The following is a 57,671-nucleotide window of genomic DNA, read 5'->3' on the forward strand; positions in this document are numbered from 1 at the left end:
GCACTGAAGGAACTCACTCCGGAGGAAGTCCCATGACAGACACCGTCGACCTGCTGGTCCGCCAGATGCGAATCGAGTCCTCCGGCGTCCTCTCCCTGCGCCTCGAGCATCCACGCGGCGAGGCCCTGGATCGCTGGACCCCGGGCGCGCACCTCGACCTGCACCTCGGCGGCGGTCTCGTCCGGCAGTACTCACTGTGCGGCGACCCCGACGACAAGGCCGGCTACCGGGTCGCGATCCTGCGCGAGCCGGACGGCCGGGGCGGATCGCGCCGGGTGCACGACACGCTGCGGCCCGGCGACACCGTTCCGGTGAGCCTGCCGCGCAACAACTTCGAGCTGCTTCCGTCCCCGAGGTACGTGTTCGTCGCCGGCGGCATCGGCATCACCCCGATCCTCGCGATGATCGTCGAGGCGCAGCGGGCGGGCGCCGACTGGGAACTGCACTACGGCGGCCGCAGCCGCGCGACGATGGCGTTCCTCGACGAACTGGCCCCCCACGAGGGCCGCGTCCACGTCGTCACCGAGGACACCGACGGCCTCCTCGACCTGCCATCGATCCTCGGCACCGCCCGTCCCGGCACCCTCGTGTACGCCTGCGGCCCCGAGGGTTTGCTCACCGCGGTCGAGTCGTACGCGGGCACCTGGCCCGACGGCGCGATCCGACTCGAACGGTTCAAGGCCAAGGAGCGCCCCGCCGCCGAGGGCGACGGCGATCAGCCGATCACCGTCGTGTGCGAGCAGTCCGGCGTCTCCGCAACCGTCGACCCCGACCGGACGATCCTCGAGACCCTCGAGGAGGCCGGTGTGGACGTCCCCAACTCGTGCCGCGAAGGCATCTGCGGGACCTGCGAGACCCGCGTGCTGTGCGGCACCCCCGACCACCGCGACTCCCTCCTCACCACAGCCGAAAGGGAGTCCGGCGCAACCATCATGATCTGTGTCTCCCGCGCCCGCTCCGCCGAGCTGGTGCTGGACATCTAGGAGGAAACCCGATGAGTCAGTATCTCGTGGTCCACCAGACCCGCACGGCCGACCCGACCCCGTACGAGCGCAAGCTCGCCTCCGCGATCGAGTCGGTGTTCGGCACCGGGGTCCATCACCTGGACGGAGTCGTCAAGGGGCTCAACGAGACCGGCGTGTATGCCCCCGACGGACGGGCGTGGACGCCCGACACCTTCACCGCCGAGATGCGACGGATCGGAGCGTAGGACGATGGTGAACCGACTGCAGCGCACTCCCCTGACCGGCGACGAGATCTTCGCGACCGGCATGCGCAACCAGTGGCACGCCGTGTGCCCGTCGCACTTCGTCGAGCCCGGCGGCATGAAGCGGCTGCGCCGGCTCGGCGAGGACTGGTTGCTGTTCCGACAGTCCGACGGCACCCTGCGGATGCTCGCCGACCGCTGCCCGCACCGCGGCGCCCCGCTGTCGCAGGGCCTGCATCTCGGCGACCGGGTGGCCTGCAAGTACCACGGCGTCCAGGTCGGCGGCGACGGCACGGTGCTGTCGGTGCCGGGCATGCCAGGCTGCAACCTCGAGGGCAAGCAGCTGGTGACCAGCCTGCCGGTCCGCGAGGTCGCCGGCGCCGTCCTCGCCTGGTTCGGCACCGATCCGGACGCCGAGCCCGCACCACTGGATCTTCCGGATCCCCTTGTCGACGAGGATGTCTCGGCGTTCCTCTGCTACGCGGAGTGGTCGGCCCCGTGGCGGTTCGCGCTGGAGAACCTGCTCGATCCGATGCACGGCGCGTTCCTGCACCACGAGTCACACTCGATGTTCGGCGGCGAGACGTCCGCGAAGTTCCGCATCCGCGAGACGGACCGCGGCTTCTTCTTCGAGAAGACCGATCAGCGCGGCGTGAACTTCGACTGGGTCGAGTTCTGCCGCACCGGCGCCGACTGGGTGGACCTGGAGATCCCCTACCCGCCGACCGCGGGCCCGGGCGGATCCTTCGGCATCGTCGGCATGGGCACCCCCATCGACGCGGAGAACACCGCCGTCTTCTTCTGGCGGTACCGCCGGGTGCAGGGCTGGGAGCGGGACGTGTGGCGGTTCCTCTATCGCACCACCCTCGAGGAGCGGCACTGGGAGGTTCTCGAACAGGACCGCGTCATGCTCGAGTCCATGGCGGCCGACGCGGATCAGGCGGAGAACCTCTACCAGCACGACCTGGGCGTGATGCGGCTGCGCCGCCTCTACCGCGCGCAAGCCGACGCGCAGGCGCGGGAGCTGGCCGGGTCGACGAGCTGACACCACGAACCGAAGGGGCGCCACCGGATCCGGTGGCGCCCCTTCGGTTCGGTCGCGGGGTCCGTCAGCCGTCGGCACCGCGGACGATCGACTCCTCCAGCCTGCGCAGCAGGACGGCGAGCTCGGCCCGTTCGGTCTCCGACAACCCCGCCAGCATCCGCACCTCGTTGGCGAAGTGGTCGCGGGCCACGGTGTCGATCAGGTCCAGGCCCGCGTCGGTGAGCTCGGCGTACACGATGCGCCGGTCGTCGGCGTCCCGCTCGCGCCGGACCAGCCCGGCCTTCTCGAGCCGGTCGATACGCAGGGTGATGCCACCGGTGGTCACCAGCGACGACTCCGCGAGCTGCCCCGAGGTCATGCGATAGGGCTTGCCGGAGCGCCGCAGCGCCGACAACACGTCGAACGAGGCCATGTTGATGTCGTGCCGGTCGAAGACGTGGCCGATCGCACTCTGATACCGAAGATAGGTACGGTGCAGGCGCCCGAGTACCGCGAGCGGCGAGACGTCGAGGTCCGGACACTCGCGCGCCCACTGCGCGAGGATGTCGTCGACCGCATCCGGTTCGGGACTCTGCTTGCGCGCCATGCCTTCTCCACACCTCTGTCCCAGTGCTCAACTGTTGAGCACTGGGACAGAATACGTCGGAGCGGCGGCGTCAGGCGCGAGCGGTGGCGACGGCGTCGATCTCCACCGTCGCGCCGTAGGGCAGCGCACTGACCTCCACGAACGTGCGCGCCGGTCGCGGCTGCGCGAACAGGCGCTCGAACTGCCGGTTCGCCTCCTCGCGCAGCGACAGGTCCGTCACGTAGTAGGTGAGCTTGACGACGTCGCGCAGTTCGCCGCCCGCGACGGCGAGGCGGTCACACATTCGATCGATCGCCGCATCCAGGGCCTCGGTGCGGCCCGGGACGGCCGCACCCTCGCGGTCGATCGACAGTGCGCCCGAGACGAAAACGAGGCCGGCGGTCGTGACGGCCGGGCTGTAGGGGTGGTGGGAGGTGACATCGGTGAGAGACATGAAAATATCTTAGCGCTCAATTATTGATATGTCAGTGGCATGTTCGGAGTCTTGCGACCGGAGCGCTAGCGTTGATCTGTGCCGAGCACGGTGACACTGTTCCTCGCCGGGGACGTGATGACCGGGCGGGGTGTCGATCAGATCCTGCCGCATCCGGGTGGCCCGCGACTGCGGGAACGGCGGGTGTGGGACGCGCGGGACTACGTCGCACTGGCGGAACGGGAGAACGGACCGATCCCACGCCCGGCCGGATTCGACCATCCGTGGGGCGTGGCGCTGTCCGTTCTCGACGGCGCCGAGCCTGACGCCCGGATCGTCAACCTCGAGACGTCCGTGACAACGTCCCGGAACTACGCGCCGGGCAAGGGCATTCACTATCGGATGCACCCGGCGAACGTCGGCGTTCTCGAGGTCGCGCGGATCGACGTGTGCGCGTTGGCGAACAATCACGTCCTCGACTTCGGGACGCGCGGGCTGATCGAGACGGTGGACGTGCTGGGGTCCGCGGGCCTGCGGCCCACCGGCGCCGGCCGCGACGACCGACGCGCGTGGGCGCCGGCGTCGGTCCCGATCGGCACGGGCCGGGTGCTGGTGTGGTCGGTGGGATCGCCGTCGAGTGGGATCTCCCGCCGGTCCGGGGCCGGTCCACGGCGTCCCGGCGTCGCGCTGCTGCCGGACCTGTCGGACGGGACCGCCGCCCGGGTGCTCGACCGGATCGGCGCGGTGCGCGGCCCCGCGGACCTTGTGGTGGTGTCGGTGCACTGGGGGTCGAACTGGGGATACGAGGTGCCCGGCGACCAGGTGCGATTCGCGCACCGACTCGTCGACGGTGGCGTCGACGTCGTGCACGGCCACTCCTCGCACCATCCCCGCCCGGTCGAGATCCATCACGGACGCCCGGTGCTGTACGGCTGCGGCGACCTGATCAACGACTACGAGGGCATCCACGGATACGAGCAGTTCCGGGACGACCTGCGGCTGCTGTACCTGCCGGTGTTCGCGGCGGACACCAGGGAGCTGCTGGAGCTGCGGATGGTGCCGGTCCGGGCCCGGCGGATGCGGCTCGAGCACGTCACCAGGGAGGAGGCCCGGTGGTTGCGGCAGGTGCTCGGCGTGGGCGGGTCGAGCCGTCACGGCGCCTGGATCACCCCGTGACGGCGCGGCGGTGCACGACACGGCGCACGCCCCTCCCCGGCCGGGAAGGGGCGTGCGCCGAGGGATGTCAGCTCAGGTGGTGCACCTCCTGCAGCCCGTAGACCGGGGTTGGGATGCCCTCGTAGCGGGCCTTGAGCTGCAGCGCCAGGTACAGCGAGTAGTGCCGCGACTGGTGCAGGTTGCCGCCGTGGAACCACAGCCCCTCCTGCCGGGTGGGCTTCCACATGTTGCGCTGCTCGCCCTCCCACGGCCCGGGATCCTTGGTCGTGTCCGACCCGAGGCCCCAGCACTTGCCGACCTTGTCGGCGACCTCCTGACCCATCAGGTCCGCGGCCCAGCCGTTCATCGAGCCGTAGCCGGTCGCGTACACCACGACGTCCGCCTCGAGTTCGGTGCCGTCCTCGAGGATCACGCTGGTCTCGGTGAGTTCGCGGACGTTGCCGTGGGCCAGCGCGACGTCACCGTTCGCGACGAGTTCGGCGGCGCCGACGTCGATGTAGTAGCCGGATCCGCGCCGCAGGTACTTCATGAACAGCCCGGACCCGTCGTCACCGAAGTCGAGGTCGAAGCCGACCTTCTCGAGCCGGTCGTAGAAGTCCCTGTCCCGTTCGCGGATCGCGTCGTAGACCGGGATCTGGAACTCGTGCATGATCCGGTACGGGAGCGAGGCGAACGTGAGATCCGCCTTGTGCGTCGTCATTCCGGCGGCGACGGCCCGTTCGGAGTACAGGTCGCCGAGGCCGAGCTCCATCAGCGAGTCCGACTTGACGATGTGCGTCGAGGACCGCTGCACCATCGTCACGTCGGCGCCGTGCTCCCACAGCGCGCCACAGATGTCGTGGGCGGAGTTGTTCGCACCGATCACGACGGCCTTCCTGCCCGCGTACGCGTCCGGGCCCGGATGGGCGCTGGAGTGGTGCTGGTCGCCGCGGAACCTCTCCATCCCCGGGAACGAGGGGATGTTCGCCTTGCCGGACATCCCGGTCGCGAGCACCAGCTGCCTGGGACGCAACGTGATCGGTTCGCCGTCGCGCACCACCTCGACGGTCCACTCGCCGGACGTCTCGTCGTAGGACGCGGACGTGCACGTGGTCTTCGACCAGTACGGCACCTCCATCACCTTCGTGTACATCTCCAGCCAGTCGCCGATCTTGTCCTTCGGCGCGAACACCGGCCAGTTGTCCGGGAAGGGCAGGTACGGCAGGTGGTCGTACCAGACCGGGTCGTGCAGGCACAGCGACTTGTAGCGCTTCCGCCACTGGTCGCCGGGGCGGTCGTGCTTGTCGAGGACCAGCGTCGGCACCCCGAGCTGCCGCATCCGGGCGCCCAGGGCGATACCGCCCTGGCCGCCGCCGACGATCACCACGTACGGCTGGACGGTGTGGCCGAGTTCGCGTTCCTCGATCTCCCGCCGCTCCGACCAGGTGACACGGCCCGGATCGGCGCCGTGCTCGGCGCCCCTCGGCCGCCGCATGCCCTTGCCCTCCTCGTGACCCGCGAGTTCCTGCAACGTCGTCAGCAGCGTCCAGGCCCCCTCCTCGGTGAGCCGCAGATGCCCCTCGCCCCGGCCTGCGGCCGTTTCGAACGAGATCCACGCCGAGACCACCCCGTCCGCCTCGGTCGGCTCCTCGGTGGTGCGGAAACCGGACGGGTCGGTGTCCCCGAGACGGGACCACAGCATGTCCGCGATGCCGTCCCGCCCCTCGACGGTCTTGATGTTCCAGGTGAAGGCCACCAGGTCTCGCCAGAAACTGTCGGTGGCGAACAGGCCGGCCGCGGCCTCGACGTCCCGGGCCGCGAGCGCGGTCTCGAACGCGGCCAGCCAGGCGTCGACCCGCTGCTGCGGGGTGCCCGCACCCGCCCGGACCGCAACATCCCCCGTCGCTCCGCTCGAGACCGCCACATCCCCCGTCGCTCCGCTCGAGACCGGGTCGAGTGTCTGTGTCATGGCGCAATCCCTTCCGTTTGCCGTGTGATGTAGAGCACACCGCGGGCGGGGATCGGCAACAAGCGTTGCAGCGCGTTGCAGCGGCGTGCACCACGTGTGTGACACACGACACGGCCCGGCATATGCTCGCGGAACCAGCGACGAAAGACGGTGTTCGTGGGCAATTTCGGGGCAACCGGATTCGGGGCGATCGCGCCCGGCACCGACCTGTCCCGGTACGCCCGGGACCTGGTCCGCATGCACGACGCGGTGATCGGCGGCGGACGGTCTGCGCTGCAACCCCGCCCCGTGGTGCAGCGCTCGTGGAACCGGGTGCTGCGCTCCGGGCTGGCCCCCGACGGCTGCAACGCCCGCCCGGTGCTGCCGTTCGACGAGATCGAGCGGCGCAGGCGTCACTCGCCGCTCTCGGAGGTGATCCTCGAGCTCGAACAGGTGATCCGCGCGGTCGCCGACGCGTCGCACCTGCTGATGGTCGTGACCGACGCCGACGGGACGATCCTGTGGCGGTCGGGGTCGTCGAAGGTGCGCGGCCGCGCGGACGCCCTCGGATTCCGGGAGGGCGCCGAGTGGACGGAGGCCACCGTCGGCACCAATGCGATCGGCACCGCGATCGCGGAAGCCGCTCCGGTGCAACTGTTCTCGGGTGAACACTTCGAGCAGTCCCAACATCCGTGGTACTGCACGGCCGCCCCGATCCACGACCCTCGCACCGGGGACCTGCTCGGCGTCGTCGACGTCAGCGGCCCCGCCCTGACCCTGCACCCGACCGTTGCCGCCCTCGTCGAGACCGCCGTCCGGCTCGCCGAGGCGCAACTGTGGCGGCACCACGAGTCCCGACTCGAGCGCCTGCGTTCGTCGGCCGCACCGCTGCTGGCCTCGGTGACCGGCCCGGTCCTGCTCGTCGACGAACACGGCTGGGTGGCCCACACGTCCGGTGTCACGGCCACCAAACGGATCGCGGCGCCACGGGGGGACCGCACCCTGACGATCCCGGGGCTCGGCGTGTGCACGCCCGAGCGCATCACCGACGGCTGGCTGGTCCGGCCCGCAGGCGCCGACGCGCGGATCGCGCTGGAACTGGACCTGTCCGGCGCCCCGGTCGCGGTGATCAGCGGCGCCGACTCGACGTGGCGCACCTCCCTGAGCGCGCGGCACGCCGAGATCCTGCTGCTGCTGCACCTGAGCGGGCGCCGCGGGATGTCCGTCACCGAGCTCAGTTCCGCGATCCACGGCGATCCCGACCACGCGGTCGCGGTGCGTGCCGAGATCTCCCGGCTGCGCCGGGCCCTCGGCGCGGTGGTCGACGGCCGGCCCTACCGGCTGTCCGACACCGTGCACGTGTCGCTCGCGCTCGGCGCCGCCGGACGGCTCGCCGACTGCGACTTCGTCCGGCAGTCCGCGAGCCCGGCGGTCCGTGCCCTCGCGGACGGCTGACCCCACCTGCGCTCTCGACGGCGATTGGCGACCCGTACCCGACGTCCGGTATGCTGTACGGCGTTGTCTCGGCGAGGGTGAACCCGCTTGCGCAGGCTCACCGTGATCGACGCGGCCATGGCTGAATTCCTTCGAGCAGTGCTCCGGGGCCGTGCGCGTCCGTCGCCCCCCGTCGACGACCACACCTGAGTAGCCCGACCCCAGCAATCTCTGATGTGAGCCGTAGGAGCCGTTTCCCATGTCGACCGACGTCAACAACCTCGACGCCACCCTCCGTACCGAGTTCGGCAAGGGTGCCGCCCGCCGCGCCCGCCGCGACGGCAACGTTCCCGCCGTCCTCTACGGCCACGGCACCGACCCGCAGCACCTGAACGTGAACGCCCGCGCGTTCGCCGCGATCCTGCGCGCCCACGGCACCAACGCCGTCATCACCCTGAACATCGAGGGCTCCGAGCAGCTCGCGCTGACCAAGTCGGTCGTCGTCCACCCGATCCGCCGCCACATCGAGCACGCCGACCTGCTCGTCGTGAAGAAGGGCGAGAAGGTCACCGTCGAGGTCCCCGTCGTCCTCACCGGCGACGCCGCCTCCGGCACCCTGGTCACCCAGGACGTCACCACCATCAAGCTCGAGGCCGAGGCCCTGCACATCCCCGAGCAGGTCGAGGTCTCCATCGAGGGCGCCGAGGCCGGCACCCAGATCCTGGCCGGTGGCGTCGAGCTGCCCGCCGGTGCCTCGCTGCAGGACGACGCCGAGCTGCTGCTCGTGAACATCGTCGCCGCCCCGACCGCGGAGGCCCTCGAGTCCGAGGGCTCCGGCGAGGAGGGCGCCGCGGCTCCCGCCGAGGCCGCCGAGGCCGAAGCCGAGGCCTGACCTCCGCCTTTCGGCACACATCAGTGACGACGACGCGTCGCCCGCAGCGGGCGACGCGTCGTCGCATTCTGTAAGGACACGACGCACCGCGTCGGCACGGACAGGAGCACCGCGTTGAGCGACTCGACCGACACCGCCCTCGTCGTCGGGCTGGGCAACCCCGGACCCCAGTACGAGAAGACCCGGCACAACGTCGGATTCATGGTTGTCGAGACCCTCGCCGACCGCGAACGCGCTCGCTTCAGCGTGCACAAGAAGTCCGGCGCCGACGCCGTCACCGTCCGGATCGCGGGCCGTCAGGTGATACTCGCGAAGCCCCGGACGTACATGAACGTGTCCGGCAGGCCCGTCGCCGCGCTCGCCCGGTTCTTCTCCGTCGACCCCGCGAACCTCGTCGTCGTCCACGACGAACTGGACCTCGACTTCGGCACCCTGCGCCTGAAGCTCGGCGGCGGTGAAGGCGGCCACAACGGGTTGCGGTCCATCTCCCAGTCGCTCGGCACCAAGGACTACCTGCGCACCCGGGTCGGCATCGGCCGCCCCCCGGGTCGCATGGACCCCGCCGACTACGTGCTCAAGCCGTTCTCCAGCGTCGAGCGCAAGGAGCTGGATCTGATCCGCGAGGAAGCCGCCGACGCCGTCGAACTGCTCCTGCGCGTCGGCCTCGAGGCCGCGCAGAACCAGCTGCACTGACCGACTCATCCACTCAGTTTGCGCCGCAACAGCTTCCCTGTTGCCGACCGGGGCAGAGAGCCCACCAACTCCACCTCGCGTGGGTACTTGTACGCCGCCATCCGCTCACGGCAGTACTCGACGATCTCGGCCTCGGTGGCCGTGCCACCGGGTGTCAGCACGACGTAGGCCTTCGCAGACTCCCCCCGGTAGTCGTCCGCCATCCCGACGACCGCCACCTCCGCGACGTCGGGATGCTGCAGGAGCACCGACTCGACCTCGTGCGGCCAGATCTTGTAGCCGGCCGCGTTGATGACGTCCGTTCTTCGATCCACGACGTAGAACCAGCCGTCGGCGTCCATGAATCCGATGTCACCGGTGCGCAATTCGCCGCCGGTGAGCGCGGCCGCCGTCGCCTCCGGATCGTCCCAGTACGCACCGATCACCTGCGGGCCACTGGTGACCAATTCGCCGATCTCACCGACCGGGAGGTCCCGACCGTCGTCGTCCACGACCCGGACCACCGTGCTCGACACCGGTACACCGACCGACAGCACCCCGGTCTCCACGTCAACCGGTGACCGCAGCTCGGGCGGCACGATGTGCGTCGGTGAGGTCGTCTCGGTCTGACCGTAGACGTTGTGGATGTAGCCACCGAGCGCGGTCTCGAGTCGGTCCACGACGGCGGGTTCGACCGGCGCACCACCCGAATAGCGCAGCCGGAGCGGGGCCATCTCGTCCGCCGTGATGTCCGACTCGTCGGCGAGCCCGATGTAGGCGGTGATGGCTGCGACCGCGAACGCGGGGCGATGCTCCCGGATCGCGTCGGCCATCACACCCGGATGGATGCGATGGGTCAGCACGACGGGCGATCGCAGCAGCATCGCAAGCGTGACGGCACCGACGAGGCCGGTCACATGGAACACCGGCGCCAGCGCCAGAATCGGCTCCCCCGGTCGTATGCCGGTCCAGTCGCGATACGTCTGGGTGTTGAAGGTCAGGTTCGCGTGGCTGATCCGCGCGCCCTTCGGAAGGCCGGTCGTTCCCGACGTGGCGAGCAGCACGGCGACATCGCCGGGTCCGACCGGTCGCCGCCGCGGCACCGTTCCGTCGAACCCGGCGACCAGCGCTCCGAGGTCGATCGTGTCGGGTGGGCGGAGCCGCTCGACCCCGGCGAACAACCGGGCGTCGTTTCGCGACTGGCCGTCCAGAGCGGAGGCCGTCACCACGACCGGTACGGCGATGTCCGGATCCGTCGCCAGAGCCGGACGCACCACCTCGACGTACAGGTCGGCGAGCGCCAGCAGCGCTGCGGGCCGATAGCGGCGAAGGAACCATGCGAGCTCGTCGGCCTTGCTCATCGGGCTGACGGCGGCCGGGATGCCGCCGACCTTCCAGGTGGCGACCAACCCGATCACGAAGGCCGGATCGTTCTGGACGTACAAAGCACACCGATCCCCAGGCCGGAACCCGCGCGCCACGAGCAGGGCTGCGAGCGCGTCCGATGCGCGATCCAGTTCGGCCCAGGAGGTCGTCTCGTCGAAGTAGTGCACCGCGGGCTCGTCCGGAGCGGCCGCGACCGCGGCGTCGAACATGTCCATCGCCGTACCGAACTCGACGCGCAGATGCGCCGGTCGACCTCCGTAGTGCGCGAGCCACGGCCGGTCGTCGTACACACTCACGCGACCCTCACTTCGCCACACTCCTGTCCGGCCGGAACCGTCGCACAGTCTACGACGGGCGACAGTTGGCGCTACCGTGTTCAGTATGGCCGAACAGAACCCGACCGGATCAGCGGTACGCCGGGCCCGAGCACGGACCGGAACGACCCTGCGGGCTCTGGCGGCCGGAATCGGCGTGAGCGTCGGGACGATGAGCGCGATCGAGAACGGAAAGGTGGCGCTGACCATCGACCGGCTTCACGAGATCGCCAGGTACCTCGACGTCCCGGTCTCCCACCTCGTCAGCCCGCACCCCGACCGAGCGCCCGCCGAACCCCCGGCGGGGCCGGCCGACACCGGCTGGCGCACCTTCGCCGAACTCGACCTCGACCCCGCGCTCCGGGCGGCGGTCCAGGTCTTCACCGACCTGGGCTATCACGGCGCCACGATGCGCCTGGTGGCCCATGCCGCAGAGAGCAGCGTCGCCGGCATCTACCACTATCACCGCAGCAAACAGCAACTCCTCGTCACATTGATGACGCGAACCATGGACGACATGGAGTGGCGCGTCGCGGCCGCGGACGCCGAGGGCCGGTCGCCTGCCGAGAGATTCGCGCTCATGGTCGAGGCGATCGCCCTGTGTCACACGGTCCGCCGGGACCTCGCATTCATCACGGCAACCGAGATGCGGAGCCTGGAGGAACCCGAGCGACACACCATCACCGAGGCGCGTCGACGCCTGCAGAGGCGACTCGACGAGGCCGCGGTCGCGGCCGCCGCCGACGGCTCCTTCACGACCCCCGACCCACGCAGCACGGCCAGGGCCGCGGCAACGATGTGCATGTCCCTGCCGTACTGGTTCTCCCCCACCGGACCGATGACTCCGGCCGAGGTCGCCCGCGACTACGCAGGCCACGCGCTCGCGATGATGCAAGTTCAGGCTCGCTGAACCGGGAAAGGTACTGCCCGAGAAAAGTTTTCGCTTTCCGGATGACTCTTGACCATCGTCGTGATTCGTGTGACCCTGGTCTCACTGAACCAGCCGAACGTTCGATCGGAAGGTTCACTTCCGCAATGCGAGCCACTCGAGAGGTGCCCATGACCACCACCCCGGATCTCACCGAACTCCTCGCCGACTCCCCGTCCAACTGGGGCAAATGGGGAGCCGACGACGAGGTTGGCAGCCTGAACTACCTGACCGCCGAACAGGTTCTGAGCGGTGTCGGCCTGATCAGGAAGGGCGCGCTGTTCACCCTCCAGCGCCTCATCGGGGACCCCGACGGCGACCCGGTGTGGCCCGGACGGAGCCCGGCGACGCGGGAGATGATCCTCGACGAATCCCACTGGGACGAGGGCGGCGACGGCCCCGCCTTCCCCGGCGGTCTCCACTACGCCGACGACAAGATCAATGCCTTCCTGCAGGGCAGCACACAGTACGACGCGCTCGGTCACGTCTGGTACGACGGCCGGATCTACAACGGGTACGACGCCCGCACCACCGTGGGCGGTTTGGAGAAGGCAAGCGTCGAGCCGATCGCGCAGCGCGGCGTCGCCGGCCGCGCGGTGCTGCTGGACATGGCCCGTTTCCGCGACGTGGCGCACCTGGGCGCGGGCGAGACCTTCGACCACACCGACCTCGAGAAGTGCGCCGCCGCACAGGGAATCGAGATCAGGCCGCGCGACATCCTGCTGATCCGCACCAACCACCTCGACCTGTTCTTCCAGGACTCGGAGTCCTTCTACGGCGACTTCTGCGAGCCCGGACTCGTGTACTCACCGGAACTCGTGAAGTGGTTCCAGGACAAGGAGATCCCGAACCTGGTGACGGACACGATCGCCAACGAGGTCACCACGGATCCGCACAACGGCGTCGCACTCGTCCTGCACAACGCGCTCATGCGCAACCTGGGTATCGCCTTCACCGAGATCTGCGATCTGGAGAAACTGGCCGACGACTGCGCCGCGGACGGGGTCTACGAATTCTTCTACGTCGCAGCGCCGTTGAAGATCCACCGCGCAACCGGCGCGCCGGTGAACCCGGTGGTGATCAAGTGAGCTACCTCGACCGGCCCTGGCTCGCGCGCTACCCCGAGAACAGTCCTGCGGACATCGCGGTCGAGTACGCCACCGCGCTCGACGTCTTCGACGCCGCGGTGTCGTCGGATCCCGACCGCCCCTTCCTGCACTACTTCGACACCACCCTGACGTTCGCCGAGATCGATCGGGCCGCGAACGCGCTCGCATCGGCACTCGTCGCGGACGGCTTCGCGGCGGGAGATCGTCTCGCCGTCTACGTGCAGAACAACCCGGCGTACGTGATCGGCATCGTCGCCGCCTGGAAGGCCGGCGGGATCGCGGTCGCCATCAACCCGATGAACAGGCAGCGGGAGCTGTCGTACATGTTGATCGACTCCGGGGCAACGGCACTGCTCACCCTCGACGACCTCTACGCCGACGTCGCCGAGGAGGTGCTCGGGAGCGGGACCACCTCGGTACGGACGGTGTTCACCTCCTCACCGCTCGACTTCCAGACGAGGAACGACCGGCGGCTGTTCGAGGGAGTCGAGCGGCGTCGCAGCGAGGGCACCCGCGACCTCGTCGAGACCATCGAGTCGTACGACGGCACCGTGCCGCCCGCACCGGCACTGGCCCCCGGCGACGTCGCAGTGCTCACGTACACCTCGGGGACGACCGGGGAACCCAAGGGCGCCATGAACACCCACGGCAACCTGGCGTTCAACGCGCAGACCTACCGGGACTGGACCGGACTCGCTCCCGGAGAGGGGGTCCTGGGTATAGCGCCGCTGTTCCACATCACCGGGCTCGTCGGGCACGTGATGGTGGCCATGCTGGCACGATCCCCGCTGGTGCTCACCCACCGATTCGCCCCGGACGTGGCGCTCGACGCGATCCGCGAGTGGCAGCCGGTGTTCACCGTCGCGGCGATCACCGCGTACAACGCGTTGTCCGCCGCACCCGGTGCCACACCCGCGGACTTCGAGAGCCTGCGCGTGCTCTACTCGGGCGGCGCCCCGATCGCGCCCGCCATGGCGGACCGTCTCGAGACGGTGTTCGGGGCCTACATCCACAACATCTACGGCCTCACCGAGACGTCGTCGCCCTCCCACGGCGTCCCGCGCGGCGTCCGCGCCCCCGTCGACCCGACGTCCGGTGCGCTGTCGGTGGGTGTTCCCGTGTTCAACACCGTCGTCCGCGTCGTCGGCGAGGACGGCGAGGACGTCCCGGTCGGTGAGATCGGCGAGTTCGTCACCAAGGGCCCCCAGGTGGTGAGCGGCTACTGGAACAAGCCCGACAAGACCGCCGAGTCGATCCCGGGCGGCGAACTCCGCACCGGCGACGTCGGATTCATGGACTCCGACGGGTGGTTCTACGTTGTCGACCGCAAGAAGGACATGATCAACGCCTCCGGGTACAAGGTGTGGCCGCGAGAGGTCGAGGACGTGCTCTACTCGCATCCCGCGGTGCGCGAGGCCGCGGTCGTCGGAGTGCCCGACGAGTACCGGGGCGAGACCGTCAAGGCCTACGTCTCGCTGCGGAACGGGGAGTCGGTGGACGCGGACGAGCTCGTCGCCTACTGCAAGACGCAGATGGCCGCCTACAAGTACCCCCGTCAGGTGGAGTTCGTGGTCGACCTGCCCAAGACGGTCACCGGCAAGATCCTGCGACGAGAGCTGCGGGACCTGCGCTGATCCCGTGGTCGGTGGTGGTGCGCCGAGCACCGGTGCACCACCACCGACCGCACGTCGACCCGGGTGTCGGCACGTCAGTGCAGCAGCGACGCCGAGTGGGTGCGGCGCAGCTTTCCGGAGGAGGTTTTCGGGATGCTGCCGGGGCCGAGGACGGCCACGGTGCGGGGACGCACCCCGACCTCGGTGAACACCGCGTGCACGACCTCGTGTTCGATGCGGCGCACCTCGTCCGGGTCGTCGATCGCGTTGGTCTCGACGGCAACCGCGAACGACTCGCGCTTCTGCCCGGCGTCGAGGCGGACCGCGACGGCGTTGCCGGGGCGGACGCCGCGCACCGAGCAGGCGGCCCGCTCGATGTCGGTCGGGTAGATGTTGCGGCCACCCATGATGATGACGTCCTTGATCCGGCCGCACACCACCACGAGGCCGTCCTCGGTGAAGTAGCCGACGTCGCCGGTGCTGAGCCACCCCTGCTCGTCCTGGGCGGGACGCGGTCCGTCGACGGTGAGGTACCCGGGGGTGACGGACCGGCCGCGGACCTCGATGACGCCGACGTTGCGGGGCGGGAGCTCGCGGCGTTCCTCGTCGACCACGCGCCCCTCGAGTTCGGGGACGAACTTGCCGAGGGTGACCATCTTGCGGGCGTTGTGCTTGGTCGACGGCACCGCGTGCTGCATCGCCTCGAGCAGGTCGGGGTCGACCAGGTCCAGCACCATGCCGTGCCCCGGGGACGGCAGCGACACCGCAAGCGTCACCTCGGCCATCCCGTACGTGGGAGCCAGGGACGCGGGGTCGAGGCCGAACCGCTCCCCCGCCGCGGCGAGCGCCAGCATGGTGTCGGCGTCGATCGGTTCCGCTCCGTTGATCAGGCATCGCATCGACGACAGGTCGTACGCCCCGTCCGGCGCCTGCTCCAGCCGACGGGCCAGCAGCGAGTAGGCGAAATTCGGTGCGGCACTGATCGTTCCGCGATACCGGCCGATCAGGTCGGCCCACAGCAGCGGTGTGCGCAGGAAGTCGAGTGGGGTGATGCTGACGATCTCGGCGCCCATCTGCATCGGCAGGGTCAGGAACCCGACCATCCCCATGTCGTGGAAGAGCGGCAGCCAGCTGATCATCACGTCGTCGTCGACGTCGAACTTGAGCCGGTCGTGCATCGCGGTCGCGTTGCTGAAGAAGTTCGCGTGCGTGATCCGCACCGCCTTCGGTGATCCGGTGGACCCCGAGGTCAGCTGCTGCAACGCGATGTCGGTCTCGAGCGCGTCCAGCGGCGGGACCGGGTCCGCCGCGCGCAACTCGTCGACCGTGACGACGGAGATGCCGTGCTGCTCGAGTACCGGCCGCGCCACTTCGAACGGGGCGCCGAGGACGACGGTGCGGGCGCCGATCATCCGCACCACGATCTCGGTGTCACGTGCCCACACCTCGAGGTCGGTGCGGGGGGTCGGCTGGTGCAGCATCGTCACCGCGCCGCGGCGCATCCACACCCCCTGGCAGGCGGGGGCGATGTCGACGGGCATGCCGGCCAGCACGCTGACCGCATCGCCCGGTCCGACCCCCACGGCGGCGAGTCCACCCGCCATCCTGCGGGCGATGTCGTGGATCTCGGCCCAGGTCTGCCGCACCGGCGGGCCCGGTTCACCGGTGACCAGCCCATGGGTACTGGTCCCGGACGTCTCGTACATCTTGTCGGTGAATCTGCTCATCGCATACTCCTCACCGGGTCCCTACACGTATAACCTTCAATCGCCGCTGTTGTGTTACACGCCAAGCATGCGCCCCTGGTTCGACGGAGCGCGCCGATTCCGCCGATCCGGGGGCGGGTAATCTGGACCACCGGCGTTTCGCCACTGCTCGTGCCCCGGATGAGCAGGCCCGCAAGTCCGTCAGTAAAGGAATCCCCCGGTGACCACCGAGCCCGTGTCGACGACCGCCGCCCCCGATCACGAGGTCGGCACCGCCGACAAGTCCGCGAAGGCGCTCGCCGCGGAGGCCGGTCGCCGGCGCACGTTCGCCGTCATCTCCCACCCCGACGCAGGCAAGTCGACGCTCACCGAGGCGCTGGCGCTGCACGCGAAGATGATCGCCGAGGCCGGAGCCGTGCACGGCAAGGCCGGCCGCAAGTCGACGGTCTCGGACTGGATGGAGATGGAGAAGGCCCGCGGCATCTCCGTCAGCTCCACCGCGCTGCAGTTCAACTACAAGTCGCCCGAGACGGATCCCGACGAGGAACCGAACGTCGTCAACCTCGTCGACACCCCCGGTCACTCCGATTTCTCCGAGGACACCTACCGCGTGCTGACGGCCGTCGACGCCGCGGTGATGCTGATCGACGCCGCGAAGGGTCTCGAGCCGCAGACCCTGAAGCTGTTCCAGGTGTGCAAGCACCGGGGCATCCCGGTCGTCACCGTGATCAACAAGTGGGACCGGCCGGGCCGGTCGCCGCTGGAACTGCTCGACGAGATCCAGGAGCGGATCGGCCTGACCCCCACCCCGCTGTACTGGCCGGTCGGCATCGCCGGCGACTTCCGCGGCCTCCTGCGGCGCGGGGAGGACGGTGCCGCGCAGGAGTACGTCCGCTTCACCCGCACCGCGGGTGGCGCGAAGATCGCTCCGGAGGAGATCCTCGACTCGGCCGGTGCCGCGGCGCGGGACGGCGACGCGTGGGAGACCGCGGTCGAGGAGAGTGAACTGCTCTCGGCGTCCGGCCAGGACCACGACCAGGAGCTGTTCATCGCCGGGCAGACGTCGCCGGTGATCTTCGCGTCCGCGATGCTCAACTTCGGTGTCCGGCAGATCCTCGACACCCTCGTCGCGCTGGCGCCCTCCCCGGGCGCCCGCGCCGACGTCGCCGGGACCGAGCGCGACGTCACCGACCCGTTCAGCGCCGTGGTGTTCAAGGTGCAGGCCGGCATGGACACCGCGCACCGCGACCGGCTCGCGTTCATGCGCGTCGTCTCCGGTGTCTTCGAGCGCGGCATGGTGGTCACGCACGCGCAGACCGGGAAGCCGTTCGCGACGAAGTACGCGCAGACCGTGTTCGGCCGCGAACGCTCGACCGTCGACAGCGCCTACCCCGGTGACGTCGTCGGCCTGGTCAACGCCACCGCCCTTGCTCCCGGACACACCCTGTTCACCGACAAGAAGGTCGAGTTCCCGCCGATCCCCTCGTTCGCGCCCGAGCACTTCTCGACGCTGCGCGCGGAGAGCGCGGGCAAGTACAAGCAGTTCCGGCGCGCCGTCGACCAGCTCGACTCCGAGGGCGTCGTGCAGATCCTGCGCAACGACATCCGTGGCGACGCGTCCCCCGTGATGGCGGCCGTCGGTCCGATGCAGTTCGAGGTCGTGGCCGCCCGCATGAAGGCGGAGTTCAACGTCGAGGCCCGGATGGAGGGCCTGCCGTACCAGCTGGCCCGGCGCACGGACGCCGAGTCCGCGACCGAGCTCGGCCGCCAACGCGGCGTCGAGGTGTTCACCCGCTCCGACGGCGTGATGCTCGCGCTGGTGTCCGACAAGTGGCGGCTGCAGTACATCCAGAAGGAACACCCGGAGCTGACCCTCGAACCGCTCGTCGCGACCGCCGACTGATCCGCCCGGATGAACCCGCTTCTCGCGCTGTTCGACGCGGAGCTGCACGTCGGCGGTGCCACGATCCTGTGGCGCGAGATCATCGGCAACGGCTTCGGCATCGCGTCGGCGATCGGCGGCATGAAACGCGTGGTGTGGGCGTGGCCGGTGGGCATCGCGGGAAATGCGTTGCTGTTCACCGTGTTCATGGGCGCGCTGTTCCACACCCCGCAGGACCTGAACCTGTACGGGCAGGCGGGCAGGCAGGTGATGTTCGTTTCGGTGAGCGTGTACGGCTGGACGCAGTGGCTGCGGTCCCGGCAGTCCTCCGGCGAGGCGGTGCTGCCGCACTGGGCGCCGCCGCGCGACCGGCTGCTGCTCGTCCTGGTGATGGCGACCGGCACCGTTGCCTTCGCGCAGGTCTTCGCCCGCATCGGCTCCTACGGTCCGTGGCCGGAGGCCTGGATCTTCACCGGTTCCCTGCTGGCCACCTACGGCATGGCCCGCGGCTGGACCGAGTTCTGGCTGATCTGGATCGCCGTCGACGCCGTCGGCGTCCCGCAGCTGTTCATCGCCGGCTACTACCCGTCCGCATTCCTGTACCTGGTCTACGGCGCCTTCGTGCTGTGGGGGTTCGCGGTGTGGCTGCGGATCCAGCGGCGCGGCACCGAATTCCGGGCCGCGCGGGCTCTCACGGATCCCTAAGACTTCGCTAACCGGGGCCCAGTTTTTCGTCCCTACCTTCGTTCGTACAGGGCCGTCCCGGCCCCCGAACAAGGAGAGCGAACATGCGCCAGTCCCTCACCACCCGACGCACCCGCCGCCGTCTCGGCCTCGCCGCGGTGGGGGTCGCCGCGCTCGCCCTCGCGACCCCGGCGGTCGCGGCCGCGGACCCCGGGTCGTCCGATCCCGCCCCGGTGACCGCGGCGAACCGGGCCGCGGTCGCACCCGGCTGCACCGGTCCGGTGATCCTGAGCCCCGACGACCTGCAGCGGCTGATCGGCGAGGGCAGGGTCGTCCCCGCGACACCCACCGTGCCTGCCGAGCTGATCGTCACCCGCGACGACGCACCGGCGGGCCTAACGCCGGTGGCTGCGCTGCCCACGGCCGCTCCGCTCGACGGGCCGGCCCTGCCGTTCCCGCCGGCACCAGCCGACGCCGGGCCCGTCGTCGTCCTCGCGCAGGCGCCGGGCTGCTGAGCAGGACGTGAGGCGCGGGCACACTGGTCGAGTGAGCACAGCAGCCCGAATTCTGGTCGTCGACGACGACGCGAAGATCCGCACCTCGCTGCAGCGGGGGCTCCGTCTGTCCGATTTCGCGGTCGAGACCGCGACGGACGGGGCCTCCGCCCTGCGGCGGGTGGCGGCGTCGACCCCGGACGCGATCGTGCTGGACGTGAACATGCCGGGGCTGGACGGCGTCGGCGTGGTCACCGCGCTGCGGGCGATCGGCAACGAGGTTCCGATCTGCGTGCTCAGTGCCCGCACCTCCGTCGACGACCGGATCGCCGGACTCGAGGCAGGCGCCGACGACTACCTGACCAAACCGTTCGAGCTCGGGGAGCTGGTGGCCCGGCTCCGGGCGCTGCTGCGCCGGGTCCCGCGACGCGACCCGCTCCCGAGCGGAACCGTCGTCGTCGGACCGCTCGAGGTGGACCTGCCCGGGCGCCGGGCCCGGGTCGACGGCCGCACGCTGACCCTGACCAAACGTGAGTTCGACCTGCTCGGCGTACTCACCGAGAACGCCGGGGTCGTGCTCAGCCGCGCCCAGCTGCTGCGGCTGGTGTGGGGCTACGACTTCGACGCCGACACCAACGTGGTCGACGTCTTCGTGACCTACCTGCGCAGGAAACTGGAGGCCGATTCGGTGCCCCGAGTGCTGCACACCGTCCGCGGGGTCGGCTTCGTGTTGAGGGCCGAACCGTGACCCGATCTCCGTCGCTGCAGGCCCGCGTCGCGATCGCGTCGGCGCTCAGCGCCGCGATCGTGATCGGCGCGATCGCGGCCGCGTTCGCGGTGTTCCTCCGGGTGAACGGCTCGCGACAACTCGACCTCACGCTCGACTCGGTCATCCTGGCCGCGCCCACCACGACGGCGATGCCCGCGGTCCCGATCGAACCTGCCCTCCAGCCGACCCCGACCAGCCCGACGATCGACGCCGCCCGGACCGAGTCGCTGGGCGGCGTCGTCGTGCGTGCCCGCGACATCCTCGTCGAGGGCAGCACGCCGTCGCTGCTGTCGCTGGCCGTCCCGGAGGATCCGCTGATCGACGCGATCCGCAGACAGCAGGTCTGGGTGGCGGCGGCGGCCGCCACCGCGATCGCCGCGGCGGCCGGGCTCGGCTGGCTGTTCGCCGGCCGCGCGGTCCGGCCACTGCAGCGACTGGCGGCCGCGACGCACACGGTCGGGGCGGCCGCGGGTTCGGACCGGCCGAGCGCGCGAGGAGCCCGCGAGACCGAGGAGCTCGCCGACGCGATCGGTCAGATGCTGGACAGGATCGCCGTCTCACAGAAGCGAACCGGGGAGGCACTCGCATCGGCCCGTGACTTCGCCGCGGCGTCCGCCCACGAACTGCGCACACCGCTGACCTCGATGCGCACCGACCTCGAAGTCCTCGCCACGGTCCCGCTGGCGGACGGCCAGCGCACGGAGATCCTGCACGACCTGCTGGCGACGCAACGTCAGGTGGAGGCCACCCTCGTCGACCTGGAACGGCTCGCGCTGGGCGAGCTCGCCGACCCGTCCGACCGCGAGATGGTCGACCTGGCCGAACTCGCGGACCGCGGTGTCCAGGAATCGCGGCGGGCCCATCCGGGAGTCGCCGTCGACCTCCACGCCCCCGACCAGGTCGTCGTTCGCGGTCTCCCCGCCGGACTTCGCCTGGTCCTCGACAACGCCGTCACCAACGCCGTCCGGCACGGCGACGCCCGGCGGGTGCAGATCACCGTCGACCGGGCCGACGGTGACGCCGTGCTGATCGTCGACGACGACGGATCGGGTGTCCCCGAGACCGAACGGCAGGCCGTGTTCGACCGATTCGTTCGTGGTTCCACGGCGTCCTCCGAGGGCTCCGGCCTCGGACTGGCACTGGTCGCCCAGCAGGCCGCTCTGCACGGCGGCGCCGTCGCACTGACCACCGGGCCGCTCGGCGGTGCCCGGCTCACCCTGCGGATGCCGCCGGCCGACCGGGAACGGGCCGACACGTCCGCCGGCCCGTGACTCAGATGCCGGCGCGGCGAACGACCGCGTTCGCCAGTGACGGGGACACCGCGCCGAGGTAGCGCAGCACCTCCGCGTAGCTCGGGAGCAGCTCCACCGGCCGGGTACGCACCGCCTCGACCAGCCAGCCCGCCGCCTGCTCCGGCGTCAGCGCCGGCATCGACTCGTACTCCGTGGTCGGCACGATCATCGGCGTCCGGATCAGCGGGAAGTGCACCGTCGTCACCGCGACACCGCGCCCGGCGACCTCCGCCCCGAGGTCGCGGCCGAACGCACCGATCGCGGCCTTCGACGCGTGGTACGCCGCGAACTTCGGCATCACCCCGCCCGGCACACCCCAGGTGGCGACGTTGACGACGTGCCCCTGCCCCCGCTCGAGCATGTCCGGCAACAGCGCCAGCGTCAGCCGCACCGGCCCGAAGTAGTTGAGCGCCATCGTGCGTTCGTAGTCGTGGAACCGGTCGACCGACTCGGAGACGGTCCGCCGGATCGACCGGCCCGCATTGTTGACCAGCACGTCCAGCGGGCCGCGCTGGTCACGCACCGTCCGGACGAGGGACTCGACCGCGTCCGCGTCCGTGAGATCACACGGAATGCTGTGCGCGACACCGCCGTCCCGCCGGATCCGGTCCCGCACCACCGCGAGATCGTCGGTGCTGCGGGCCACCAGGATCACCTCGGCGCCGAGCGCGGCGAACGCCCCCGCCGCCGCCTCGCCCACCCCCGACGAGGCACCGGTGATCAGGACGGTCTTCCCCTCGACGGGCAGGCCGGCGCGCCGCAGCCGGACGGACGCCGATCTCAGCGACGGCAGCGGATTGAGGGCGGCACGGGCCAGCAGCTCACTGATCATCTGTCGAGTGTGCACCCGGCTGCACGGTCGACGTCACTCGGCGGCGGCCTCCGCCGCGGTCTGCGGGTTGATCCCCAACGCCCACCGATTCGACGTCAACTGGAGGCTCGGCAGGTCGGCGAGCGAGATCACCAGTTCGTAGGTCCGCTCGTATCCGGTGTGCGCGATCCGCCATTCCCCGGCCTCGTTGCGCGCGTACTTGTCGTGGTAAAAGGCCGCGCCCCGCAACAGCATTCCGTCCTCCGGAATGATCACGGTGTCCGCGAGCACCCAGGTGCCGGTCGCGACGTCGCCGATGACGTCGATCTCCGGCTGGCCGCAGAGATGTTCGGTGACCACGTGCGGACCGAGCGTGATCTCCATGAACGAGCACAACGCGTCCCGGTCCTCGAACCGCAGGTGCTCCCCGTACGTCGCGGTCGCGTCGGGCAGGAGCGTCTCCCGGAACAGCGGCCAGTCCTTGGTGTCGAGGGCGCGCGTGTAGCGGTGTTTGAGCCTCGTGATCTCGGCGACAGCCTCCAGATCCATCACAGACGCCTTTCATGCCGGGGCCATGAACGACCTGTTGGGAAGCCTAGTCGTCTTCCGGCACGCCTGGGAGGTGAACAGCGCCGATGTCGGTCACTCGAGGTCGGACGCGAGCTCCATCCAACGCTCTTCCGCAGACTCCTTCTCCGCCACCACGGTGCGCAGTTCGGCGTCGAGTCGCTGCAGTTCCTGGGGATCGGTGGCCGCCGCCGCGAGCGCCTCGTGGAGCGCGTCCTCACGGTCGGACAGCTTGGCGACCTGCCGTTCGATCCGGCTGAGCTCCTTGCGCGCCGCGCGCTCCGCGGCCCCGTCCCGGACCGCCGCCGGTGCCTCGGCGGTGCCGGCCTTCGGTGCCCGGACCGGCGCCGGTCCGGGTGCGGCGGCCGCGGCCACCGCCTCGCGGCGACGCAGGTACTCCTCGATCCCGCCCGGAAGGTTCGTCAGCTTCCCGTCCCCGAACAGCGCCCAGGTGCTGTCGCAGATCCGTTCGACCAGGTAGCGGTCGTGGGAGATCACGACGAGCGTGCCCGCCCAGCCGTCGAGGATGTCCTCGAGCTGTTGCAGGGTGTCGATGTCGAGGTCGTTGGTCGGCTCGTCGAGCAGCAGCACGTTCGGCTCGCTCATCAGCACGCGGGTCAGCTGCAGCCTGCGCCGCTCGCCACCGGACAGGTCACCGACCGGGGTGCGCTGGCGGGCCGGGGTGAAGCCGAGCCGCTCGGCCAGCTGTCCGGCGGAGATCTCCTTGTCCCCCAGCACGATCCGCTCCGCGACGTCCTTGACCGCCTCGAGCACCCGCATGTCCGTCGGCAGGTCGTCGAGCTCCTGGCGCAGCCACCCGATCTTCACGGTCTGCCCCTGGATGCGACGGCCCGACGCGGGTTCGCGCTCGCCGGCCAGGGTGCGCAGCAGCGTCGTCTTGCCCGACCCGTTCACCCCGACCAGACCGATCCGCTCCCCCGGCCCGAGCCGCCAGGTCAGGTCGTGGACCAGCTCCCGGCCGTCCGGAGTCGCGAGGCTCGCGTCCTCGAGCTCGATCACGACCCGGCCGAGCCGGCGCTTCGCGAACGACGCCAGCGCGACCGAGTCCCGCGGCGGCGGCACGTTCGCGATCAACGCCTCCGCGGCCTCCACCCGGTACCGCGGCTTGGAGGTCCGTGCCTGCGGGCCGCGACGCAGCCACGCGAGTTCCTTGCGGGCCAGGTTCTGCCGGCGTTCCTCCGCTGCGTCCGCCTGCCGGGCCCGCTCGGCACGCGCGAAGATCCAGTCGTTGTACCCACCCTCGTAGCTCTCGACCTTGCCGCCCACGACCTCCCAGGTGCGGGTCGCGACGGTGTCGAGGAACCAGCGGTCGTGCGTGACCACCACCAGCGCACTGCGCCGCTCGAGCAGGTGTCCGGCCAGCCACTGCACGCCCTCGACGTCGAGGTGGTTGGTCGGCTCGTCGAGCACGAGGAGGTCGAGGTCCTGGACCAGGGCCGCGGCCAGCGCGACACGGCGTCGCTCGCCACCGGAGAGCCCGTCCACGCCACGGTCGAGGCCGACGGAGTCGATGCCGATCCCGGCGAGGATCGAGCGGATCCGGGCGTCACCGGCCCACTCGTGCTCGGCGAGGCCGAGCGGGGCCAGCACCACGTCGGCGACGGTCGCCCCGTCCGGGAGGGCGCCGCGCTGGGTGACGACGGCCATCCGCAGACCGCCGACCCGGCTGACCCGGCCCGAGTCGGGCTCCTCGAGTCCGGCGAGGACCTCGAGCATCGTGGTCTTGCCGCCGCCGTTGAGGCCGACCACCCCGATGCGCTCGCCGTCCTGCACGCCGAGGGACACCGAGTCGAGCAGCGGCTTGACCCCGAAAGACTTCGACACCTGCTCGAGGTTGATCAGATTGGCCATCAGCTTTCCATTCCCCGGTGATCGGTCCCGTGCGGCGGGCCGCCCCGTGTCTCGTCGACGACGCGCGCGCCCGGCACCGGACCGTGCGCGACCCGCACGGTACGGCACACTCCGGCGCCCGCCAGTTCGGCGCCGACCGCCACCGCGGAGTCGGCGTCGGAGCAGAGGAAGGCGCACGTCGGTCCCGAGCCGGAGACGATGCCGGCCAGCGCGCCGGCCGCGGTCCCCGCCCGGAGGGTGCGCCGCAGCCCCGGCTGCAGCGACAGCGCCGCGGGCTGCAGGTCGTTGCCGAGCAGCGGGGCGAGCGCGGCCGGGTCGCCGGCCGCGAGGGCCCGGATCAGCGCGTCCGCGCCGCCGAGACGCGGGGGGTTGCCCACGGCGCGGAGCCGGTCGAGTTCACGGAACACCGCCGGCGTGCTCAAGCCCTCCTTCGCAAGCGCGAGAACCCAATGAAAACTGTTGCGGGACAAGACCGGAAGCAGTTCCTCGCCGCGACCGGTGCCGAGTGCGGTCAGACCGTGCAGCGTGAACGGAACGTCGCTGCCGAGCTGCGCGCCGAGCTCGAACAGCTCCGCACGGCCCAGGCCGAGCCGCCACAACTCGTTGAGCCCGACCAGGGTCGCCGCGGCGTCGGCGCTGCCACCGGCCATGCCACCGGCGACCGGGATGCCCTTGACGATCGTGATCGCGACATCCGGAGCGCGGCCGGCTCGCTGCGCCACGAGTTCCGCCGCCCGCCAGGCCAGGTTCGTCCGGTCCGTCGGGACCGCGGCCGCGTCCTCGCCACGGACCTGCACGGACAGTTCGTCCGCGTCGGCGAGGACGACGTCGTCACTCAGGGACAGCGCCTGGAAAACCGAGGTCAGCTCGTGGTAGCCGTCCTCGCGCAGGTCACCGACCCCCAGGTGGAGGTTCACCTTCGACTGCGCCCGGACGGTCACCGGGTGTGGAACTACGGACAGCACAGGGCACCAGCCTAGTGGAGGTACGACGGGCCGCGACCCGCCGCACTGCCCGGCCCCCACCCGCGGTCGGCGACCATCGCCTCGATGCGGGCCTCGATCTCGGCGGCGTCAGGACGCCCCGTTCGACGAGGGCACGTTCCCGGCGCCGCGGCCGCGCGCGACCCGCGGGTCCGCCGCGTTCGCGGAGTTCGGCGAATTCATCTGCACTGCAATACTTCTCACGGTTCGTCTCAGATGACGATTCCGGCGAGCGCGACCCCGACGGCGGTGCCGACCGCGACCAGCAGCGCCAACGGGAGCGAGCCGGTCACCAGGACCGTCAACACCCACACCGGCACCACGGATGCGATCGCGATCGTCCACGCCGAGCGCAGCCGCAGACGTGCCTCGTCCTCCGGGGCGCGGTGGCGACCCGGCCCGAAGTGACGCGGGCGCGAGTGCCGTCCGGCGCCCGCCGGATCGACGTACAGATCGACGGCGTTCACAGTCCGACCGCCTGCTCTAGGGCTCCGAGTTCCTCGTCGAGATGGCCGAGGAACGGGTGCAGGTCCGGGACGCTGCGCCGGCACCCGGTGAGCCCGAATGCGATCTCGGTGTCCGTGCTGGTGCACGTGATGTTCAGCGCCTGGCCGTCCACCGGGATCGACAGCGGATAGAGCGCGGTCATTCGCGCACCGTTCCAGTACAGCGGCGCCCGCGGCCCGGGGACGTTGGAGATCATCACGTTCGCCGGCCGGATCGGGGTGTGCCGCCCGAGCATCATCCCGATCGCGAGCGGGGCCGCGCCGAGCGCGCTCATCGCCCGGATCTGGGTGGCACTGCGCGCGACCATCGTCTCCTTGCCCTCCCGCATCGAGGACCGCACCGCGTCGAGGCGGCCGCCGGCGTCGTCGAGGTGGGTGCCGAGATTGCAGGTGAGCAGCCCGATCTTGTTTCCGGCCCCGTCGGTTCCCGCGCCGCGCAGGGACACCGGCACCATCGCCAGCAACGGATCGACCGGCAGCGAGTCCAGCCCGGACAGGAACGACCGCAACGCCCCCGAGCACATCGCCAGCACCACGTCGTTGATCGTGGCGTCGGCGCACTTGGCGACCAGCCGGAGCCGTTCGAGCGCCCAGGACCGGGCGGCGAACCGGCGGGCGCCGCCGATCGGGACGTTCAGCGGCGACGACGGCGCCGCGAGCGCCAGCGCACCGCCCCGGCCGTGCACGGCCCGGTCGACCGTGTCGGCGAGCGCCGGCACCAGGCCCGCGACCTCGTCCACGACGCCCCGCGCGGCCCGGAGCGCGGCTCCCGCGAGATCCATCGCACCGGCTCCCGACGCGACGGCGGCGAGCGCCAGGCGGGGCGTGCCCGGCTCCCACGGGGCGGGCATGTCACGCGCCTCGGGATCCTCGCTCAGCGCCCGCCGCAGCATCCGCATCGCGGACACCCCGTCGGCCAGCGCGTGGTGGATCTTCATGTAGACCGCGAACCGGCCGTCGGCGAGGCCCTCGATCAGGTGCATCTCCCACAGCGGACGGCTGCGGTCGAGCAGCCCGGCGTGCAGCCGAGAGACCAGGTCCATCAGTTCGCCGGGGCCACCCGGGTGCGGCAACGCGACGTGCTGGATGTGATGGGCGAGGTCGATGTCGTCCTCGGTCTCCCACCCCCACTGCCCGAGGGTCGTCAGGGCGCGTCGCGGCCGGCGGCGCAGCTGCGGGGACACCCAGTTGCGCCGCAGTGCGTCGTCGAGCATCGCGCGCACGTCGCGGGCGTCACCGCCCTCCGGGGGTTCGAGAAGGACGAGTCCACCGACGTGCATCGGATGCTCGCGGGACTCCGCGAGGAGGAACATCGAGTCGGTGGGTGACATCGGTGTCAGCATGTTTCGCCAATCGAGGTCTCGTGCCCATCCGGTCTGGATGGACGTGATATACGCCACTCCGGGTTACAAACAAATGTGATAATGGTCACGATTTGGTTGTGCTGATGGTTTTGTACAGCATCGAGACGCCGATCACCACCTGGGCAAACGTCCAGACAGGGGTCGACGGAGCGGCAACACCACCGCCGGGGCACCCCGCGCGCCGCCACGACGGCGCTCACCTGCGCGGACGGATACCACCCCGCCGATCCGGTACCGGGGGTCACAGGCAGGGGTCGCGCGCAGATTCTTCGCGGCCTCGAATGGCTACTGACGAGTACGCGTAAAGCTACTCGAAAGTAGCCCCGCCGCCGCGTTACAAAGGATCAAATTGCACACGAATCACGTTGTGTCCAAACGACGTTGGCGGACTCTTTCACGACATGACATCGCCGCCGAAATAATGCATGCTGGCATACCGGTAGCGCCGATCAGGACCGGAGGAACGGGACGCAAATTCGTCGTCCCGAGACCGTCGCAACGCGACCGGACCTCCGCCCGCTCGGTACCCGGTGATCCGGCGGCCTCCGCCGGATTGCGGTCAGCCGAGCGGCCCGCGATCACACCCGAGTGGTTCGACGCGGCTGCCCGCCTGTCCGGGTGCGTTCAGCGGAGCACGCACCCGGATGAACAGAACACGTGAAGAATCGATGCACGAGGAACGGTGGCCAACCAGATGTTCAGACGAATCGCAGTCGTCAACCGGGGCGAGGCGGCAGTACGCCTGATTCGCGCCGTCCGTGAACTCAACGCCGAACGCGACCACGACATCACCGTCATCGCACTGCACACCGACGCCGAACGGCGCGCGATGTTCGTCCGCCAGGCCGACGAGGGCGTGACCCTGCGCCCGTCGGCGACCGCCGCGACCCCCTACCTCGACCACGCCGAGCTCGAACGCGCCCTGCTCGAGGCGCGCGCCGACGCCGTGTGGGTCGGCTGGGGCTTCGTCGCCGAGGACCCCGGCTTCGCCGAGGTCTGCGCCCGTCTGGGCATCACGTTCATCGGCCCCTCCGCCGAGGCCATGCGCCTGCTGGGCGACAAGGTCGAGGCGAAGCTGCTCGCCGAGAAGGTCGGCGTCCCCGTCGCGCCGTGGTCCGGCGGCCCGGTGTCCACCCGCGCCGACGCCCGCCGGCACGCGCAGGCCATCGGCTACCCGCTGATCATCAAGGCCCGTTCCGGCGGCGGCGGCCGCGGCATCCGCAAGGTCTGGTCCGAGGACGAGCTCGAGCTCGCCCTCGAACGCACCCAGGGTGAGGCGCAGCGCTCGTTCGGCGACCCGGTGGTGTTCATCGAGCGCCTGGTCACCGAGGCCCGCCACGTCGAGGTCCAGGTCATCGCCGACGCCCACGGCAACGTGTGGGCCCCGGGCGTGCGCGACTGCTCGATCCAGCGCAAGAACCAGAAGGTGATCGAGGAGTCCGCCTCGCCGCTGCTGACCGCCGAGCAGTCCGCGAACCTCCGCAAGGTCTCCGCCGACCTGGTCAAGGCGGCCGGCTACTGCGGCGCCGCGACCGTCGAATACCTCTACCAGCCGTCGCAGAAGGTGTTCACCTTCCTCGAGGTCAACACCCGGCTGCAGGTCGAGCACCCGATCACCGAGTTCACCACCGGCCTCGACCTCGTCAAGCTGCAGATCCACGTCGCGAGCGGCGAGCCGCTGGTCGGCGAGTGCCCCGCCGAGTTCGGCCACGCCGTCGAGGCCCGCCTCAACGCCGAGGACGCCGACAACGGGTTCGCCCCCGCACCCGGCACCGTGCAGCTGCTCAAGTTCCCGCTCGGTTCCGGCCTGCGGGTCGACACCGGCATCGCCCAGGGCGACGTCATCCCGCCCGACTACGACTCGATGGTCGCCAAGGTCATCGCCTGGGGCCGCAACCGCGACGAGGCCCTCGCCCGCCTGCGCACCGCGCTGCGCGAGACCACCGTCGTCCTCGACGGCGGCACCACCACGAAGTCGTTCCTCCTCGACCTGCTCGACCGCGAGGAGGTCGTCACCGCGTCCGCCGACACCGGCTGGCTGGACCGCAGTGGTGCCGGCACCGCGAACGGCCCCACCCCGGCCGCCGCCGTCGCGCTGCTCGCGACCGCGATCGGGGTCTACGAGACCGAGGAGGCCCACGAGCGGACCGCGTTCCTCGCATCGGCCCGCGGCGGCCGCCCGCGCACCAAGAACACCCTCGGCCGCGACATCGAGCTGAGCTACCAGGGCCAGGCCTACAAGCTCGAGGTCGGGCAGATCGGGCCGCACCGCTACCGGATCGACGGCGACAGCGGCGAGGTGGAGGTCGACGTCGACCGGCTCGGCGAGTTCGAACGCCGGATCGTCGTCGGCGGCAAGCGGCACCACGTGGTCTCGGTGAGCGGCCCCGCCCACCACCTCGTCGAGGTCGACGGCATCAGCCACCAGATCAGCCAGGACGAGGCCGGCGTCGTGCGCGCCCCCTCGCCCGCGGTCGTCGTGGCGCTGCCGGTGGCGGTCGGCGACGAGGTCGAGGCCGGCGACACCCTCGTCGTGCTCGAGGCGATGAAGATGGAGACCGCGATCCGGGCCCCCTACTCGGGCACCGTCCGCGAGGTCCTGGCCATCGTGAACGCCCAGGTCGACGCCGGTGCGGCACTGCTGCGCGTGGACCAGGTGGCGGAGGAGACGGTCACCGAGGCGGCCCCGCGGGTCGAGTTCGCGGCCCCCGTGGCGCACGACCGCGACGACCTCACCGAGGCCCTGGCCCGGCTCGATGCACTGACCGCGACGATCACCGGATTCGACGTCGACGACACGCGTGCCGCGGCCCTGCTCGCCGAGTACGAGACGCTGCGCGACCGCCTGCCCGAGTCCGACCCCACCCTGGTCCGGGCGGAGCTCGCCCTGCTGACCACGTTCGCGGACCTGTGCGAGCTGTCCCGGAACCGCCCCGTCGGCGGTGTCGACACCGACGAGCGGGTGCACAGCCCCCGCGAGCACTTCCACTCCTTCCTCCGCTCGCTCGACGTCGAGCTCGAGGGACTTCCGGAGTCGTTCCGCGCCAAGCTGGCCCGCGCGCTGCGGCACTACGACGTGGTCGAGCTCGAGCGCACCCCCGAACTCGAGGAGTCGGTGCACCGGCTGTACGTCGCACTGCAGCGCCTCGAGGCCCAGGTCGCCGCGGTCGCGGGACTGCTCTCGCACTGGCAGCACGACTGCCGCATCGGGGACGACCTCGCCACCGAGGTCGAGGAGGTGCTCGACCGGCTGATCGTCGCCACCCAGCTGCGCTACCCGCTGATCGGCGACCTGGCCCGGGGACTGCAGTTCCGGATCTTCGACGAGCCGATCGTCCGTCGGACCCGCGAGCAGATCTACGACGGGGTCCGAGGCAGCCTGCAGTACCTGACCGAGAACCCGGGCGCGACCGACCGGGCCGGCCGGATCGAAGCGATGGTCGACACGCCGGAGCCCCTGGTCGGGCTGCTCGGCGAGCCGTGGTCCGCACCCGCGGACCTGCTCGAGGTGGTCACCCGCCAGTACTACAAGATTCGCGGGCTCACGGACGTCAAGTCCGTCGATGGTCACGAACTTCCTTGCGTCACCGGCACTTTCGAGCTGTCCGGCGAGAACCTGCACCTGGTGTCGGTGGCCGCCGACCATGCGCGTCTGCCCGAGGCGCTGCGGGTGGTCGACACTGCCGCCGGGCCGGCGCCGGTCAACCTCGTCGCCGACCTGTACGTGACCTGGCCGGACGCCCCCGCCGACGACGACGCCCTGACGGAGTCGCTGCGCTCGGCCCTGATGGCGCACAGCGCATCCGCCCCGTGGCGGCGGGTCACCGTCACCGTCACCGTGCCCGGCGCGATGACCACCCAGCGACAGGTGACGTTCCGTCCGGCCGCCGACGGCGGGCTCGACGAGGACCGCATCATCCGCGGCATGCACCCGCTCACCGCGCAGCGCCTGGACATGTGGCGGCTGAAGAACTTCAACGGAACCCGCCTGCCCGCACCGGCCGACACGTACGTGTACCACCTCGCGGCCAAGGACAATCCGTCCGACGAGCGGCTGATCGCGATGGCCCAGGTTCGGGATCTGACACTGCAGTTCGACGACGCGGGCGAGATCGAGGCCGTGCCCGCGATCGAGCGCGCCGTCGCGTCCTGCCTCGCCGGCATTCGCAACGCCCAGGCCGAGCGCGGCCGCAAGCGTCTCGACAACAACCGTGTCGTGCTGTACGTGTGGCCGCGTCTCGACGTGGCCGCGGACCGGCTCACGTCGATCGCCAGCCACGTCGCGCCGCTGACCGTCGGTGCGGGCATCGAGCAGATCACGCTGATCTGCCGCCTGCAGGAGTCCCCGACCGCCACACCGCGTCAGGTCGCGATGCGGTTCTCGTACCGGTCCGGGGCCGGCCTGCAGGTCGCGATCACCGAGCCGCCGACCGAGCCGCTCAAGCCCCTCGACGAGTACACCCAGAAGGTGCAGCGGTCCAAGGCCCGCGGCACGGTCTACCCGTACGAGCTGATCCCGACGCTGAGCGCCGGTGGCAGCTTCGTCGAGTACGACCTCGACGACACCGGCACGCTGGTGCCCGTCGATCGCCCGTACGGCCGCAACAAGGCCGGCGTCATCGTCGGTCTGGTGACCACCCCCACCACGCGCTACCCGGAGGGCATGACCCGCGTCGCGCTGTTCGGTGACCCGACGAAGGCGCTCGGCACGGTCGCCGAGGCCGAGTGCTCGCGCGTCGTCGCGGCCATCGACCTCGCCGAGTCGATCGGCGCCCCGGTGGAGTGGTTCGCGCTGTCCTCGGGCGCCACCATCTCGATGGAGTCCGGCACCGAGAACATGGACTGGGTCTCGCGCGGCCTGCGCCGGATCATCACGTTCACGCAGAACGGCGGCGAGATCAACGTCATCGTCGCGGGCATCAACGTCGGCGCCCAGCCCTACTGGAACGCCGAGGCCACGATGCTGATGCACACGAAGGGCATCCTCGTGATGACCCCGGAGTCGGCGATGGTGCTGACCGGCAAGCAGTCCCTGGACTACTCCGGTGGCGTCTCCGCCGAGGACAACTTCGGCATCGGCGGCTACGACCGCGTGATGGGCCCGAACGGCCAGGCACAGTACTGGGCACCGGACCTGTCCGCCGCGATTGGTGTGCTGTTCTCGCACTACGAGCACGCGTATCTCGGTGCCGGCGAACGCTTCCCGCGCAAGGCGGAGTCCACCGACCCGATCGAGCGCGACGTGCGGTCCTTCCCGCACGTGCACCCGTCGAGCGAGTTCACCACCGTCGGCGAGATCTTCTCCGCGGAGACGAACCCGGACCGCAAGAAGCCGTTCGACATCCGCACCGTGATGCGGGCCGTCGTCGACCAGGATCACGGTGTCCTCGAGCGTTGGGCCGACATGGCCGACGCCGACACCTCGGTCGTGTTCGACGCGCACCTCGGCGGCAACGCGGTGACCGTGATCGGCATCGAGTCGCGGGCGATCGCCCGCAAGGGCTGGTTCCCGACCGACGGCCCGGACCAGTGGACGTCCGGCACGCTGTTCCCGCGGTCGTCGAAGAAGACGGCCCGCGCGATCAACGCTGCGTCCGGCAACCGCCCGGTCGTGGTGCTGGCGAACCTGTCCGGCTTCGACGGCTCCCCGGAGTCGCTGCGGAACCTGCAGCTCGAGTACGGCGCCGAGATCGGCCGCGCGATCGTCAACTTCGACGGCCCGATCGTGTTCGTGGTGATCTCGCGGTACCACGGTGGCGCGTTCGTCGTGTTCTCCGGTGCGTTGAACGAGAACATGGAGGTGCTCGCGGTCGAGGGTTCGTTCGCCTCGGTGCTCGGTGGGGCTCCCGCCGCTGCCGTCGTGTTCACCCGCGAGGTCAACTCCCGCACCGCCGCCGACCCGGCCGTGCGGGACCTCGAGGCCCGGCTCGCCGCGGCCGGAGACGACGCCCAGCGCGCCCAGTTGCGGGTGGATCTGGCCGCCGAGCGGGCGACGGTCCGCAATGCCAAGCTCGGCGAGGTCGCCGCGGAGTTCGAGTCGATCCACAACATCGAGCGGGCCCGCGAGGTGGGCTCGGTGCACGCGATCGTCCCGGCCGCCGAGCTGCGTCCGCGCCTCGTCGCCGCCGTGGAGCGGGGTATGGGCAGGACGCTGAACTCCCGCGAGGGGTAACGGCTTTCGCCAACAGCGGCGCCACCGGAGTTCGCTCCGGTGGCGCCGCTGTTGCATGTCGCGCACCTAGCGTCGTCTCGGCCACGCCCGCAGCGCGACGAGCAGACACCCTGCGGCGCACCGCAACACGGCCCGTACCCGCGGATCGTCGAGGACGTCGGCGCGGCTCATCGGACCGACACCGACTCGGCGGGGGCCTCCGGCGCGCCGGTTCGCAGGGTGACGAGAGCGAGCACGGCCCCGGCGAGGGCGAGCGCCGCGGCCGTGACGAACGCGGCCGAGAACCCGTCGGTCAGGGCCACCCGATCGCCCAGCTCCCCCGCCCCGGCGGCCGCAGCGATCGCGGTGGCCACCGCGAGACCCAGCGCCGAGCCCACCTGGTAGCTGGTGTTGACGATGCCCGACGCGAGGCCGCCCTCCTCGGGGCGGGCACTGGAGAGTGCGGTACCGAGCGACGGGATGAACGCCAGCGCCATGCCCAGCGCCGACACCAGCGAGGCCGGCAGGACGTCGATCCAGAAGGTGCCGTCGGGACGCACCAGCGCCAGCCAGCCCAGGCCGACCGCGAGCAGCAGCAGCCCGGCGACCACCAGCGGCTTGGGACCGAACCGGCCGATCAGCCGCGGTGCGAGCACGATCATCCCGACCATGATCAGCACGGTCATCGGAATCAGAGCGGCTCCGCTGGGGAACGCCGACAACCCCAGCACCTGCTGCAGGTACAGGTTGAGGAAGAACCACATCGGGATCCACGCCGCACCGAGCAGGAACTGCGCGAGATTCGCGGCGCCCAGGTTCGGGGTACGGAAGATCGCCAGCCGAACGAGCGGATCGCGGCGCCGCGCCTGGATCGCGAGGAACGCCAGAAGCAGCGCCGCCGAGGCGAGCAGGGTCCCCCACGTCGTCGCGGACCCCCAGCCGACCTCCGGGGCGCGGACGATCCCGTACACCGCCGCGCCGATGCCGAGCGTGACCGTGACCGCGCCGAGCACGTCGACCCCACCTGTTGCGGCGCCGCGTCCGCCCGGCAGCAGCGCCGGCGTCGCGAGCAGCGCGACAACCGCGACCGGGATGTTGACGAAGAACACCCACGGCCACGACGCGTACTCGGTGAGCAGTCCGCCGAGGAAGACTCCAGCGGTTCCGCCGGCCGGAGCCGCGGCGCCGTACACCGCGAGCGCCCGGGTCAGGTCACGCGGAGTCGATCCGAACAGCATCATCAGCAGCGTCAGCGCGGCCGGCGCGATCAGGGCCGCGCCGACCCCCTGAACGGCGCGGCCCACGAGCTCGACGGGTACGTTCGCGGCGGCCCCGGCGAGCGCGGATCCGATCAGCAGGATCAGCCAGCCGAGGCCGAACATCCGGCGCGCGCCGAACAGGTCGGACAGCCGACCGCCGAGCAGGAGCAGTCCGCCGAACACGACGACGTAGGCGTTGAAGACCCAGGTCAGATTCTCCTGGGTGAAGCCCAGGTCCTCGCGTATCTGCGGCAGCGCCACGCCGATGATCGACGTGTCCATGATGACCATGAACTGTGCGAGTGCAATCAACCCGAGCGCCAACCACTTTCGCGATTGCGCCCGGCTGTCCGTCTGATTCATCCCGATCCCTCCTGACATTCGTCGGCGACGATCGCGGCTCGATCGCCGTGGTCCGGATTTATACCCCCCATGGGTATTCGTCGCAACCCGCGCCCGAGGACTTGCGCACCATGCCCATGGGGGGTATGTTTCGAGTCGTCCAGCCGATACCCCCTATGGGTATCTACGAACGCCAGAGGAGAACGTCATGGAGATCGCGAACTACACCGTCACCGGCATGACCTGCGGGCACTGCGCGAGCTCGGTCCGCGAGGAGGTCGGCAAGATCGCCGGCGTCACCGCCATCGACGTCGACGTCCCCACCGGCCGGCTCACGATCACCAGCAGCAGCCCGGTCGCCGACGCCGCCGTGGTCGACGCGGTCGACGAGGCCGGCTACACGGCCGCACCCGCCGGAGCACAGCCGTGAACACCCCCACCAAACTCGCCGGATTCGCCGGGGGCCTCGCCGTGATCTTCGCGGCGGCCCTCGGCCTCGGCGCCGCGACAGGAGACCCGATCGACACGGCCGCCGCCCACACCGCCCACGAGTCGAGCGGGCAGGGCGGCACCGACCACTCCGAGGCGGCCGCGCCGGCCGGCCTCCAGGTCTCCGATCGGGGCTACACGCTCTCGGACGTCACCGCGCCGGCCACGGCGAATCAGCCCGGGACCCTGCACTTCCGGATCCTGGACCCCGCCGGCGCCCCGGTCACCGCGTTCGACGAGCTGCACGAGAAGCAGCTGCACCTGATCGCGGTCCGCACCGACACGAGCGGCTTCCGGCACGTGCACCCCGCGCTGGGACCGGACGGCACCTGGTCGATCGACTGGACGTGGGCCCGCGGCGGCACGTACCGCGTCTTCGCCGACTTCCAGCCCACCGGGGGTGCCGGGCAGCTGACCCTCGGCCGCAACGTCGACGTCGCCGGCGACCTCGCCCCGACACCGCTGCCCGCCCCGTCCCAGGTCGCCGAGGTCGACGGCTACCGGGTCGAGCTGAGCGGAGCGCTGACGACCGGCGGCGGACCCCTGACCCTGACGGTCACCAGGAACGGCAGGCCCGTCACCGACCTCCAGCCCTACCTCGGCGCCTACGGCCACCTGGTCGCGTTGCGGACCGGCGACCTCGCCTACCTGCACGTCCACCCGCAGGGCGAACCGGGTGACGGGGTCACCGCACCCGGCCCCGACGTCACCTTCCACGCGCAGGCACCCAGCACCGGCACGTACCGCCTGTACCTCGACTTCCAGCACGAGAACGTCGTCCGCACCGCGGAATTCACGGTCCCGGTCGGCGACACCGCCGCCACACCGGAGCCCGCCGCCGGCCACGGGCACTGACAGACACACCGGAGAGGAGTCACGATGAACCCCGTCACGCACGCACCGACCGACGGACAGGTCGAATTGCTGATCGGCGGCATGACCTGCGCGTCCTGCGCGGCCCGCATCGAGCGCAAGCTCAACAAGCTCGACGGGGTCACCGCCACCGTCAACTACGCCACCGAGAAGGCCCGCGTCGACTACACCGGGGACGTCACCCCCGACGACCTGGTGTCCGCGGTCGAGGCGGCCGGGTACAGCGCCGCGCTCCCGACCCCGCCGTCGACGGCGGACAGCGCCGATGTCGCTGTCGCCGAGGACGATCCGACGTCCGCACTGCGTCGCCGCCTGCTGATCTCGCTCGCGCTCAGCGTGCCGGTGATCGCGATGGCGATGATCCCGGCGCTCCAGTTCACCAACTGGCAGTGGCTGTCGCTGACCCTCGCCGCCCCTGTCGTCGTGTGGGGCGCCTGGCCGTTCCACCAGGCCGCCTGGACCAATCTGCGGCACGGCACCGCGACGATGGACACCCTCGTGTCGATGGGCACGCTCGCCGCCCTCGGCTGGTCCGTGTACGCACTGTTCTGGGGCACCGCGGGGGTGGCCGGTATGACGCACCCGTTCGAACTGACCATCGCCCGAACCGACGGCACCGGCAACATCTACCTCGAGGCCGCCGCGGGCGTGACCACGTTCATCCTCGCCGGCCGCTACTTCGAGGCCCGGTCGAAGCGTCGCGCCGGCGCCGCCCTGCGCGCCCTGCTCGAACTCGGCGCCAAGGAGGTGTCGGTGCTGCGTGACGGGGTCGAGCAGCGCATCCCCGTCGACCGGCTCGCGGTCGGGGACGAGTTCGTCGTGCGACCCGGCGAGAAGATCGCCACCGACGGCGACGTGACCGAGGGTTCGTCCGCGGTCGACGCCTCGATGCTGACCGGAGAGTCCGTTCCTGTCGAGGTCGGCCCCGGCGACCGGGTGGTCGGCGCGACCGTCAATGTCGGCGGCCGAATCCTGGTGCGCGCCACCCGGGTCGGCTCGGACACCCAGCTCGCGCAGATGGCGAGGCTGGTCGAGGACGCACAGACCGGGAAGGCGCGGGCGCAGCGCCTCGCCGACACGATCTCCGGTGTCTTCGTCCCGATCGTGATCGCACTGTCGGTCGCGACCCTGGGCTACTGGATCGGCACCGGCGGCTCCGTCGCCGCCGCCTTCACGGCCGCCGTCGCGGTGCTGATCATCGCCTGCCCGTGCGCCCTGGGTCTGGCCACCCCGACCGCTCTGATGGTCGGAACCGGTCGCGGAGCGCAGCTCGGCATCCTGATCAAGGGTCCCGAAGTGCTCGAGTCGACCCGGCGCGTGGACACCGTGGTACTGGACAAGACCGGCACCGTCACCACCGGCAGGATGACCCTGCAGGACGTCATCGCGGGCGAGGGCGAGGACACCGCGGAGGTGCTGCGGCTCGCCGGGGCGCTCGAGGACTCCTCCGAGCACCCGATCGCGCAGGCCATCGCGAAGGGCGCCCGCGACCGGGTCCCCGCCGCGGAGCTGCCGCGGGTCGAGGAGTTCGCCAACATCGAGGGCCTCGGGGTGCAGGGCGTCGTCGACGGCCACGCGGTGATCGTGGGCCGGGTGCGGCTGCTGGAGGATTGGGCTCAGCCGCTGTCCGCGGACCTCGAATCCGCGCTGCGCACAGCCGAATCCGAGGGCAAGACCGCCGTCGTGGTCGGCTGGGACGGCAGGGCGCGCGGCGTGCTCGTGGTCGCGGACGCCGTCAAGGCCACCTCGGCGGAGGCCATCTCCCAGCTACGGGGCCTGGGCCTGACCCCGATCATGCTGACCGGCGACAACGCGGCCGCGGCCCGGGCCGTCGCCGACGAGGTCGGGATCGACGAGGTGATCGCCGAGGTGCTCCCGCAGGACAAGGTGGAGACCGTCCGGCGGCTGCAGGCCGAGGGCAGGGTGGTCGCGATGGTCGGCGACGGCGTCAACGATGCGGCGGCGCTGGCCCAGGCCGACCTCGGGCTGGCGATGGGTACCGGCACCGACGTCGCGATCGAGGCCAGCGACCTGACCCTGGTGCGCGGCGACCTGCGGGCCGCGGCGGACGCGATCCGCCTGTCCCGCAAGACGTTGCGGACCATCAAGGGCAACCTGTTCTGGGCCTTCGCCTACAACGTCGGCGCCCTGCCTCTGGCCGCGGCCGGACTGCTCAACCCGATGCTCGCCGGCGCCGCGATGGCGTTCTCCAGCGTCTTCGTGGTCAGCAACAGCCTGCGGCTGCGCCGGTTCCGGTGACGGCAACCACTCCGCCCGTGTGCCCTGGCCGGACTGCCCGTCCTCTCGAAGGCACACGCGGACGCACCACATCTGATGCCGTACCGAGCCGATGATCGTACGCGGCGGGGCATCCGGAGACTCCCGGATGGCCCGCCGCGAGCGCGCGCTTCCCCACACCGGACCGGATCCCCGGGGGCTCGGAACTCCCGAACACGTCCCGCCGGGGTCCGGCGCGCCCGGGGCGACCGCTACCCGATTCCGGGTTGCATCCCCAACCCGCAGGGATTCCCGTGATCGACCAGGCTCCCGCAGACGACCACGCTTCCAACCATGACGAAGACACCGGGAATCGCGCCCGCCGCTTCGAGGATGAAGCTCACGGGATCTGCATTCGCGTCCTCGTACGATCCGGAGGTGTTCGCCGACTCGCCGGAGAACGATCCGGCGGCAGACGCGTTGCCGGCGCCCGCGGCGAGACCACCGGCAAGCACGGCCGCCGCGACAACAGCGGACGCAACGCGACGTCCTGTGAAACGAAACATGTGAAACCCCCTCGACAGTGGCATCCGACGGTGCGCACGGCACCCGTGTCGGCGGCGTCGACGCGACGCAGCAGGCCACTGTACGGCAGCGGACCGAGACCGGGGTCGATATGTATTTCGTTGCAGTACTTGATAATTCGTTAGACGCTACCCGGACACGGACGGCGGCTGCACACTCGCCAGCCGCACGAATGCTGCGGCGTCGAGCACCTCGCCGCGGGCGGTCGGGTCGATGCCGGCGGCGACGAGCCTGCGCTCGGCCTCGGACGGGGATCCCGCCCACCCCGCGAGCGCGGCGCGAAGGGTCTTGCGGCGCTGGGCGAACGCCGCATCGACGACCGCGAACACCCGCCTGCGGTGTTCCGCGTCGATCGGCCACGGCGGCACCTCGAAGCGGTCGATGCGGACCAGGCCGGACTCGATCTTCGGTTCCGGCCAGAAGACCTGCCGGCCCACCGCACCGGCACGGCGCACCTCGCCGAAGAAGTTCGCCTTCACGCTCGGCACCCCGTAGATCTTGCTGCCGGGCCGCGCGGCGAGCCGGTCCGCCACTTCCGCCTGCACCATCACCAACGCGGTGCGGAGTGACGGGAACTCGGCGAACAGGTGCAGCAGCACCGGCACCGCGACGTTGTACGGCAGATTCGCCACGAGCGCGGTCGGCTCGGCGGGGACCTGTGACGGCAACACCTTCATCGCGTCCTCGAGGACCACGTCCAGCCGTCCGGACAGTTCCGGTGCCCGCTCGGCGACGGTCGTGGGCAGGCGGGCCGCCAACTTCGGGTCGATCTCGACGGCGACGACCTTCTCCACCACGTCGAGCAGCGCCAGGGTCAGCGATCCGAGACCCGGACCGACCTCGAGCACGACGTCGTCGCGCGTGACGCCGGACACCGCGACGATCTTGCGGACCGTGTTGCCGTCGTGCACGAAGTTCTGGCCGAGCTGCTTCGTGGGTCTGATGTCGAACTCCGCCGCGAGCGAGCGCACCTCGGCGGGACCGAGCAGGGCGGCCTGGCCGCGAGGGTGTGAATCCGACACCCGTCGAACTTAGCGGCCCGGCGGGTACGGCGGGAAATTCGACCGGACGGGCCTCACCGCATGCCGAGGCGGGACGTGCAGGAGGGCCACGCGCCCCAGCCCTGCGTCGCCTGGGTCTTCGACGCGATCGCGATCTGCTCCTCGCGGGTCGCGAGGTCGGCGCGCGGCGCGTACTTGAGCCCGCCCTGGCGCTCCCAGGTGTTCTGGTCGAACTGCACACCGCCGTAGAAGCCGTTACCGGTGTTGATGTGCCAGTTGCCGGTGGCCTCGCACTGCGCGAGCGCATCCCAGATCGAGCCGTTCGTGACCGGCGGCACCTCGGTGCCCGGCTTCGCGCCGACCCGGACGACCTTCGGCTGCGCCGGTGTCGTCACGGTCGCCGACACCTGCTGCTTGCCCGCCTCGACACCGTTGACGGTCGTCACCGCGAACGTGACGTCCTGCACACCCGGGGTGCCGGCGTGCTCCTCGACGGTGCGGCTCATGTTCATCGTCGGGTCCTCGATGCGCTGCTCCGGCGGGGCCAACGGCAGCGTCTCGGTTCGGTTCGCGGTGCGCACACGGGTGACCTTGATCGCGAGTCCCTCGGCGACGGGCGTGTCGACGGCCGGCTCGACGGTGTCCTGCTGCTCGAGCGGGGCGCCCTGGGCGGTGAGCAGATCGCCGACCGTGGCCGCGGCCAACCGCACGTTCGTCACGGGCGCGGCACCGTCGGCCAGGCGCACCACCTTCGGGCTGATGACTTCGAGGTCGGAGCCGTCGAGCGGCAGTCGCTGGGACCGCGACGCCGACACGTGCACGTCGCCGGCGAGGCGTTCCTGGGTCAGCGCCTCGTCGACGGTCAGGGCCGTGGTCCACAGTGTCCGCGGCTGCCCGTCGACGGTCAGCGTCAGCTCACGCGCCCGCCGCAACACCACCGTGTCGCCGTCGGACACCGACGACCCCGACACCGGTGCCACCGCGTCCTTGTCGCCGATCGCGTACCCCGCGTCGGCAAGGACGTCGTCGACGTTGCCGGACATCGTGCTCAGCGCGACGATCTCCCCGTCGACGTCGACGAGAACGGTCTTGTGCCGGGTCACGGCCAGAACGCCGCCGGCGATCAGTGTCAGCAGGAGCGCGCCGATGACGAGACGTAGAAACGGCGATCGAGCCGAGTTGATCCGAGCGAGAGGTGACACGAGAAGAATCCTGTGCTGTCGGTTACCGGGACGTGATCCAGACCTTGAGCGATCACAGTACGGTAACGAACAGGCGGAGCTCCGGCAACTGAGCCGGTCGTGACCTGCGCAAAGAGCGTGTCGGTCATTACTGTTGAGATTCAGTCACGACCATGCAGGCGACGAGAACTGAGGTTGGATGAGCGTTGCGCACCACCGCCCCGGACCGCGAACCGGCCGCCGTCTCGCGGCACCCGTTCTGCTCGGCGTCCTCACGCTGCTCGCGGTCCTGCTCGGACAGGGCCCGGCCGCGGCCCAGTCGGGCGAGGGCAAGACGTACCTCATCGCCACCGACGTCACGTTCGCTCCGTTCGAGTTCCAGAACGAGCAGGGTGACTTCGTCGGCATCGACATGGACCTGCTGAAGGCGATCGCCGCGGACCAGGGCTTCGACTACCAGGTCAAACCGCTCGGCTTCAACGCCGCCGTGCAGGCGCTGCAGGCGCGTCAGGTCGACGGCGTCATCGCGGGCATGTCGATCACCGACGAGCGCAAACTCGTCTTCGACTTCTCGGACCCGTACTTCGATTCCGGCGTCCAGATGGCGGTCGCCAAGTCCAACGACGACATCGAGTCCTACGAGGACCTGCGCGGGAAGCGGGTCGCGATCAAGACCGGCACCGAGGGCGCCACCTTCGCCGAGTCCATCAAGGACGAGTACGGCTTCACCACCGTGACGTTCGACGACTCGGCCAGCATGTACGACGACGTCCGGACCGGTAACTCGGTGGCCGTGTTCGACGACTACCCGGTGCTGCTGTACGGGATCGCGCAGGGCAACGGACTCAAGGCGGTCGGCCAGAAGGAGGCCGGCAACTCGTACGGCTTCGCAGTCTCCAAGGGCCAGAACGCCGAACTGCTCGCGAAGTTCAACACCGGACTCGCGAACGTGCGCGCCAGCGGCGAGTACGACAAGATCCTCGACACCTACCTGGGCGAGGGCGCCCAGCAGGCGCAGGGCGGCAACACCTTCTTCTCCCTGCTGCGCGACAGCTACCCGCTGCTGCTGAAGGGGCTGTGGCTGACGATCGTCCTGACCGTGGTGTCGCTGGCGATCGCACTGGTCCTGGGCCTGGTCTTCGGCTTCTTCCGGGTCTCGTCGAGCCGGGTCCTGCGCGGCATCGGCGTCACCTACGTCGACATCTTCCGTGGCACCCCGCTGATCGTGCAGGCCTTCTTCATCTACTTCGGGATCCCGGCCGCGCTCGGTTTCCAGATGCCGGCCTTCACCGCGGGCGTCATCACGCTGAGCCTGAACGCCGGCGCCTACATCACCGAGATCATCCGCGGTGGCATCCTGGCCGTCGACAAGGGGCAGATGGAGGCCGCGCGCAGCCTCGGCATGAACTACCTGTCGTCGATGCGCAAGGTGGTGCTGCCGCAGGCGTTCCGGACGATGATGCCGTCGTTCGTGAACCAGGCCGTCATCACTCTCAAGGACACCTCGATCCTGTCGGTGATCGGTATCGCCGAACTGACCCAGACCGGAAAGATCATCATCGCCAGGAACTTCGAGTCGTTCAACATGTGGTTGATCGTCGGCATCTTCTACTTCGTGATCATCATGGCCCTGACGAAGCTGTCCGCCCGGCTCGAGAAGAGGATCAACGCGTGAGCGAGTCCGCCCCCACCGCACCCAAGATCCGGGTCACCGCACTCAGAAAGGCCTACGGCGACAACGAGGTCCTCAAGGGAATCGACGTCGACATCGCCGCAGGCGAGGTGGTGTGCGTGATCGGGCCGTCCGGGTCCGGCAAGAGCACCTTCCTGCGCTGCCTGAACCGCCTCGAGGACATCACCGGCGGCACCGTCGTCGTCGACGGCTACGACCTGACCGACAAGAAGGTCGACATCGACACGGTGCGCCGCCACATCGGGATGGTGTTCCAGCACTTCAACCTGTTCCCGCACATGACCGCGCTCGAGAACGTCATGCTCGCCCCGATCCAGACGAAGCGGGCCACCAAGGAGACGGCCCGCGAAACCGGGATCGAGCTCCTCGGCCGCGTCGGGCTCGCCGACAAGAAGGACGCCCGGCCCGCCAACCTGTCCGGCGGCCAGAAGCAGCGCGTCGCGATCGCCCGCGCGCTGGCGATGAACCCCGACGTGATGCTGTTCGACGAGGCGACCAGCGCGCTGGACCCGGAGATGGTCGGCGAGGTCCTGCAGGTCCTGCGCGACCTCGCCGCCGAGGGGATGACGATGGTCGTCGTCACCCACGAGATGGGCTTCGCCCGCGAGGTCTCCGACCGCGTCATCTTCATGGCCGACGGCCACATCGTCGAGGAGGGCACCCCCGAGGAGGTCTTCGGCAACCCGCAGCAACCGCGCACCCAGGACTTCCTGCGGAAGGTGCTCTAACCGTCACAGATCCGCGAGGAAGACGTACCTCGGCCGCGGACCCGACATTGGGAACCACCCCGTCCCTCGTCACCGCCAACTCGATGACGATGCCGGATTGCGCACGACAACTCCGCCCCGAGACGAACGCTTCGCCGCCGTGAAACCAGCGCGGGCTGCGGAACACCCTGGTCAGAACGGAACTGCCGGGGACCGGCGTCCATACGCCTTGTTCGTCCTCGCGGTATTCCTCGCTGACGAGATGCACGCTCAGCACCGTGCCGGTGACCGTGCGCGTGACCGCACGGCCGCCGTGCGCGGTGCCCCACACCTGTCCGTCGTGGACTTCCGCGGTCAGCTGCCAGGTGGACAGCTCCCCCACCTGCGGGGGCAGCGCGCAGCACTCGATCTCCCAGGAGGCGATACGAATCGTGACAATCTCGACGGCCGAATCGACCGGAGTGGGTTCGGTGAACCGGTGACGCACATCTCGCGCCCACACACTCGGGAAATCCGGGGCGCGACGACCCCGGGTGCGGGCGTACCTGTGCAGTGCACGCTACGCCGGGCGTGCACATCGCGTCGTGTCCACTCGGCCGACGCGAACCCGCAGGTGCACACTCGGTGGCACCCAGGGGGCGGCGTCAGAGGCCGTAGACGCGCCGGGCGTTGGCCGTCGTCGCCTCGGCGAGTTCGAACGGGTCCTGGCCGCGGGTGGCCGCGAGGGACCGGACGGTGTAGGGCAGGCAGTACGGCTCGTTCGGGGCGCCGCGGAACGGGTGCGGTGTCAGGTACGGGGCGTCGGTCTCGACCAGCAGCTGGTCGTCGGGGACCAGTTTCGCCGCCTCGTGCAGCTCCCGGGCGTTACGGAAGCTGACCGTGCCCGAGAAGCTGAGCACGTACCCCGCCTCGACGCAGGCCAACGCCATCGTCGCGTCCGACGAGAAGCAGTGGAAGATCACCGTCTCCGGGGCACCCTCGTCGAGCAGCACGGTCAGCAGGTCGTGGTCGGCCTCCCGGTTGTGGATCATCAGCGGCTTGCGCAGCCGCTTCGCCAGATCGATGTGCCAGCGGAAACCCTCGACCTGGTCCTCGACGCCCGCGCAGCCGTCCAGCTTGCCGGGCCAGTAGTAGTCCAGCCCGGTCTCCCCCACCGCGACGGTCCGCGGGTCCGCGGCGAGGCGCTCGATCTCGGCCTTCGTGGCGTCGTCGAGGACGTTCGCGCGGGTGGGGTGGATCGCGACCGCGGCGTACACGCGCGGATCCCAGTTCGCGGCGTCGACCGCGAAGCGAGCCGCCGCGAGGTCGTCGGCGACCGTGACTACCCTCCCGACCCCGACCTTCTCCGCGCGGTCGACGATCTCGGCGACCGACCCCGCGTCGGTGGCCCCGCACGCGTCGAGGTGGGTGTGGGCGTCGATCAACGGCGCGAGGGGCTCGGGCAGGTCCGGAGCCGGACGGTCCTTGGGCACGCAGATACGATAGGCGCACCATGACTGCACCGAGCCGGCCCCCGTTCTACATCACCACTGCGATCGCGTACCCCAACGGCGCCCCGCACATCGGGCACGCCTACGAGTACATCTCGACGGACGCGCTCGCCCGCTTCAAGCGCCTCGACGGTTTCGACGTGTTCTTCATGACCGGCACCGACGAGCACGGCCTGAAGATGCAGCAGACCGCGGCGAAGGAAGGCATCGACGTCCGCGACCTCGCGGCCCGCAACTCCGACGTCTTCCAGGCCATGGACAAGGTGCTGAACGTCTCCTACGACCGGTTCATCCGCACCACCGACGCCGACCACGAGCTGGCCAGCAAGGCGATCTGGGAGCGGATGGTCGCGTCCGGGGACATCTACCTCGACACCTACGCCGGCTGGTACTCGGTGCGGGACGAGGCGTTCTACACCGAGGCCGAGACCACGCTGCAGGAGGACGGCAGCCGCATCTCCACGGAGACGGGCACCCCGGTGGTGTGGACCGAGGAGTCGACGTACTTCTTCCGGCTGTCCAGCTACCAGGACAGGCTGCTCGCGCTGTACGAGTCGCAGCCCGACTTCATCGCCCCCGCGACCCGGCGCAACGAGATCGTCAGCTTCGTCTCCGGCGGGCTGAAGGACCTCTCGGTGTCGCGGACCACGTTCGACTGGGGTGTGCCGGTGCCCGGCGACCCCGACCACGTGATGTACGTGTGGGTCGACGCGCTGACGAACTACCTGACCGGCGTCGGCTTCCCCGACACCGACTCCGAGTCGTACCGCACCTACTGGCCGGCGGACCTGCACATCATCGGCAAGGACATCAGCCGCTTCCACACCGTGTACTGGCCGGCGTTCCTGATGTCGGCGGGCCTGGAACTGCCGAAGCGCGTCTTCGTGCACGGGTTCCTGTACAACAAGGGCGAGAAGATGTCGAAGTCGGTCGGCAACGTCGTCGACCCCCTCGCCCTGGTCGAGGAGTACGGACTCGACGCCGTCCGCTACTTCCTGCTCCGCGAGATCTCCTACGGGCAGGACGGCAACTACAGCCACGACGCGATCGTCACCCGGATGAACGCCGACCTGTCGAACGAGCTGGGCAACCTCGCGCAGCGCTCACTGTCGATGGTCGCGAAGAACTGCGACGGGCAGGTCCCCACCCCCGGCGCGTTCACCGACGCCGACACCGCACTGCTCGCGCAGGCCGACGCACTGCTGACCAAGGTGCGGGCCGAGTTCGACGTGCAGGCCATCCACCTGGGCCTCGAGGCGATCTGGCACGTGCTCGGCGAGACCAACCGGTACTTCAGCGCCCAGGAGCCGTGGGTGCTGCGCAAGACCGACCCCGCCCGGATGGCGACCGTGCTTTACGTGACCCTCGAGGTCGTGCGCATCGTGGGCATCCTGGTCCAGCCGGTGATGCCGGACGCCGCGGACAAGATCCTCAGCGTCCTCGGGCAGAGGGCGGAGTCCCGTCAGTTCGCCGACATCCCGACCCGCATCGTCGCCGGCACCCCGCTGCCCGCACCGGCACCGGTGTTCCCGCGGTACGTCGAGCCCGAGAAGGACTGACGCACCGCCCCTGAAAACAGGCTCCGACCTGCAGCGAGGTAACTTGTCGGACCCCCCGGGCAGACTGCCCCCATGGGGACCAATCGAACAGACATTCGAAGCAGGTCGGGGTTCGGGTCGGGCGACGGCCTCGACGCGGTGGCCGCGCTGCAACGCGCCTACGAGAGCGGGTGGCAGCCCGCCGACGTGCTCCACGTCGCCCGGCGCGGGCTGGCCGCCGTCGAGCTCGCCCCGATCGGTGTGCTGATCCTGCGGGAGGCCAACCGCAGCGGGGCCTGGGCCCGTGCCCCGCTGCACTGGGTCGACCAGTTGCGCACCATCGCCGACACCTACCCGCGGCGACCCGACGAACCGTCGCTGTCCACGTCGGCGCTGCGGTTGCTCCGGCAGCTGCAACCACTGCGGATGCTCTGCCCGCCGCCGTCGCGGTGGCCCCAGATCCGCGTCGAGCAGGCCGATGTCGGTACCGACGCGAAGGTGCTGGGCAGGATTCGCGGGTTGCTCGCCAAGGCGGAGAGCACCGAGTTCACCGAGGAGGCCGAGACCCTCACCGCGAAGGCCCAGGAACTGATGACGCGCCACTCCGTGACGGAGACGCTGCTCAGCGCCGGCGCCGCCGACCGCGCCGTCGTGGTGCGGGCGCGCAGGATCCACCTGGACCGGCCGTACAGCAAGCAGAAGGGACTGCTGCTGACCACGGTCGGCGAGGCCAACCACGTGTCCACCCTCTACAACGCGGTGGACGCGATCGCGACCGTCGTCGGCACCCCCGCCGATCTCGAGCGGGTGGACCTGCTGTTCACGTCCCTCCTGGTCCAGGCGACCCAGGCGATGCGCAGCGAGCACACCCGGGGTGCGAGCTCGGCGGCGTTCCGGCGGGCGTTCCTGTACGGGTTCGCCGTCCGGATCGGACAGCGGCTGACCGAGGCCGAGAAGGCCGCCACCGCGCAGGCCGTCGTCGACGCGGACGCCCGGTTCGGCGATCTGCTCCCGCTCCTGACCCGCCGGTCCGACGCGGTGCAGGCCGAGGTCGACCGGCTGTTCGGGCCCCGGCTGCGGTCCTGGGGGTTCACGGTCAGCGATCTCGGCGGTGTCGCGGCCGGCCGGTCCGCCGCGGACGCGGCGCATCTGGACCCGAACCGGCGGGCGATAGCGGGATGAACACCGGCCCGAGCGCCCCGGGACACCTGGCGATTTGCACCGCCCGGGACCGGCCGTGACACCCTTGCCGGATGCGGATCGAGCGGTTGGGCAGCGGCGGCACCCCGGCGGCGGTACTGCGCGCGCTCGCGCGCCTCGCCGCCGACCGGGACGCCCCCGCCCCCGCCGCACTGATCGGCGACTGGTTCGGGTCGCGGGCGGTTCTGGCGCCCGCCGTGACGACCACACCCGTCCCGCCACGCACGGCCTTCGACCTGTCGGGCCGCCCCACTGCGGACCGCGAACCCGGCGACCGGCCGCTGATCGGAGGCGGCTGGATCGGCTACCTCGGGTACCCCGACCTGCCGGCCGACGGTGCACGCGCACTGCCGGCCGCCGCCGGCGGCTGGACCGACAGCGTCTTGCGGCAGGACGCCGACGGCTGCTGGTGGTACGAGTCGCTCACCGAAAACCCCTGTCCCCCAGCGTGGTCCGAGGCGGCAACGAGACCGGACCCAGATCCGCGACCCTGGCACGTGGAGTGGACGCCACCCGACCGCGCCGCCCATCACTCCGGCGTGACGCGCTGCCTCGACGCCATCGCGGCGGGCGAGGTGTACCAGGCGTGCGTGTGCGCGCGGTACACCGGCCGGATGCACGGCGATCCGCTCGACTTCTTCGCCGACGCCGCCGACGCGACGCGCCCCGCGCGGGCCGCGTACCTGCAGGGACCCTGGGGTGCGGTGGCGTCACTGTCGCCGGAGCTGTACCTGTCGCGGCACGGCGACCGGGTGACGTCGAGCCCGATCAAGGGAACTCTTCCGATCGGCGCCGACCCGGAGCTGCTGCGCGCGTCGGTGAAGGACGTCGCGGAGAACGTGATGATCGTCGATCTGGTCCGCAACGACCTGGGCCACCTCGCTATCCCGGGCACGGTCGTCGTCACCGACCTCCTCGGCGTGCACCCGGCACCCGGGGTGTGGCACCTGGTGTCCACCGTCGCGGCGACCGTGCCACCCGGCACGACCACCGCCGACCTGCTCGACGCCAGCTTCCCGCCGGCCTCGGTGACCGGCTGCCCGAAACACCGTGCCCGGCAACTGCTGCGGGTGTGGGAGCCGCATCCTCGCGGGGTGTACTGCGGCACCGTCGGATTCGCGTCGCCACTGGCGGGCACCGAGCTCAACGTCGCGATCCGGACGGTCGAGTTCGACGCCGACGGCAACGCGGCACTCGGGGTCGGGGGCGGCATCACGATCGACTCGGACCCCGACGCCGAATGGCAGGAGTGCCTCGACAAGGCGTCGAGCATCGTCACCCTGCGCGCGGCCGCCCACCGGATCTAGCCCGAGCACTCACCCCGCGCGGACCCCGACAGCTCGAAATCGCTCTCCTGCTGCTCGGTCAGACCGGCCGACCCTCCGCAGATGCGGTCGATGATCGAATCGACGTCGAGGCGCCAGGCTCGCAGCACCCCGTCGCCGTCCGCGGCCATCACGGTCTCGGTGCCCGGCACGAACGCCACCTGCCACCGCCCCGACCCGCCGGTGACGAGCGGCCCGCCGACCTCCCGCATCGCGCCCGGGTCGGCCACGTCCCACAACCGGACGGTGCCGTCGTCACTCCCGGACACCACGTACCTCCCGGTCGAGTCGAACGACACCGAGTACACCGTTCCGCTGTGTCCGCGCAGTTCCGGTTCCCGCACCGACATCGCCCCGTCCTCGGCCCGATTCCACACCCGCACCGTCTGATCGTCGGTTCCGACGGCCATCGCCGTGCCTGCCGGATCGAACGACACCCCGTTGTTCCCGGACCCGCTGTCCGAGCCGTCGACGGTCAGCGACTCGGGTCGCGCCGGGTCGGCGACCGACCACGCGAACACCCCGCCGTCCGCGTCGACCGCGACGAGCGACGTGCCGTCCGGACTGAACGCGGCGGTCCGCACCAGATTGCTCGGGCCGTCGAGCCGCGGCCCCCACGGCACCGGCCGCTCCGGGTCGGCCAGATTCCACAGCCGCATGCTGGTGTCGTCGTCCCCGATCGCGAGGGTGCGGCTGTCCGGGCTGAACGCCAACTCCCACGTGAACCGGGTCGCGGTCGTGATCGGGGGTCCGAGCGGGCGGGGATGGACCGGGTCGTGGACGTCCCACACCTGCACCTGGCCGCCGGTCGTCGGCGCGGTCGCCATCATCGTCCCGTCCGGCGACAACGCCACCATGTGCGCGCCCCCGAACGGCCGCGGCAGCGCGGTCTCGCCGGCCACCCGGGGACGGCCGGCGCGGTCGACCTGCCAGAGCCGGATCACCGAGTCGTAGCCGCCGGTCGCCATCAGCGAACCGTCCCGACTGATCGACGGCAGCGTCAGCGCCGCCTCCGACACCGGCAGCGCGGTGCGCGGCAGGGTCCACACCCGGACCTTCGAATCCTGGCCGCCGGTGACGACGGTGCCGCCGTCCGAACTCAACGCCAGGGCCGGCACTCCGCCGCCGTTGCCGGTCAGCGCGGGCCGCAGTTCACGCAACGCGCCGCGGTCCCGCTCGACCGTCCAGCGCTTGACGGTGCCGTCCCACGAAGCGCTGGCCAGGGTGGCGCCGTCGGCCGCGAACGCGATCGTCCAGATGGCCCCGGTGTGCGCCTGCACCGGCGCACCGATCTGCCGGACCGCGGTGACGTCGCTGGTGTCGAAGATCCGGATGACACCGTCGTCACTGCTGGCGGCCAGGGTCCGACCGTCCGGCGCGAACGCCACCGAGTGCACCACGTCGCCGAACTCGGCGGGCACCGGCGGCAACGGGACCGGCGCCGCCCGATTCGACATGTCCCACAACCGGACGCTGCGGTCGTCGCTGGAGGTCGCCATGACCGCGGAGTCGCCGCGGAACGACACGGTCCGCACCCCGGCCGGGTGGGCCTGCAGGATCGTCGTCGGATACGGGCCGGGGGCCGGAGGCAACACCGCGCCGGTGTCGGGATCCGAGGCCACCGCCGCGGAGGTGTCGAACAGCGTGACCGTGCCGTCGTCGTTCGGCGCGGCGAGCGTGCGTCCGTCCGGGCTGAACCGGATGTTGTGCACGGCCTTCGTGCCGGCCCGCGCGCCGTCGGCCAGCAGCCGCGGGGCCGCCGGATCGCTGACGTCCCACAGGTACACGGTGCCGTCACCGGCCCCGGCCGCCAGCACCCGGCCGGTCGGCGCGAACGACACCGAAGCCATGTACTTCGACGACCCGGTCAGCGGCGGGCCGACCGGACGCGGCGCCGTACGGTCACGCAGATTCCACAGCCGGACCGTGCGATCGTCGCTGGCCGAGGCCATCATCGTGCCGTCCGCGGTGATCGCCACGCCGTACACCGGACCGGTGTGCCCGTCGAGGGACCGGCCGATCGGCGTCGACTCGGTGGCGATCAACCCGGCGTAGGCGGTGTCGCTGCCGGGGCGCATCTGCCACGCCGCGAGCGAGAGCCGTGCCGCGGTCGTCGGATCGGTGGTCCGCAACGAGTCGGCGAGCGCGACCACCTGCCGGAACTGGGCCGCGCTGCGGTCGGCTTCCGCGCGGTTCTTGCCGGACCAGGCCATCTGCACCGCGACGAGCGCGACGACGGTGGACACCACCAGCGCCGCCATCACGACGCGCTGGACCCACGTGTTGCGGCGGACGTGCAGCGTCGAGGCCGCCAGGAACTCGGTGGCGGACGGGGTCAGCGTCGTCGCGACCCGCGCGGTGCCGCGGTCCGGGCCGGCGTACCCCTCGGCGGCGGCCCGCGGGGCGTCGTACTCGGCGACCATGTCGAGCCTGCCGCGCTGGTAGAGCAGGCTCTTGTCGCGCGCGGACTCCTCCCATCGTCCGGCGTCCTCCTCGATCTGCTGCCGCAGCGCCGAATACGACCGGTCCTCCTGGATCCACGTCTTCAGCCGCGGCCACGCCTCGATCACCGCGTCGTGGATCAGTTCCACGCTGTCGGCGTCGGCGACGAGCACGCGCGCCGCGATGAACTGGTCGACGACCTGCCGCGCGACCGCCGGGTCGTCGCCGGCGAACGCGAGCAGCTGGGGGACGGTGCGGCGGATCTTGACGTCCGCTCCGGTCTGCGTGACGTAGACGAGGTGCACCATGATCGACCGGGCGAGCACCTTCCCCCGGTCGTCGAGTCCCTCCCAGGTGTCTTCGGCGGTCGCGGCGACCGACCCTCGGACTCCGCCGGTGGCCCGGTACCCGGCGACGGTCATCTGCCCGCCGCGGCGCCGTTCCCACATGCCGTCGAGCAGGTGCGAGAGCAGCGGAAGCACCGTGCTGCTGCCGTCGTCGGAGGTCAGCACCCCGAGGTCGTGCAGGATCAGGTCCACCAGACCGGCCTCGAGCTTCACCCCGATCAACTGGGCCGGCCGGGTGATGACCTCCACCATCTCCTCGCGGGTCAGCGGGGACACCGCGCGGCTGCGCAGTTCGAGGGCGTCGGCGAGGACCGGGTGGGCGAGCGCCTGGGCGTAGAAGTCGGACCGCATCGTCGCGATCACCGTCGGGGCGGAGTCCGGGGTCTCGTCCGGCCCGACGGTCGACGCGGCATGGTCGAGGATCCGCAGGAACCGGTCCCGGTTGACCGGGTCGTCGCACTGGGTGAACAGCTCCTCGATCTGGTCGACGATGATCACCAGCTGCGCGGTCCCGAGCCGCTCCGCGGCCGCGCGCACGGCCCGCCGCACCGACTCGCGGTCGGCGTTCGGCGCGAGCTCGCCGATTTCGGGGACCGCGTCGGCGAGCGCCCGCAGCGGATCCGGACCGGGCGTCAGGACGATCGACGTCCCGGTCGGCTCCTCCGCGCCCGACTCGCTCCGCAGCAGTTCCGCGACCAGACCCGCCTGGACGAGTGAGGACTTGCCGACCCCGGACGCACCGGTGACGATCGTCATGCCGCGCCCCTGCGCCGCCGTCACCACACCGACCAACCGTTCGAGGCTCTCCGTCCGGCCGAAGAACAGGCGGGCGTCCTCCGCGCGGTACGGCTCGAGGCCGCGGTACGGACGCACCCCGGTCAACGGCGCGGCCACGGCGGGCTTGTCCGACTCGGCGCGGCCGCGGGCCGGGCCGCCGCCGTCGCGGGCGCTGTGCCACCACCCGTGCCACTGCTTGAGTGAGTAGAGACCCGGTGACGGCGGCTGGCTGCCGTGCAACGACTGGGCCGACCGGATCAGCACCACGAGGACCGGGCGCACGGTGTCGAAGGTCGCAGGCACGCGCTTGCCGGACCGCCAGTCGCTGAGCCGCTGCACCGACACCGGCTTGTCCGCGCCGATCGCCCGAGCCAGCGCGCCGGCCTCCGAGACCACCGTCTTGAGCGGCGGTCCACCGGCAGTCGCGAACAGCAGTCGCAACTGGTCCGCGAAGTGCAGTCTCGCGTCGGGCTCGTCGTTCATCCCGCCGTCCATCTCCTCGTTCCCAGCGGGGAAAATCCGCTGCGGAATAGTTCCTCACCGCTTGTGAACAGGGACAATATCGGAATCTCGATGCGCACCAATTGGTCGGGTTCGGATCGGTGGGCACAGTGGTGTGCGGCGCAGGTGGGGCCTTGCGCCAGGCCGCGGCGTCGGCGGGGACTGACAGATTCGAGGGGTAGCTCCCGCCGCGCACGCGCCGAAGACAAGAGGCCGACCGACACCGGACCGGGCATCAGGCCCGGCCGACCCGGAGGAGTCGAAGCATGAGCCGAATCGCCGTCAAGATCGTCACGAGGATTCCCCCGACCCTGGCCGCCGCGCTCGTCGTCGCGGCGTCGGTCGCGCTGATCGTGTTACTGGCAGGCATTCCGAGCTGACGGTCGGCGACGCGCCCGCGGGGAGGCGGGCGTCACTGCTTACGCGACGCGAGCACCGCCTCGTACACCTCGCGCTTGGACACACCGTCCGTCGCGACCGTGGCACACGCGTCCTTCAGCCGCGCACCGTCCGCGACGAGCCGCTCGACCTCGCCGACGAGGTCCTCGGGCCGGGCCGCCACCGGGCGCGCACCCTCGAGCACGACGGTGATCTCTCCTCGCACGCCCTCGGCCGCCCAGTGCGCGAGCTCGGTCAGGCTGCCCCGCCGGACCTCCTCGTACGTCTTCGTCAGTTCCCGGCACACGGCCGCCCGCCGTTCTCCGCCGAGAATCTCGACCGCGTCCGCGAGGGTGTCGGCCAGCCGGTGCGGCGCCTCGAAGAACGCGCACGCCCGGGGCTCGGCGCGGAGCGTCTCGAGCCAGGCCCGGCGCGGCCCCTGCTTGCGGGGCGGGAACCCGTCGAAGCAGAACCGCTCGACCGGCAGCCCCGACAGTGCCAGCGCGGTCGTGACCGCGGACGGCCCGGGCAGGCAGGTGACCGGCAGATCCCGGGCGACGCAGGCCGCGACGAGCCGGTAGCCGGGATCGCTGACGGACGGCATGCCGGCGTCGGTGACGAGCAGGACCGTGCGACCCTCGGCGACGTCCTCGACCAGCGCCGGCAGCCGGGCGGTCTCGACCTGGTCGTAGAAGCTGACGACCCGGCCGGTGATCGTCACGCCGAGGGCCGTGGCGAGGTGCCGGGTGCGGCGGGTGTCCTCGGCGGCGACGACATCGGCGGTTGCGAGCGCCTCACGCAACCGGTCCGACGCGTCACGGACCTCTCCCATCGGCGTCGCGGCAAGGACCAGGCAACCGTTCATGCCCGACAGCCTACGATCGTGCCGTGACCCAGTTGACCGACGAGCGCCCGACGCCGGACGATCGGGTCCTGCTCAGCCCGGGTCCCGCGGCTCCGGCGCCCGACCGCGGGCCCACCGACCGGCTCCGCGGCTGGGTCGTCACCGCGTTCCTCACGGCCGTCGCGGCGATCACCCGTTTCACGATGCTCGGCTATCCGACCGACGCGGGCACCCCGGTGTTCGACGAGAAGCACTACGCCCCGCAGGGCTGGCAGGTGCTCACCGGCGGCGGCGTCGAGGACAATCCCGGCTACGGCCTGGTGGTCCATCCACCGGTCGGCAAGCAGATGATCGCGCTCGGGGAGGCGATCTTCGGCTACAACGGCTGGGGCTGGCGGTTCGCGGCCGCGGTCGCCGGCACCGTGATCGTGCTGCTGGTGATCCGGATCGTGCGGCGGATGACCCGGTCGACCCTCGTCGGCGCGATCGCGGGTGTCCTGATGATCGCCGACGGCGTGACGTTCGTCTCGTCCCGGATCGGGATGCTCGACATCTTCATGGCCCTGTTCGTGGTCGCCGCGTTCGGATGCCTGATCGTCGACCGGGACCAGGTGCGGGAGCGGATGGCGGTCGTGTTCGACGAGGGCCGGGTCGCGCAGTCGCCGTACGGGCCGCGGCTGGGGGTCCGCTGGTGGCGGTTGGGCGCCGGCGTGCTGCTGGGCCTGGCCTGTGGCACCAAGTGGTCGGGCGTCTACTTCATCGCGTTCTTCGGGCTGATGTGCGTCGCCTTCGACGTCGCCGCGCGCCGCTATCACGGCGTGCGCCGGCCGTGGGTGGGCACCGCCGTGCGCGACATCGGTCCCGCGCTGTACTCCCTGGTTCTGGTACCGATCGGGGTGTACCTGGCGACCTACTGGGCGTGGTTCGCGTCGGAGACGGGCGTGGACCGGCACGCGGTCGGCGACCAGATCGGCTTCGGCGGGTCCTTCTCGTTCGTCCCGGCCGCGTTGCGGTCGCTGTGGTACTACAGCGGCAACGTGCTCGAGTTCCACGCGGGCCTGACGAACTCCGCCGGCAACCACCACCCGTGGGAATCGAAGCCGTGGACGTGGCCGATGGGGTTGCGCCCGATGCTGTACTACTTCGCCGAGGGCGACCAGGTGTCCGGGTGCGGCGCCTCGAGCTGCGTCAAGGCGGTGATGCTGGTCGGCACGCCGGCGATGTGGTGGCTGGCGGTGCCGATGCTCGGGTGGGCGCTGTGGCGAGCCGTGGTCGGGCGGGACTGGCGGTACGCCGCGGTCCTCGTCGGGTACGGCGCCGGGTGGCTGCCGTGGTTCGTGACGATGGACCGGCAGATGTACTACTTCTACGCGGTCGCGCTGGCGCCGTTCCTGGTGATGGGACTGGCCCTGGTGTGCGGCGAGGTGATCGGCAGCGCGCGCGCCGCCGCGGAACGGCGCGGCACCGGACTGCTCGCGGTCGCGTTGTATCTGGGGCTGGTGGTGGCGAACTTCGTGTGGCTGTGGCCGATCCTGACGGCCCTGCCGATCACCCCGGAGGCGTGGCAGCAGCAGCTGTGGCTGCCGAGTTGGCGCTGAGCACGCCGCTGCGCGGGCCCGCCTCCGGGAAACCGGGTCAGACGGAGGCCGTCGCCGCGAGCCTGCCGCCGAGGAGGGCGTCGACGCTGAGCCGTCCCGCACCGACGGCGGCGATCAGCAGCGAGGAGACACCGAGCGCGAGGACCAGCTCGTAGCCCATCGGCATGAACAGGCCCTGGTCGGCGTGCACGATGAAGAACGCACCGAGCATGTCGAGGAACAGCAGGATCCCGGCGATCGGCGTGAGAAGCCCGACGATCAGCAGCAGGCCACCGCCCAGTTCGACGCTCGCGGCGAGGATCGCCGACAGGTCGGGCATCGGCGCGCCCATCCCGTCGAACGCGACCTGGGTCTTGTCGATGCCGTTCGTGAAGAACTTCTGCCAGCCGTGCGCGACGAAGATGATGCCGATCCCGACGCGGGCGATGAGCAGGGCGAGGTCGCGGAATGCGCTGGATTTCATGTCGTGGTCCTTTGCGATGTGCGGCGCGGAATCCCACGCAGGGAACGGAACGTACCCACTCTGACACGATTAGGTTGAAGCGTCAACTAAAGTGCGGCGGTGCCACCTCCGGACGCCGTAGCCGACCCACGACCCCACGACGACCGCGGCCGCCAGCAACCGGACCAGGGTCACCGCGTCCTCCGGGTACACCACGCCGGTGAGGTAGTAGGCGATGAAGCCCGTCGACGGCAACGGCGGCTGGCCCCCGGCCACCCGGGCCCAGTTCTCGAGCGATGTCAGCGGGCAGTCGTACCCGATCAGGACCGACCCGAACCCCCACGCGACGGCGAGGGCGTGCACCGCGATCGTCCGCGGCCACCGCCACGCCAGGAAACCCCCGAACACGACGTATCCGATGAACGACAAGTGCACGACCACGCACAGCATCTCGATCGCGCGGTAGCCCATCCACACCTCCGCGGAGCACCTCCCCGCAGCCCAGCCTAATCCGTCAGGCCCCCCGGATCGCGGCCTCGACGAGCGAGCGCGCGAACGCGTCGGACAGGCCGAGACCCCGGACCGTGGCGACGTACTCGGTGGCCGCCCGCTCGGCCGCGGCGGTCGTGGCGTCGCCGATCGACGCGACGAACGACCCGA

At 70.7% G+C, this 57,671-nt stretch carries 46 protein-coding genes (1 of these 46 running past the window's edge); 25 read left to right on the forward strand and 21 right to left on the reverse strand.

Features of this window, described 5'->3' with window-relative positions; genetic code table 11:
• Positions 1–32: 32 nt before the first annotated feature.
• Genes ABD951_RS00855 through ABD951_RS00865 form a run of 3 tightly spaced genes read left to right on the forward strand, consistent with a single transcriptional unit; the run spans position 33 to position 2,252 of the window.
• Positions 33–983 (forward strand): PDR/VanB family oxidoreductase, encoded by a 951-nt coding sequence (locus ABD951_RS00855; RefSeq protein WP_345341090.1) that lies wholly within the window; start codon positions 33–35, stop codon positions 981–983.
• Between the two features lie 11 nt (positions 984–994).
• Positions 995–1,210: a recombinase-like helix-turn-helix domain-containing protein gene (locus tag ABD951_RS00860; protein ID WP_345341092.1), complete on the forward strand. Its 216-nt coding sequence runs from the start codon at positions 995–997 to the stop codon at positions 1,208–1,210.
• Positions 1,211–1,214: 4 nt separating this feature from the next.
• Positions 1,215–2,252, forward strand: coding sequence for a Rieske 2Fe-2S domain-containing protein (locus tag ABD951_RS00865; RefSeq protein ID WP_345341094.1), 1,038 nt, complete (start codon positions 1,215–1,217; stop codon positions 2,250–2,252).
• A 64-nt stretch (positions 2,253–2,316) separates the two neighbouring features.
• Here ABD951_RS00865 and ABD951_RS00870 read toward each other — a convergent pair whose 3' ends face one another.
• Entirely contained in the window at positions 2,317–2,838 is a 522-nt protein-coding gene (locus ABD951_RS00870; protein WP_345341096.1) for a MarR family winged helix-turn-helix transcriptional regulator, read from the reverse strand.
• Positions 2,839–2,908: 70 nt separating this feature from the next.
• On the reverse strand, positions 2,909–3,271 hold the full coding sequence (locus tag ABD951_RS00875; protein ID WP_345341098.1) for a RidA family protein: 363 nt from the start codon (positions 3,269–3,271) through the stop codon (positions 2,909–2,911).
• Between the two features lie 78 nt (positions 3,272–3,349).
• Between ABD951_RS00875 and ABD951_RS00880 the strand changes: the two genes are divergently transcribed.
• Positions 3,350–4,426: a CapA family protein gene (locus tag ABD951_RS00880; protein ID WP_345341100.1), complete on the forward strand. Its 1,077-nt coding sequence runs from the start codon at positions 3,350–3,352 to the stop codon at positions 4,424–4,426.
• A gap of 67 nt (positions 4,427–4,493) precedes the next feature.
• Here ABD951_RS00880 and ABD951_RS00885 read toward each other — a convergent pair whose 3' ends face one another.
• Complete coding sequence (locus ABD951_RS00885; protein ID WP_345341102.1) at positions 4,494–6,374, reverse strand: NAD(P)-binding domain-containing protein; 1,881 nt, start codon at positions 6,372–6,374, stop codon at positions 4,494–4,496.
• Positions 6,375–6,530: 156 nt separating this feature from the next.
• On the opposite strand from ABD951_RS00885, the gene ABD951_RS00890 reads away from it, so the two are divergent.
• The 3 genes from ABD951_RS00890 (at position 6,531) to pth (ending at position 9,372) form a co-directional block, all read left to right on the forward strand.
• A complete protein-coding gene (locus tag ABD951_RS00890; protein WP_345341104.1) occupies positions 6,531–7,808 on the forward strand; it encodes a helix-turn-helix domain-containing protein in 1,278 nt (425 codons plus the stop codon).
• A gap of 238 nt (positions 7,809–8,046) precedes the next feature.
• Positions 8,047–8,679: a 50S ribosomal protein L25/general stress protein Ctc gene (locus ABD951_RS00895; protein ID WP_345341106.1), complete on the forward strand. Its 633-nt coding sequence runs from the start codon at positions 8,047–8,049 to the stop codon at positions 8,677–8,679.
• Positions 8,680–8,793: 114 nt separating this feature from the next.
• Complete coding sequence (pth, locus tag ABD951_RS00900; RefSeq protein ID WP_345341108.1) at positions 8,794–9,372, forward strand: aminoacyl-tRNA hydrolase; 579 nt, start codon at positions 8,794–8,796, stop codon at positions 9,370–9,372.
• Positions 9,373–9,377: 5 nt separating this feature from the next.
• On the opposite strand, the gene ABD951_RS00905 is transcribed toward pth, so the two are convergent.
• Positions 9,378–11,033, reverse strand: a complete 1,656-nt coding sequence (locus tag ABD951_RS00905; RefSeq protein ID WP_345341110.1) for a class I adenylate-forming enzyme family protein — start codon at positions 11,031–11,033, stop codon at positions 9,378–9,380.
• 85 nt (positions 11,034–11,118) lie between these two features.
• Here ABD951_RS00905 and ABD951_RS00910 point away from each other — a divergent pair, with 85 nt between their 5' ends.
• From ABD951_RS00910 to ABD951_RS00920, 3 genes are all read left to right on the forward strand, one after another.
• Complete coding sequence (locus ABD951_RS00910) at positions 11,119–11,961, forward strand: TetR-type transcription factor C-terminal domain-containing protein (RefSeq protein ID WP_345341112.1); 843 nt, start codon at positions 11,119–11,121, stop codon at positions 11,959–11,961.
• Positions 11,962–12,110: 149 nt separating this feature from the next.
• Positions 12,111–13,067: a cyclase family protein gene (locus ABD951_RS00915; RefSeq protein WP_345341114.1), complete on the forward strand. Its 957-nt coding sequence runs from the start codon at positions 12,111–12,113 to the stop codon at positions 13,065–13,067.
• Positions 13,064–14,722 carry a class I adenylate-forming enzyme family protein gene (locus ABD951_RS00920; RefSeq protein WP_345341116.1) on the forward strand — a complete coding sequence of 553 codons (1,659 nt, stop codon included), beginning with the start codon at positions 13,064–13,066 and terminating at the stop codon, positions 14,720–14,722. Before ABD951_RS00915 ends, ABD951_RS00920 begins: the two co-directional genes overlap by 4 nt.
• Positions 14,723–14,796: 74 nt before the next feature.
• Here ABD951_RS00920 and ABD951_RS00925 read toward each other — a convergent pair whose 3' ends face one another.
• A complete protein-coding gene (locus ABD951_RS00925; protein ID WP_345341118.1) occupies positions 14,797–16,428 on the reverse strand; it encodes a fatty acyl-AMP ligase in 1,632 nt (543 codons plus the stop codon).
• Positions 16,429–16,627: 199 nt separating this feature from the next.
• Here ABD951_RS00925 and ABD951_RS00930 point away from each other — a divergent pair, with 199 nt between their 5' ends.
• The 5 genes from ABD951_RS00930 (at position 16,628) to ABD951_RS00950 (ending at position 21,507) form a co-directional block, all read left to right on the forward strand.
• Positions 16,628–18,310, forward strand: coding sequence for a peptide chain release factor 3 (locus ABD951_RS00930; protein WP_345341120.1), 1,683 nt, complete (start codon positions 16,628–16,630; stop codon positions 18,308–18,310).
• A 9-nt stretch (positions 18,311–18,319) separates the two neighbouring features.
• Positions 18,320–18,994, forward strand: coding sequence for a nicotinamide riboside transporter PnuC (gene pnuC, locus ABD951_RS00935; RefSeq protein WP_345341122.1), 675 nt, complete (start codon positions 18,320–18,322; stop codon positions 18,992–18,994).
• A gap of 83 nt (positions 18,995–19,077) precedes the next feature.
• Complete coding sequence (locus tag ABD951_RS00940; RefSeq protein WP_345341124.1) at positions 19,078–19,488, forward strand: hypothetical protein; 411 nt, start codon at positions 19,078–19,080, stop codon at positions 19,486–19,488.
• Positions 19,489–19,519: 31 nt separating this feature from the next.
• Positions 19,520–20,215 (forward strand): response regulator transcription factor, encoded by a 696-nt coding sequence (locus tag ABD951_RS00945; RefSeq protein WP_345341126.1) that lies wholly within the window; start codon positions 19,520–19,522, stop codon positions 20,213–20,215.
• A complete protein-coding gene (locus ABD951_RS00950; RefSeq protein ID WP_345341128.1) occupies positions 20,212–21,507 on the forward strand; it encodes a HAMP domain-containing sensor histidine kinase in 1,296 nt (431 codons plus the stop codon). The genes ABD951_RS00945 and ABD951_RS00950 overlap by 4 nt, the downstream gene beginning before the upstream one ends.
• 1 nt (position 21,508) lies before the next feature.
• On the opposite strand, the gene ABD951_RS00955 is transcribed toward ABD951_RS00950, so the two are convergent.
• The 6 genes from ABD951_RS00955 to ABD951_RS00980 all read right to left on the reverse strand — a co-directional run bounded on the left by ABD951_RS00955 (position 21,509) and on the right by ABD951_RS00980 (position 27,610).
• Positions 21,509–22,360, reverse strand: a complete 852-nt coding sequence (locus tag ABD951_RS00955; protein ID WP_345341130.1) for an SDR family oxidoreductase — start codon at positions 22,358–22,360, stop codon at positions 21,509–21,511.
• A 33-nt stretch (positions 22,361–22,393) separates the two neighbouring features.
• A complete protein-coding gene (locus tag ABD951_RS00960) occupies positions 22,394–22,888 on the reverse strand; it encodes a nuclear transport factor 2 family protein (RefSeq protein ID WP_345341132.1) in 495 nt (164 codons plus the stop codon).
• A 93-nt stretch (positions 22,889–22,981) separates the two neighbouring features.
• Positions 22,982–24,778: an ABC-F family ATP-binding cassette domain-containing protein gene (locus ABD951_RS00965; RefSeq protein ID WP_345341134.1), complete on the reverse strand. Its 1,797-nt coding sequence runs from the start codon at positions 24,776–24,778 to the stop codon at positions 22,982–22,984.
• Positions 24,778–25,743 carry a 4-(cytidine 5'-diphospho)-2-C-methyl-D-erythritol kinase gene (locus tag ABD951_RS00970; RefSeq protein ID WP_345341136.1) on the reverse strand — a complete coding sequence of 322 codons (966 nt, stop codon included), beginning with the start codon at positions 25,741–25,743 and terminating at the stop codon, positions 24,778–24,780. The genes ABD951_RS00965 and ABD951_RS00970 overlap by 1 nt, the downstream gene beginning before the upstream one ends.
• 230 nt (positions 25,744–25,973) lie before the next feature.
• Positions 25,974–26,228 carry a hypothetical protein gene (locus ABD951_RS00975; RefSeq protein ID WP_345341138.1) on the reverse strand — a complete coding sequence of 85 codons (255 nt, stop codon included), beginning with the start codon at positions 26,226–26,228 and terminating at the stop codon, positions 25,974–25,976.
• Positions 26,225–27,610, reverse strand: a complete 1,386-nt coding sequence (locus ABD951_RS00980) for a WS/DGAT/MGAT family O-acyltransferase (RefSeq protein ID WP_345341140.1) — start codon at positions 27,608–27,610, stop codon at positions 26,225–26,227. The genes ABD951_RS00975 and ABD951_RS00980 overlap by 4 nt, the downstream gene beginning before the upstream one ends.
• A 715-nt stretch (positions 27,611–28,325) precedes the next feature.
• Here ABD951_RS00980 and ABD951_RS00985 point away from each other — a divergent pair.
• Positions 28,326–33,803: an ATP-binding protein gene (locus tag ABD951_RS00985; protein ID WP_345341142.1), complete on the forward strand. Its 5,478-nt coding sequence runs from the start codon at positions 28,326–28,328 to the stop codon at positions 33,801–33,803.
• Between the two features lie 167 nt (positions 33,804–33,970).
• Here the strand turns inward: ABD951_RS00985 and ABD951_RS00990 are convergent, their stop codons facing one another.
• On the reverse strand, positions 33,971–35,404 hold the full coding sequence (locus tag ABD951_RS00990) for an MFS transporter (RefSeq protein WP_345341144.1): 1,434 nt from the start codon (positions 35,402–35,404) through the stop codon (positions 33,971–33,973).
• A gap of 187 nt (positions 35,405–35,591) precedes the next feature.
• Here ABD951_RS00990 and ABD951_RS00995 point away from each other — a divergent pair, with 187 nt between their 5' ends.
• Genes ABD951_RS00995 through ABD951_RS01005 form a run of 3 tightly spaced genes read left to right on the forward strand, consistent with a single transcriptional unit; the run spans position 35,592 to position 39,004 of the window.
• Positions 35,592–35,813 carry a heavy-metal-associated domain-containing protein gene (locus ABD951_RS00995; RefSeq protein WP_345341146.1) on the forward strand — a complete coding sequence of 74 codons (222 nt, stop codon included), beginning with the start codon at positions 35,592–35,594 and terminating at the stop codon, positions 35,811–35,813.
• On the forward strand, positions 35,810–36,727 hold the full coding sequence (locus tag ABD951_RS01000; protein WP_345341148.1) for a hypothetical protein: 918 nt from the start codon (positions 35,810–35,812) through the stop codon (positions 36,725–36,727). The genes ABD951_RS00995 and ABD951_RS01000 overlap by 4 nt, the downstream gene beginning before the upstream one ends.
• A 24-nt stretch (positions 36,728–36,751) precedes the next feature.
• A complete protein-coding gene (locus ABD951_RS01005) occupies positions 36,752–39,004 on the forward strand; it encodes a heavy metal translocating P-type ATPase (RefSeq protein WP_345341150.1) in 2,253 nt (750 codons plus the stop codon).
• Positions 39,005–39,675: 671 nt separating this feature from the next.
• Here the strand turns inward: ABD951_RS01005 and rsmA are convergent.
• Together rsmA and ABD951_RS01015 are read right to left on the reverse strand one after the other, a co-directional pair.
• A complete protein-coding gene (gene rsmA, locus ABD951_RS01010) occupies positions 39,676–40,569 on the reverse strand; it encodes a 16S rRNA (adenine(1518)-N(6)/adenine(1519)-N(6))-dimethyltransferase RsmA (RefSeq protein WP_345341152.1) in 894 nt (297 codons plus the stop codon).
• Positions 40,570–40,622: 53 nt separating this feature from the next.
• Positions 40,623–41,750: a resuscitation-promoting factor gene (locus ABD951_RS01015; RefSeq protein ID WP_345341154.1), complete on the reverse strand. Its 1,128-nt coding sequence runs from the start codon at positions 41,748–41,750 to the stop codon at positions 40,623–40,625.
• Positions 41,751–41,928: 178 nt separating this feature from the next.
• Here ABD951_RS01015 and ABD951_RS01020 point away from each other — a divergent pair, with 178 nt between their 5' ends.
• Positions 41,929–43,404: an amino acid ABC transporter substrate-binding protein/permease gene (locus ABD951_RS01020; RefSeq protein WP_345341156.1), complete on the forward strand. Its 1,476-nt coding sequence runs from the start codon at positions 41,929–41,931 to the stop codon at positions 43,402–43,404.
• The gene (locus tag ABD951_RS01025) at positions 43,401–44,150 is read left to right on the forward strand and encodes an amino acid ABC transporter ATP-binding protein (protein ID WP_345341158.1); all 750 of its coding nucleotides are present in this window, start codon (positions 43,401–43,403) and stop codon (positions 44,148–44,150) included. Before ABD951_RS01020 ends, ABD951_RS01025 begins: the two co-directional genes overlap by 4 nt.
• On the opposite strand, the gene ABD951_RS28605 is transcribed toward ABD951_RS01025, so the two are convergent.
• Together ABD951_RS28605 and ABD951_RS01030 are read right to left on the reverse strand one after the other, a co-directional pair.
• The gene (locus ABD951_RS28605) at positions 44,050–44,631 is read right to left on the reverse strand and encodes a DUF6578 domain-containing protein (RefSeq protein WP_425569750.1); all 582 of its coding nucleotides are present in this window, start codon (positions 44,629–44,631) and stop codon (positions 44,050–44,052) included. The genes ABD951_RS01025 and ABD951_RS28605 overlap by 101 nt on opposite strands.
• Positions 44,632–44,773: 142 nt before the next feature.
• The gene (locus ABD951_RS01030; protein ID WP_345341160.1) at positions 44,774–45,601 is read right to left on the reverse strand and encodes a TatD family hydrolase; all 828 of its coding nucleotides are present in this window, start codon (positions 45,599–45,601) and stop codon (positions 44,774–44,776) included.
• 20 nt (positions 45,602–45,621) lie between these two features.
• On the opposite strand from ABD951_RS01030, the gene metG reads away from it, so the two are divergent.
• From metG to ABD951_RS01045, 3 genes are all read left to right on the forward strand, one after another.
• On the forward strand, positions 45,622–47,178 hold the full coding sequence (metG, locus tag ABD951_RS01035; RefSeq protein WP_345341162.1) for a methionine--tRNA ligase: 1,557 nt from the start codon (positions 45,622–45,624) through the stop codon (positions 47,176–47,178).
• Between the two features lie 72 nt (positions 47,179–47,250).
• Complete coding sequence (locus ABD951_RS01040; RefSeq protein ID WP_345341164.1) at positions 47,251–48,339, forward strand: DUF2786 domain-containing protein; 1,089 nt, start codon at positions 47,251–47,253, stop codon at positions 48,337–48,339.
• Positions 48,340–48,410: 71 nt separating this feature from the next.
• A complete protein-coding gene (locus tag ABD951_RS01045; RefSeq protein WP_345341166.1) occupies positions 48,411–49,664 on the forward strand; it encodes an aminodeoxychorismate synthase component I in 1,254 nt (417 codons plus the stop codon).
• Here ABD951_RS01045 and ABD951_RS01050 read toward each other — a convergent pair.
• Complete coding sequence (locus ABD951_RS01050) at positions 49,661–53,731, reverse strand: nSTAND1 domain-containing NTPase (RefSeq protein WP_345341168.1); 4,071 nt, start codon at positions 53,729–53,731, stop codon at positions 49,661–49,663. The genes ABD951_RS01045 and ABD951_RS01050 overlap by 4 nt on opposite strands.
• A gap of 430 nt (positions 53,732–54,161) precedes the next feature.
• Positions 54,162–54,992 carry a 16S rRNA (cytidine(1402)-2'-O)-methyltransferase gene (rsmI, locus tag ABD951_RS01055; RefSeq protein ID WP_345341170.1) on the reverse strand — a complete coding sequence of 277 codons (831 nt, stop codon included), beginning with the start codon at positions 54,990–54,992 and terminating at the stop codon, positions 54,162–54,164.
• A gap of 23 nt (positions 54,993–55,015) precedes the next feature.
• Here rsmI and ABD951_RS01060 point away from each other — a divergent pair, with 23 nt between their 5' ends.
• On the forward strand, positions 55,016–56,569 hold the full coding sequence (locus ABD951_RS01060) for a dolichyl-phosphate-mannose--protein mannosyltransferase (protein ID WP_345341172.1): 1,554 nt from the start codon (positions 55,016–55,018) through the stop codon (positions 56,567–56,569).
• A gap of 37 nt (positions 56,570–56,606) precedes the next feature.
• Here ABD951_RS01060 and ABD951_RS01065 read toward each other — a convergent pair whose 3' ends face one another.
• The 3 genes from ABD951_RS01065 to ABD951_RS01075 form a co-directional block, all read right to left on the reverse strand.
• A complete protein-coding gene (locus tag ABD951_RS01065) occupies positions 56,607–57,032 on the reverse strand; it encodes a DoxX family protein (protein ID WP_345341174.1) in 426 nt (141 codons plus the stop codon).
• Between the two features lie 69 nt (positions 57,033–57,101).
• Positions 57,102–57,482: a DUF2784 domain-containing protein gene (locus tag ABD951_RS01070; protein ID WP_345341176.1), complete on the reverse strand. Its 381-nt coding sequence runs from the start codon at positions 57,480–57,482 to the stop codon at positions 57,102–57,104.
• A gap of 43 nt (positions 57,483–57,525) precedes the next feature.
• Positions 57,526–57,671, reverse strand: partial view of a GntR family transcriptional regulator gene (locus ABD951_RS01075; protein WP_345341178.1) — the 3' portion only. It continues 214 nt past the right edge of the window; the window shows 146 of its 360 coding nt (coding positions 215–360); the start codon falls outside the window, past its right edge — the gene reads right to left on this strand; it ends in the stop codon at positions 57,526–57,528.

Source organism: Rhodococcus olei (genome assembly GCF_039540555.1).
GTDB lineage: Bacteria > Actinomycetota > Actinomycetes > Mycobacteriales > Mycobacteriaceae > Rhodococcus_G > Rhodococcus_G olei.

Bases quoted from the DNA above. Each gene is read 5' to 3' on its own strand.
- ABD951_RS01050 (WP_345341168.1), bottom strand. From the start codon at position 53,731: ATGAACGACGAGCCCGACGCGAGACTGCACTTCGCGGACCAGTTGCGA.
- ABD951_RS01005 (WP_345341150.1), top strand. From the start codon at position 36,752: ATGAACCCCGTCACGCACGCACCGACCGACGGACAGGTCGAATTGCTG.
- ABD951_RS00855 (WP_345341090.1), top strand. From the start codon at position 33: ATGACAGACACCGTCGACCTGCTGGTCCGCCAGATGCGAATCGAGTCC.
- ABD951_RS00915 (WP_345341114.1), top strand. From the start codon at position 12,111: ATGACCACCACCCCGGATCTCACCGAACTCCTCGCCGACTCCCCGTCC.
- ABD951_RS00955 (WP_345341130.1), bottom strand. From the start codon at position 22,360: ATGATCAGTGAGCTGCTGGCCCGTGCCGCCCTCAATCCGCTGCCGTCG.
- ABD951_RS00960 (WP_345341132.1), bottom strand. From the start codon at position 22,888: ATGGATCTGGAGGCTGTCGCCGAGATCACGAGGCTCAAACACCGCTAC.
- ABD951_RS00965 (WP_345341134.1), bottom strand. From the start codon at position 24,778: ATGGCCAATCTGATCAACCTCGAGCAGGTGTCGAAGTCTTTCGGGGTC.
- rsmI (WP_345341170.1), bottom strand. From the start codon at position 54,992: ATGAACGGTTGCCTGGTCCTTGCCGCGACGCCGATGGGAGAGGTCCGT.
- ABD951_RS01045 (WP_345341166.1), top strand. From the start codon at position 48,411: ATGCGGATCGAGCGGTTGGGCAGCGGCGGCACCCCGGCGGCGGTACTG.
- pnuC (WP_345341122.1), top strand. From the start codon at position 18,320: ATGAACCCGCTTCTCGCGCTGTTCGACGCGGAGCTGCACGTCGGCGGT.
- metG (WP_345341162.1), top strand. From the start codon at position 45,622: ATGACTGCACCGAGCCGGCCCCCGTTCTACATCACCACTGCGATCGCG.
- ABD951_RS00990 (WP_345341144.1), bottom strand. From the start codon at position 35,404: ATGAATCAGACGGACAGCCGGGCGCAATCGCGAAAGTGGTTGGCGCTC.
- ABD951_RS00860 (WP_345341092.1), top strand. From the start codon at position 995: ATGAGTCAGTATCTCGTGGTCCACCAGACCCGCACGGCCGACCCGACC.
- ABD951_RS00985 (WP_345341142.1), top strand. From the start codon at position 28,326: ATGTTCAGACGAATCGCAGTCGTCAACCGGGGCGAGGCGGCAGTACGC.
- ABD951_RS00870 (WP_345341096.1), bottom strand. From the start codon at position 2,838: ATGGCGCGCAAGCAGAGTCCCGAACCGGATGCGGTCGACGACATCCTC.
- ABD951_RS00885 (WP_345341102.1), bottom strand. From the start codon at position 6,374: ATGACACAGACACTCGACCCGGTCTCGAGCGGAGCGACGGGGGATGTG.
- ABD951_RS00925 (WP_345341118.1), bottom strand. From the start codon at position 16,428: ATGAGCAGATTCACCGACAAGATGTACGAGACGTCCGGGACCAGTACC.
- ABD951_RS01040 (WP_345341164.1), top strand. From the start codon at position 47,251: ATGGGGACCAATCGAACAGACATTCGAAGCAGGTCGGGGTTCGGGTCG.
- ABD951_RS01065 (WP_345341174.1), bottom strand. From the start codon at position 57,032: ATGAAATCCAGCGCATTCCGCGACCTCGCCCTGCTCATCGCCCGCGTC.
- ABD951_RS01020 (WP_345341156.1), top strand. From the start codon at position 41,929: ATGAGCGTTGCGCACCACCGCCCCGGACCGCGAACCGGCCGCCGTCTC.
- ABD951_RS00910 (WP_345341112.1), top strand. From the start codon at position 11,119: ATGGCCGAACAGAACCCGACCGGATCAGCGGTACGCCGGGCCCGAGCA.
- ABD951_RS00865 (WP_345341094.1), top strand. From the start codon at position 1,215: ATGGTGAACCGACTGCAGCGCACTCCCCTGACCGGCGACGAGATCTTC.
- ABD951_RS00875 (WP_345341098.1), bottom strand. From the start codon at position 3,271: ATGTCTCTCACCGATGTCACCTCCCACCACCCCTACAGCCCGGCCGTC.
- ABD951_RS00980 (WP_345341140.1), bottom strand. From the start codon at position 27,610: ATGCTGACACCGATGTCACCCACCGACTCGATGTTCCTCCTCGCGGAG.
- ABD951_RS00895 (WP_345341106.1), top strand. From the start codon at position 8,047: ATGTCGACCGACGTCAACAACCTCGACGCCACCCTCCGTACCGAGTTC.
- ABD951_RS01070 (WP_345341176.1), bottom strand. From the start codon at position 57,482: ATGGGCTACCGCGCGATCGAGATGCTGTGCGTGGTCGTGCACTTGTCG.
- ABD951_RS00995 (WP_345341146.1), top strand. From the start codon at position 35,592: ATGGAGATCGCGAACTACACCGTCACCGGCATGACCTGCGGGCACTGC.
- ABD951_RS00940 (WP_345341124.1), top strand. From the start codon at position 19,078: ATGCGCCAGTCCCTCACCACCCGACGCACCCGCCGCCGTCTCGGCCTC.